This is a genomic window from Salipiger sp. H15 (genome assembly GCF_040409955.1).
In the GTDB taxonomy this organism is placed as follows: Bacteria; Pseudomonadota; Alphaproteobacteria; order Rhodobacterales; family Rhodobacteraceae; genus Salipiger.
Window position 1 is genome coordinate 1 of sequence record NZ_CP123384.1, and the last position, 56662, is coordinate 56662.

The window sequence follows — 56662 nt, forward strand, 5'->3', positions numbered from 1 at the left end:
ATGGACAAAACTCTTCATATCGTGGGCGGCGGCATGGCCGGTTCCGAGGCGGCCTGGCAGGCGGCGCGGCTGGGTGTCGACGTGGTGATCCACGAGATGCGGCCCAAGGTGGAAACCTTCGCCCATCGCACCGGCAACCTGGCCGAGATGGTCTGTTCCAACTCCTTCCGCTCGGATGACGACGAGCAGAACGCCGTGGGCCTCCTGCACTGGGAGATGCGCCAGGCGGGTTCGCTGATCATGACCACCGCCGACGAGCACCGCCTGCCCGCGGGCGGCGCGCTGGCGGTCGACCGCGATCCCTTCTCAGAGAGCGTCACCGCCAAGCTGATGGCCCTGCCCAACGTCTCGGTCAGCGGCGAGGAGATCACCGCGCTTCCCGACGAGGGGCACTGGATCTTCGCCACCGGCCCGCTGACCTCGGGCACGCTCGGCAAGGCGCTGCAGGACGAGACCGGCGCCGAGGCGCTGGCCTTCTTCGACGCCATCGCCCCGATCGTCTATTTCGACACGATCGACATGGACACGGCCTGGCTGCAGAGCCGCTACGACAAGGGCGAGACCGAGGAAGAGCAGAAGGCCTACATCAACTGCCCGATGGACAAGCCGCAGTACGAGGCCTTCATCGACGCGCTGCTCGCCGCCGAGAAGACCGAGTTCCACGAGGGCGAGACCGCGGGTTACTTCGACGGCTGCCTGCCGATCGAGGTCATGGCCGAGCGCGGCCGCGAGACGCTGCGCCACGGGCCGATGAAGCCGATCGGCCTCACCAACCCGCACAATCCCGAACAGAAGGCCTATGCCGTGGTGCAGCTGCGCCGCGACAATGCGCTTGGCACGCTCTACAACATCGTCGGCTTCCAGACGAAGATGAAATACGGCGCGCAGACTGAGGTCTTCCGCCGCATCCCGGGGCTGGAGAACGCCGGCTTCGCGCGTCTGGGGGGCATCCACCGCAACACCTTCCTCAACTCGCCGACGCTGCTCGATGCGCAGATGCGCCTGCGCTCGCGCCCGAACCTGCGCTTCGCCGGGCAGATCACCGGCGTCGAGGGCTATGTCGAGAGCGCCTCGATGGGGCTGGTCGCGGGCCGGCTCGCCGCCGCCGAGATACTCGGGACCGAGCTGCCGGCCGTGCCGCAGGACAGCGCCCATGGCGCGCTCATCCACCACATCACCGGCGGCGCCGAGGCCAAGACCTTCCAGCCGATGAACGTGAACTTCGGCCTGTTCCGCCCGCTCGACGGGCTGCGCGGCGGCCGCCGCGGCCGCAAGGACCGCTACAAGGGCTACACCGACCGCGCCAAGGAGGTGTGGCAGGAGTGGCTCGCGGCGCAGGAGGTGCCCGCGTGAACTATGTGCTCGCCCTGCTGCTGCCGCCGCTGTCGATCCTGCTGACCGGGCGGCCGATCCTCGGCATCCTCGTCTTCCTGATCTGGGTGCCGGCGGTCATCTTCTCGGGCGGGCTCACGCATCCGATGTTCATCCTGCTGGCCTGGGTGCTGATCTACCAGTCCGGCGAGGAGCGCCGCACCCGGCGCATCGAGAAGGCCTATCGCGGCAGGGACTGAGTTGCGTACGCGCTTTGCCCCTTCGCCCACCGGCCCGCTGCACCTTGGCCACGCCTACTCGGCGCTGCTGGCCGAGGGCATGGTGCGGGAGGCGCACGGCACCTTCCTGCTGCGCATCGAGGACATCGACAGCACCCGCTCGCGCCCGCAGTGGGAGGCGCAGATCCATGACGATTTGCGCTGGCTCGGCATTCGCTGGGACGAGGAACCGCTGCGCCAGTCGGACCGGCTGCCCGCCTACGAGGCGGCGCTCGACGGTCTCTGGGCCCGCGAGCTGATCTACCCCTGCACCTGCAGCCGCCGCGACATCTTGGCCGCCGCCTCGGCGCCGCAGGAGGGCGCGGAGCCCGCCTACGGCCCGGACGGGCTGGTCTATCCCGGCACCTGCCGCGACCTGCGCGCCCCCGGCTACGGGCGCGCGCCGCGCCCGCGGGGCGAAGCGCTGCGGCTGAACATGGCGCGGGCGCTGGAGATCGCCGGCACGGATCTGTGGTTCGAGGAGACCGGTGCGGGGCCCGCGGGCGACACCGGGCGCATCGCCCTCTCCCCCGAACAGCTGTTGCATCAGGTCGGCGACGTGGTGCTGTCGCGGCGGGACTTTCCCGGCTCCTATCACCTGTCGGTGGTGCTCGACGACGCGGCGCAGGAGATCAGCCACGTCGTGCGCGGCCGCGATCTCTTCGACGCGACGGCGATCCACGTGGTGCTGCAGCGGGTGATGGGCCTGCCCACGCCGGTCTACCACCACCACGCGCTGATCCGCGACGCGGAGGGCAAGCGCCTCGCCAAGCGCGACGACGCGCGGGCGATCGCCACCTACCGCGCCGAGGGCGCGACGCCGGGGGACATCCGGCGCATGGTCGGGCTCGCGGGCTGAAGGGCTCCGCCGCCTTTCAGGCAGAGAGGGGCTCCGCCGCAGGTCTTGAAGAGAGGGGCTCCGCCCCTCGGCGCTTCGCGCCTCACCCCGGAGTATTTTCCGAAAGATGAAGGCGCCTTGCTTTCATCTTTCCCCAAATACTCGCGGCGCTACGCCTCAGTCCTCGTGCATCGGTGCCATGATCTCGACTTCCTCGCCGCCGCGCAGGGCGGTGTAGAAGCAGCTTCGGCGGTTGGTGTGGCAGGCCGGGCCGGTCTGGCGCACGAGGGCCAGCAGGCAATCTCGGTCGCAATCGACGCGCAGCTCGACCAGCTCCTGCGCGTGGCCCGAGCTTTCGCCCTTGACCCAGAAGCTCTTCCGCGAGCGCGACCAGTAGGTGACGCGGCCGGTCTCGAGCGTGCGGGCCACCGACTCGGCGTTCATCCAGGCCATCATCAGCACCTCGCCCGTCGCCTCTTCCTGCGCGATGCAGGGGATCAGCCCATTGGCGTCGTAGACCAGGGTGGCGGGATCGAAGCTCATGGTGAATTTCCCTTTTGCAGCTGCCGGGCGCGCACCCTATCTATGGGGGGCGAGCCGAAAGGGAAAGCCATGTCCGCCACCACCTCCGCAGAAACCGACCTGATCAAGCTCTACTCCTCGCGCATCCTCGCGCTGGCGGCGGATATTCCCCGGACCGAGCGGCTGGAGCATCCCGATGCCACGGTGAAAAAGCGCTCGCCGCTCTGCGGCTCGACGGTGACCGTGGACCTGGTGCTGGAAGGCGGTCGGGTGAGCGACTTCGGTCAGGACGTGAAGGCCTGCGCGCTTGGCCAGGCGGCGGCCTCGGTGGTGGGCGGCGCGATCATCGGCTGCACCCCCGAGCAGCTGGCCGAGGCGCGCGACGCGCTGCGCGCCATGCTGAAGGAGGACGGTCCGACGCCGCCCGCGCCCTTCGACGGGCTCGAGGTGCTGCGCCCGGCGGCGGCCTACAGGAACCGCCACGCCTCGATCATGCTGGCGCTCGAGGCGGCGACCGAGGCGGCCGAGCAGATCGCCGCGGCGCGCAGCGCCTGAGCCGCCCCCTCCGGCGACAACCTCACCGGCTAAAAAAAACCGCCGCGCTCCGGGGATGGGAGGCGGCGGCAGTGGCGTGTCTTGTGGGCTCCGGAGGGGCCGCTGTGCGTATCCGGGGATCAGGCGACCCGGTGTCGGGGAAACAATGCGGCGCATCGGGACAGTGATGCGGCGGCGTCCGGAACAAGACCGCAGGCAGAATTCAGGGGTTCAGAGCAACGGCAGGTGCAGCGCGCCGACAAGGATCACGATCAGCGACACGGCCCCGATCAGGTCGGTGACCAATGCGGTGCTCGGGCGGCTCATGGTGGTGCGGATGGAGTCGATCATCTTGGCGTTCCCTCAATGCGTGCTGTTGGGCGGTGCGTTCTGGTGATGGGTGCGTTCTCTGCGCGTGTTCTTCTGTTGCCCTTTTGTTCTCATGCGATCCGATTCGAGTAAAGAACTTTTTAAGAACATTTGTGAACGGATGAGAACGTGGCGCGGGAACGCCCCTGCCCGGCGCGCGGAACCGCGCACCGGGATCATTTGAAAATGTCGCGATTTCAGTAGGTTGCCGACCGCGCGGCGCGGGGTCAGCCGACGCTGATCAGCCGGATCGCCTCGTCCTGCCGCATCAGCCAGAGCAGCAGCCGCGCCGCCTTGCCGCGATCGCTGGCAAGGTCCGGATCCTCGGCCAAAAGCCGCCGCGCGTCGCTCTGCGCCATGGCCATGAGACCGGCCTGGCTCTCGAGATCGGCGACCTTGAACCGTGGCAGGCCCGATTGCGCGGTGCCGATGAGATCGCCCGCGCCGCGCATCTGCAGGTCCACCTCGGAGATGCGGAAGCCGTCCTCGGTCTCGCGCAGGGTGGTCAGGCGCTTCATCCCGGTCTCGCCGAGCGGCGGCTGGTACATGAGCAGGCAGGTCGAGTCGGCCTCGCCGCGCCCGACACGGCCGCGCAGCTGGTGCAGCTGCGCGAGGCCGAAGATCTCGGCCCGCTCGATCACCATGATCGAGGCGTTGGGCACGTTCACCCCGACCTCGATCACCGTGGTGGCGACCAGCACCTTGGTCTCGCCCGAGACGAAGCGCGCCATGGCGGCATCCTTCTCGGCGGGCGGCAGCTGGCCATGCACCAGCCCCACCACGCCCTCGCCCAGCTCGGCGCGCAGGCGCTTGAAGCGCTCCTCGGCGGCGGTGAGGTCCGAGACCTCGCTCTCCTCGACCAGCGGGCAGACCCAGTAGGCCTGCCGGCCCTCGGCGACGGCCTTGCGCAGGTGCTCCACCACCTCGCCCATGCGCTCGGTCGACAGAAGCGCGGTGCGCACGGGTTTGCGCCCCGGCGGCTTCTCGTCGAGCACCGAGACGTCCATGTCGCCGTATTGCGCCAGCGCGAGGCTGCGCGGAATGGGCGTCGCGGTCATCACCAGCACGTCCGCCGCGGCTCCCTTGCGCCCCAGCTCGAGCCGCTGGCGCACGCCGAAGCGGTGCTGCTCGTCGACGATGGCAAGGCGCAGGTCCGCGAACTGCACATCCTCCTGGAAGACCGCGTGGGTGCCGACGAGGATGTGGATCTTGCCCTCCGCCAGCGCCGCGAGCTTGGCCCGGCGCTCGGTGCCCTTGTCACGACCGGTGAGCAGTTCCACCACCACCCCGGCGCTCTCGGCCAGCGGCTGCAGCCCCTCCATGTGCTGGCGGGCGAGGATCTCGGTCGGGGCCATCATCACGCCCTGCCCGCCGGCTTCGACGGCGACGAGCAGCGCCATGAAGGCGACCAGCGTCTTGCCCGCGCCGACGTCGCCCTGCAGCAGGCGGTTCATCCGGCTCTCGGCGGCCATGTCCTCGGCGATCTCGTCCATGGCGCGCAGCTGCGCGCCGGTGGGACGGTAGGGCAGCGCCGCGAGCACCCGGCGGCGCAGGTGGCCGTCGCCGATGGTGGGATGCCCCTTGCCGCGGCGGCGGTTGATCCGCGCGAGGCCGAGCGTCAGCTGGTGCGCCATCAGCTCGTCATAGGCGAGCCGGGCGCGGGCGGGGGCCGTGGGGGCAAGCGCCGCCATGCCGTCGGGCGCGTGGGCAGCTTCCAGCGCCGCGTGCCAGTCGGGCCAGCCCTCGCGCTCCTTGAGCGGGCCGTCGATCCATTCGCCGAGCTGCGGCGCGCGCGCCAGCGCGCCCGCCACGGCGCGGGCCATCAGCTTCTGCGTGACCCCGGCGGTGAGCGGGTAGACCGGCTCGAAGAGCGGCAGCGTGTCGGCCTCGTCGGGGGGCAGGATGTGGTCGGGGTGGACCATCTGCGCCATGCCGTCGAAGAACTCGACCTTGCCCGAGACGAGCCGGCGCGAGCCCTCGGGCAGCACCCGGGTCAGGTAATCGGCACGGCCGTGGAAGAACACCAGCTGGAAGGTGGTCTCGGCATCCTCGACCTGGATGCGGTAGGGCCGCCCCTTCACCGCGGGCTTCATGTGGCGCAGCACCTGCACCTCGACCGTTACCGTGCCCGGCAGGTCCGCCCCCTGCACCGAGGCGCGCGGGCGGCGGTCGATCACCGAATGCGGCAGGGTCATCAAGAGGTCACGCGGCGCGGCGACGTCCAGCGCCTCCATCGCCTGCGCGGTCTTGGGGCCGACGCCGTCCAGCGTCTTCAGCTCGGAAAAGAGTGGCCAGAGGGCCTCGGGGCGCTGGCTCATGCCCGGGTCACCCGCCGATCAGCGCGAGCCATTCATCCTCGTCCATCAGCCTGACACCCAGTTCCTTGGCCTTGGCCTCCTTGCTGCCCGCGCCGGGGCCCGCGACGACGATGTCGGTCTTCTTCGACACCGAGCCCGAAACCTTGGCCCCGAGCGCCTCGGCGCGCGTCTTGGCCTCGGCGCGGCTCATCTTCTCGAGCGTGCCGGTGAAGACCACGGTGAGCCCCGCCACGGGGCTGCCCGAGGTGACCGGGCGCTCGGCGTCCTGGATGTCGAGATGCGCGACCAGCCGGTCGACCGAGGCGCGCTCGGCCTCCTGGTGCAGCGAGGTGACGAGCGAGACCGCGACGATCGCGCCGATGCCGTCGATGCCGACGAGGTCATCCCAGGCGGCGCGCGCCTCGGGTGCGACCTTCGGCTCCTCGGCCCAGACCGCGTCCTGCGTCTCCTTGATGCGGGCGCGGCGTCCGGCGGAGGCGGCAAACTTGCGCTCCTCCTCGACGGCAGCCTCGGCCTTGCGGTAGCGCTCGACGGCCGGAACCGCCTGATCGACGGCACCGATCATCGCGTCCCAGCTGAGGTAGTGCTTCGCGAGATCCTTGGCGACCACCTCGCCGACATGGCGCATCCCGAGCGCGAAGATCACCCGGTTGAGCTCGATCCTGCGCTTCTCGTCGATGGCGTCGAAGAGGTTGCTAGCACTCTTGTCGCCCCAGCCCTCGCGGTTCTTCAGCTGCTGCATGCCCGAACCGTAGCGCGCCTTCAGCTCGAAGATGTCCGCCGGTTCCCGGATCCAGCCGTCGCGGTAGAACTGCTCGACCTGCTTGGCGCCGAGCCCCTCGATGTCGAAGGCGGCGCGCGAGACGAAATGCTTCAGCTTCTCCACCGCCTGCGCCGGGCAGACGAGCCCGCCGGTGCAGCGGCGCACGGCGTCGCCCTCCTCGCGGATCGCCTCGGAGCCGCATTCGGGACAGGTCGGGGGGAAGACGTAGGGCTGCGCGTCTTCGGGGCGCTTCGAAAGGTCCACGTCGGCCACTTTCGGGATCACGTCGCCGGCGCGGTAGACCTGCACCCAGTCACCGATGCGGAAATCCTTGGCATTGCCCTCGGCGTCGGGGCGGATCACCTCGCCCTTGGCGTCGCGCCCGGCGATGTAATCCTCGTTGTGCAGCGTGGCGTTCGACACGACGACGCCGCCCACGGTGACCGGGGTCAGCCGCGCGACGGGGCTCAGCGCGCCGGTGCGGCCCACCTGGATGTCGATCGCCTCGAGCCGGGTCCAGGCCAGCTCGGCCGGGAACTTGTGCGCGATCGCCCAGCGCGGCGTCGTCGAGCGGAAGCCGAGCCGCCCCTGCAGGGCAAGGTCGTTGACCTTGTAGACCACGCCGTCGATGTCATAGCCGAGCGTCGCGCGCTGCGCCTCGATGCCGCGGTAATTCGCGATCATCTCGCGCGGGCCGTCACAGACCTGCGTCAGCGGGTTGGTCTGGAAGCCCAGCGCGCGCAGGCGCTCGATCGAGCCGATCTGCGTGTCGGCCAGCGGCGCCGAGAGCTCGCCCCAGGCATAGGCGAAGAAGCGCAGCGGGCGGGCGCGGGTGATCTCGGCGTCGAGCTGGCGCAGCGACCCGGCGGCGGCGTTGCGCGGGTTGGCGAAGAGCTTGCCGCCGCGCGCCTCCTGCCGCTCGTTGAGCGCGGCGAAATCCTCGTGGCTCATGTAGACCTCGCCGCGCACCTCGAGCACCTCGGGCGCGCCCTCGAGGCGCTGCGGGATGTCGGCGATGGTGCAGGCGTTGGCGGTGACGTTCTCGCCCACGGCGCCGTCGCCGCGCGTGGCGGCCTGGACCAGCGCGCCCTTCTCGTAGCGCAGCGAGAGCGAGAGCCCGTCGATCTTCGGCTCGGCGGTATAGGCCAGCGCGGCGGTGTCGGAGAGGCCGAGGTAGCGGCGGATGCGGGCGTCGAACTCGTCGACCTCCTCGGGCTCGAAGGCATTGCCGAGCGAGAGCATCGCGACGGCATGGCGGACCTTGGAGAACCCGTCGGCCAGCGGCGCGCCGACCTGCTCGCTGGGGCTGTCTTCGCGCTTCAGCTCGGGAAAACGCTCTTCGATGTCGATGTTGCGGCGCTTCAGCGCGTCGTAGTCGGCGTCCGAGATCTCGGGCGCGTCCTCGGTATGGTAGGCGATGTTGGCCTGCGCGAGGATCCCGGCGAGCCGCGCAAGCTCGTCCCGTGCCTCTGCCTCGGTCAGTGCCTCTACCGGTTTTTCCGCCACATGCTGGGCCATTGCCGCATTCCTTGCTCACGCCTTTTGGCAGACGTGATAGGGCGCGCGGCGGGGCACGTCCAGAGTCAGGCGTTCACTGCCATCGCGCCAACCGGCGGCTCGGGATCGCGCAGCACGTAGCCGCGCCCCCAGACGGTCTCGATGTAATTCTCGTCCCCGGTGGCTTCCGAGAGCTTCTTGCGCAGCTTGCAGATGAAGACGTCGATGATCTTGAGCTCGGGTTCGTCCATGCCGCCGTAGAGGTGATTCAGGAACATCTCCTTGGTCAGGGTCGTCCCCTTGCGCAGCGAGAGCAGCTCGAGCATCTGGTATTCCTTGCCGGTCAGGTGCACCGGACGCTCGGCCACGGTCACCGTCTTGGCATCTAGGTTCACCGACACCTTGCCGGTGCGGATGATCGACTGCGAATGCCCCTTGGAGCGGCGGATGATCGCATGGATGCGCGCCACCAGCTCGTCGCGGTGGAAGGGCTTGGTCAGGTAGTCGTCGGCGCCGAAGCCGAAGCCCTTGATCTTGTTGTCGGTATCGTCGGCACCCGAGAGGATCAGGATCGGGGTGTTGATCCGGGCCATGCGCAGCTGGCGCAGCACCTCGTGCCCGTGGATGTCCGGCAGGTTCAGGTCCAGCAGGATCAGGTCGTAATCATAGAGCTTCGCCAGATCGATCCCCTCTTCGCCGAGATCGGTGGCATAGACGTTCAGGTTGGCATGGTTCAGCATCAGCTCGATGCTCTTCGACGTGGTCGGATCGTCTTCAACCAAAAGGATACGCATGGCCGTCTCCGCTAATCTCTACCCCTGCCCCGAGCCTGTCCGAATTTAGTTAATGGTTCTTTACTCCGGCAGAGTTCAGTTTCCGTCAGAGTAGCCCCTCAATGCGTTTCCGAAGGGCTCTCAAAAGGATAGGTCGTCAATTTTTCCTGCTTTTGACCGACGGTTTTCCATTCCGGTTGCCCGGCCCGGAAATTCGCGGCCTTCCCCGTTCCAAACCCCGCATTCAAGGAAAATTTTAGCAACTACAAGCCGTTCGTACCGTCACCCGCCGGTTCATTCCGCCCGTCTCGGGCCCTTTCCGACTCACCGAAGGCACCCCGGATTCCGCTCCGGCCGTTTTCCCGGACCCTGCCCGGAATTCCGGCAATATTTCGGGAAAACTTTCCGATCGGGATTCCTTTCGGGGTCCCGCGGCATTCCTTTCAGGCGCCGCTTTCTCGGAAACGCTGCACCAGCGTGGCCTTCAGCGCCTCTTCCCCGTGGCTGGAGACGGCGTTCATCCATTCGGCGAGCTCCTCGGAGCTCAGCGCGTAGCGCTCCATCGCCTGCTGCTCGGTCAGCAGCCCGTGGCGCACCGCACGGACCACCGCCGCCTTGCGCGAGGCGACCCATCGCCGGGTTTCCGCCGCCGGAAGATCGGCCCGGGTCATGATCGAGCCGTCAGGCAGCGTCACCGCGCGCGGACCATCGATCTTCTTCAGGTACATCGTCTTCGTCCTGTGTGGCCCTTCCCTACGCCCGGCGATCCGGCCTGCCATGCCGCCGGCGCACCCGACGGCCATGGCCATCCGCACCGACCGCACCGCGCCGCCCGACACGGCCCAGCTATGGGGGTGACGCATACTGGCCTTGCGTGATTTAACGCTGTCTAAAACCCGCCCTTGTTAGTAAGACGCATTTTCCTATATTCCCCCGGACTCCCGGAGATTGACGATGGCCCTCGATACCCAGACCCTGAACTCGCTTGGCTTTGCGAAGTCCCCCGCCGAGACGCGGGTGGTCGTTGCCATGTCCGGCGGCGTGGACAGCTCCGTCGTCGCCGCCATGCTGGCCGAGGAAGGCTATGACGTGGTCGGCGTGACGCTGCAGCTCTACGACCACGGCGCGGCGCTCGCCAAGAAGGGGGCCTGCTGCGCCGGCGTCGACATCCACGATGCCCGCCGCGTGGCCGAGCAGATGGGCTTCCCCCACTACGTGCTCGACTACGAGAACATCTTCAAGGACGCGGTGATCGACGAGTTCGCCGAGAGCTACCTTGGCGGCGCCACCCCGGTGCCCTGCATCCGCTGCAACGAGCGGGTGAAGTTCAAGGACCTGCTCGAGACCGCCAAGGACCTCGACGCCGACTGCATGGCCACCGGCCACTACATCCAGCGCATGCTGGGCGACGAGGGTCCCGAGCTGCACTCGGCCGCCGATGCGAACCGTGACCAGAGCTACTTCCTCTTCTCGACCACCCCCGAGCAGCTCTCGTACCTGCGCTTCCCGCTCGGCCACCTGAAGAGCAAGGCCGAGACCCGCGCGCTCGCGGCCAAGTACGGGCTCTCGGTCGCCGACAAGCCCGACAGCCAGGACATCTGCTTCGTGCCCGACGGCAACTATGCCTCGGTGATCGAGAAGCTGCGCCCCGGCGCGGCCGAGCCGGGCGAGATCGTCCATGCCGACGGGCGCAGGCTCGGCACCCACAAGGGCGTCATCCACTACACCATCGGCCAGCGCCGCGGCCTCGGCATCGGCGGGCTCGACGAGCCGCTCTACGTGGTGAAGCTCGACGTCGACGCCAAGCAGGTGGTGGTCGGCCCGAAGGAGATGCTGGCGACCCGCGTCATCCCCGTGCGCGAGATCAACTGGCTGGGCGACGAGCCCTTCACCAGCCGCGAGGAATGGCATCTCAAGGTCAAGGTCCGCTCGACCCGCCCGCCGCGCGAGGCGATCATCCGCCCGCTCAGCGACACCACCGCCGAGGTCGAGCTGCTGACCCCGGAGGAAGGCGTCAGCCCCGGACAGGCCTGCGTGTTCTACGCCCCCGAGGGCAGCCGCATCTTCGGCGGCGGCTGGATCTGGCGCGGCTACTGATCGCCGCACCCCTCTTGCCGCCACCCGCACGACGGCCCATCCTTTCCGCGAAAGGGTGGGCCTTGTCATGTCGTGGTTGAGCCGTCTCACGGAACGCCGGATCCTGAAATCGCTGGCCGAGGGCAGGCTGCAGGGGCTCGAGGGCGAGGGCCGGCCCCTGCCTGACCGCAGCGGCGAGGCGCATCTCGACCCCGGCGAGGCGATGGGATTCCGCATCATGGCAGAGGCGGGCGCGCTGCCCGAGGAGATCACGCTCCGCAAGCAGGTGGCAGCGCAGCAGGAGGTCCTTGCCGGGCTGACCGACCCCTTGGAGCGCAAAGGGGCCATGGCCAGGCTTGCCGAGCTGCAGATGAGGCAGTCCATGGCCGAGGAGGCCCGACGCCGTTTCCTGCGCGACTAGGCGCTAGGCCTGCGGCGGCGCCTCCTGCCCTGGCGTGGCACAGCCGGGATAGACCTGCGGCGCATGGGCCAGCGCCTCGGCAGCGAGCGGCGCCGACAGCAGGTGGCCCTGCCCGGCGGCGCATCCCATCGCCTGCAGGTAGCGCAGCTGCCCCGGTGTCTCGATCCCCTCGGCCACGACGCGGAAGCCGAAGCGGCGCGCCATGCCGAGGATCGCCTCGACCACGGCGCGGTCGCGCGGGCGCGCGCTCAGCCCCTGCACGAACTGGCGGTCGATCTTGAGCATGTCGATCGGCCATTTGCCGAGGTGGCGCAGGCTGCCATAGCCGGTGCCGAAATCGTCGAGGGCGATTCTCGCCCCGCGGTTGCGCAAATCGCGCAGCGTCTCGAAGACGCGCCCCCCCGCCTCGCCGAGCATGACCGTCTCGGGCACCTCGATCACCATCGCCGCCCAGGGCAGGTCCAGCTCCGCGAGCCGGTCCGCGAGATCGGCGGCGAAGGCGCGGTTGCGCAGGTCGAAGCCGGTCACGTTGAGCCCGATGCGCAGCGGCGCGCCATCCGCGGCGGTGCGCACCGGCAGCCCGTGCAGCACCTCGGTGGCCTGCAGGATCATGCTGCGGGTCAGCTGCTCGGCCAGCACCGCGTTCTCGAAGATCGGGCGGAAGAGCTCGGGGCCCATCTCGTGCCCGGCCGAGCCCTGCCAGCGCGCCAGCACCTCGTAGCCGGTGCAGGCCCCGGTGGCGAGATCGACGACCGGCTGGAACACCGGCCTGATCTGCCCGTCCGCGAGCGCCCCCGAGAAATTGCGCATCAGCTCGCGCAGGCCGAAGCGCAGGTGCCGGTGCGGGTCGAAGATGACCTGCGTCCCGCGCCCCGATTCCTTGGCCGCGTAGAGCGCGGTGTCCGCCAGCTCGAAAAGCGCATCGTAGCTCTCGCTGTGGCGCGGGAAGATCGCGGCCCCCATGCTCACGCTGCCGAGCGCGGGCTTGCCCATGGTCTCGCCCAGCCGGGCGAGCGCGGCGCGGCTGGCCCCCATGAACTCGACCAGCGCCGGCTCCGCCTCGGCCGGCAGGCGCAGCAGCAGCGCGAACTCGTCGCCGCCGATCCGCCCGAGCCGGGTGTCATCCGGCAGGCTGCCGCGCAGCGCCCCGGCCACGGCGCGCAGGTAGACGTCGCCGAACTGGTGCCCGTGCAGGTCGTTGATCTGCTTGAAGTGGTCCACGTCCACCAGCACGAGCGCATAGGGCTCGTGGCGCAACTCCAGCGCCGCGCGGGCGCTTTCCCGGAAGGACTCGGCGTTCTCGAGCCCGGTGAGCGCATCCCGCTGGGTCTGCTCCTGCAGCCGCGCCGCGTGCCGCCCGAGCACCGCCATGTCCTGCGCCATGGCAAGCTTGGCCCGCCGCTCGGCCAGCAGCGCCTCGAGCATCGCGATGAAATGCCGGGACATGCGCTGGGCGGCATGGGGCTCGGGCCCTGCGACATCAAAGCCCAGCACGATCGCCCCAAGGCGCCGCCCGCAGGTGCCGCCGATGCGCAGGGCAAGGAAATGATAGGGCGCGCCCATCACCTCGCGGTCGATGAAGCGCGGCCGTCCGGGCGCGGCGGTCTCCTCGGGCAGCGCGTCCATGAGGCCTCGCAGCGTGTCGGCAAGCGCGCCCTCGAGCGGTGCCGCCATGCGCACCGCGCGCGGCCCCACGACCTCGGGCGGCAGGTCTATGAGACAGGCGACCGCGCCGGTCAGCGGCAGCGCCGCCGCGCCGATCCGGTCCAGCAGCGCGTCGAGTTCCGAAACGGGGTAACCTGCACGCTCGAAGTCGTCCTGATCCGGCAGGTCACTCATCATCCAGGTGTCCCCCTTGGCCCGCGCAAAAACCACCAAACAAGACCTGACGCCGGACCCCAGGGGTCACCCGGCAGAAAAAAGGACCGGCCGGGCGACTGCCCCGCCGGTCCCTCCAGAATTTGAAGAAACCGTTAAGATACGGTTAAGGACCTTTGCGCCTGGCGAAATTCTTCCGCCCCGCGCCGCGGTCAGAGGTAGTCCGAGCGCTGCAGCCCGTACTTGGCCATCTTCTCGTTCAGCGTCCGGCGCGGCAGGCAGAGCTCGTCCATCACCGACGAGATCGAGCCCTTGTGACGGCGCATGGTGTTGTCGATGAGCATGCGTTCGAAGGCTTCGACATATTCCTTCAGCGGCTTGCCCTCGGTGGTCATCACCGGCTGCATGTCCTCGTGGTCGTTCATCAGCAGCGAGGCGATGGTGCCCGTGCCGCGGCGCGACTGCAGCACCGCGCGCTCGGCGAGGTTGATGAGCTGGCGCACGTTCCCCGGCCAGGGCGCCTGCAGCAGCTGCGCCGCCTCCTGCGCCGAGACCTGCGGCGCGTCGCAGCCATACTCGTCCGAGAACTGCTCGGAGAAGCGGGTGAAGAGCGTCAGGATGTCCTCGCCGCGCTGGCGCAGCGGCGGCACGGTGATCTTCAGCGCCGCGAGGCGGTAGTAGAGATCGGGGCGCAGCGCGGTCTCGCAGGTGCGGCCCTCGTCCTGCAGGTTGCAGATCGCGACGATGCGGGTCTCGGGCGGGGTGCCCTGGTCGTTGATCACCGACAGCAGCCGCGCCTGCGAGGCGTCCGACAGGCTCTCGATGTCCTCGAGCACAAGCGTGCCGCCGCGGGCTTCCTCGATCGCCGGCAGGCGCGTGTCCTCGGGCTGCATCGGGCCGAAGAGGCGGCGCATCAGCGCGTCCTCGTCCATCGCCGCGCAGGAGATCAGCACGAACTTCTTGCCGGCGCGCGACCCCACCGCGTGCAGCGCGTGGGCGATCAGCGTCTTGCCGGTGCCGGTCTCGCCGTCGATCAGCACGTGGCCGTCGGCCTGGCCGAGGTCGAGCACGTCCTCGCGCAGCCGCTCCATGGCGGGGCTCTGGCCGATGAGCTTGCTCATCAACTGGCCGCCGTCGGAAAGCTCGCGCCGCAGCACGCGGTTGTCGAGCGTCAGGCGGCGGGCGTTGGTGGCCTTCTTGGCCAGCTCGGACATGCGGTCGGGGTTGAACGGCTTCTCGAGGAAGTCGTAGGCGCCGATGCGCATCGCCTCGACGGCCATCGGCACGTCGCCGTGACCGGTGATCATGATCACCGGCAGCGCGCTGTCGTTGCCCATGAGCTTGCGCAGCAGCTGGATCCCGTCCATGCCGGGCATCCGGATGTCCGAGATCACGATCCCCGGGTAATCCGCGCCGACGGCGCCAAGCGCCTCTTCGGCGCTGGAATAGGTTTCGGTGTCATAGCCAGACAGGGCCAGCCACTGGCTGATCGACTGGCGCATGTCCTTCTCATCGTCGACGATGGCGATCTTCATGGCTTTGGTCATTCGGTCTGGTCGCCTTTTGTTGTGGTCTTCTCTCGCGATCTGCGCGGTGTCGTACTCGTCATGGCTTGCGGCTCACTCGGCCGCCGCGGGGCTCTGGTTCAAGATAGGCAATTGCATCTCGAAAACAGCCCCCCCATCCGTACCATTGCGCGCCGAGAGCCTTCCGCCGAGGTCCGTGACGATCCCCGAGGAGATCGCAAGGCCAAGGCCGGTGCCGTCGCCGGGCTGCTTGGTGGTGTAGAAGGGCTCGAACAGCGCATCGAGATCCTCGATCCCGTGGCCGTTGTCGCGCACGCTGAGCGTGGCGGTCTCGCCGCTGGCGAGGATGATCTCGATCTCGGGGTTCACCACCGACTTGGTGGCGTCGATGGCGTTGCGCAACAGGTTCACGAGCACCTGCTCGATGCGCATCCGGTCGCCCATCACCATCACCGGCAGGTCGGGCAGGATCTTCGAGATGCGCACCCGCCGCGCCTTGAGCTGCGGCTCCATCATCGACAGCGACGAGGCCAGCGCCTCGGCCATGTCGACGGGCACGAAATTCGCCTGCCCCTTGCGGGCGTAGCTCTTGAGCTGGCGGGTGATCGCCCCCATCCGCTCGATCAGGTCGTCGATGCGGGAAAAGGCGGTCAGCGCCTCCTCGGGGCGGTTGCGCTTGAGCAGCAGCCGCGCCCCGGCAAGGTAGGTCTTCATCGCCGCCAGCGGCTGGTTCAGCTCGTGGCTGACGGCGGCGGACATCTCGCCGAGGGCGGCCAGCTTCGAGCTCTGCTCGAGCGTCTGCTCGGCGCTGGCGAGGTCCTTCTGCACCTTCTCGCGCTCGGCGATCTCGCGCTGCAGCCGGGCGTTCAGCGCGCGCAGCTCGACGCTCTCGCGCTGGAACAGCGCCATGCGCAGCGCGGTCTTGCGCGACAGGGCGTAGAAGGCCAGCGCGGTCAGCAGCGCGAAGGCCATGATCTCGAGCGCCAGCACCGCGTTCACCTTCTCGCGCACCGAGGCATAGGTGGTGAAGGTCGCCATGGTCCAGCCGCGGAACGGGATCCGCCCGTCGATGCGCATCACCGCCTCGCCGCGCAGGTAGGCGTCGGCGGGCAGCGCGGTCCAGTCGGCGGTGGCCTTGATGGCGCGCTCGATGGCGTTCTCGGCGGGCTGCTTGGCCAGCGCCTCGTCCATGGTCAGCCCGCGCCAGCGCGGCTCGGTGGCAAGGATGATCCGGCCCTCGGAATCGAGCACCGCCACGGCGTCGGTGATCCCGGCCCAGGCGCGCTCGAACTTGGCGAGGTCGACCTCGACCATGATCACGCCGATCGAGGAGTTCTGGTTCTCCATCCGGCGCGAGTAGGTGAAGGAATAGCCCCCCGCCTCGCGCTCCTGCACGGTGAAGACCGTGGTGTTGGCGCGCAGCGCGTCGATGTAATAGGCCTCGCCGCGGTGGTTCGACCCGAGCCGGTTGCGGTCGGTTGCCGCCACGGTGCGCCCGTCGCGGTCGAGCAGCATCAGCGAGGCTGCCCCGATCTCGTCGACGTAGGAGATCAGCCGCTGCGTCGACTGGCTGAAGTCGCCGGAATTCAGCGCCCCGATCAGCGCCGGGTCGCGCGCCAGCAGCTGCGGCACGATGGCGTTGCGGCGCAGCTCGGAGAGGATGTTGCCGGAGTAGAGCGCAAGCCGCAGCTCGGCGCGGTTGCGCGTCGAGGCGGTGGAGCGGTCGGTCAGCAGGACGTTGGTGATCCAGACCGTGCTGACCGCGAGCACCAGAAGAATGATAAGCGCCGCCCGCACCCGCCAGCTCAGCGGGCCCGAACGCCTTCTGTCCATCTTGTCACTCGTGGTCTCCGACATGGCGCCCAATCTACGCCGGGCGCCGGGCCGGCTCAAGCGGTGCCGGTCAAGCCTCGGCGAGCGCCGCGGTCAGATTGGCGAAAAGACGCGCACCGTCGGTGTTGCCCTGCGACGGATCGCAGGCCCGCTCGGGGTGCGGCATCATCCCCAGAACACGGCGGTTTTCCGACAGGATCCCGGCGATGTCGCGGTCCGCGCCATTGGGGTTGTCGGTGTAGCGGAAGGCAACGCGGCCCTCGCCCTCGAGCATGTCGAGCGTCGCCGCGTCGGCGGTGTAGTTGCCGTCATGGTGCGCGATCGGGATGCCGATCTTCTCGCCCGCCGCGTAGCCGCGGGTGAAGACCGACTGGCTCTCGGCCACTTCCAGCCCCACCGTGCGGCAGATGTACTTGAGGTTCGCGTTGCGCAGCAGCGCGCCCGGCAGCAGCCCGGTCTCGGTGAGGATCTGGAAGCCGTTGCACACGCCGAAGACGTAGCCGCCGCGCTCGGCATGGGCCTTCACGCCCTGGCAGATGGGCGAGTTGGCCGCGATGGCGCCGCAGCGCAGGTAGTCGCCGAAGGAAAAGCCTCCCGGCAGGCCGACGATGTCGATGCCCTTGGGCAGCGACGTGTCCTTGTGCCAGACCATCTCGACCTCGAGCCCGGCCTGCTCGAAGGCCATCTTCAGATCACGGTCGCAGTTGGACCCGGGGAAGACGATGACGGCGGCTTTCATGGGCGCACTCCTGAACTGGCCTGCGGCGCTGTCGCGCGCCGCCCCGCGTCAGCGGGTGAAATCGGTGATCACGGCCACGCCCGGGGGCGTCGGCCCGTTGAACGCGGCCAGCTCCGCCCCCGCCTGGCTGAGGGGAATCTCGCGCGCGATGAGAGGGCTCATATCCACCTTTCCCCGCGTGATCAATCCAAGCAGCGACGGATAGCGATGCGAGGGCATGCCGCGGGTGCCGTAAAGCGCGAGGTTGGCCATGTAGACGGCGTTCATGTCCACTTCCTGGATGGCGTGATGCCCGACCGGCATGCCGACCTGCACGTGCCGCCCGAGCGGGCGAAGGCTGCGGATCGAGGCGTTGACCGTCTGCGGGATGCCCAGCGCCTCGACGCTGACATGCGCGCCGCCGCCGGTGATCTCCTTGATGCGCGCCGCCGCGTCCTCGGTCGCGGCATTCACCGCCGCGTCCATGCCGAGCGAGAGCGCGTGGTCGAGCTTTTCCTGCACCACGTCCACCACGATCACATGCGCGCCCAGCGCCCGGCCGAGGATCGCCGCCGAGAGCCCGATGCCGCCGGTGCCATGCACCGCCAGCCACTCGCCGCCCTGCAGCGCCGCGCGCCCGGTGAGCGCGTGCCAGGCGGTGGTCACCCGGCAGCCGAGCCCGGCCGCCAGCGTCGGCGACATGCCCTCGGGCAGGCGCGCGAGGTTGAAGTCGCGCGGCACGGCGACGTATTCGGCAAAGGCGCCCGGCTCGATGAAGCCCGGCAGGCGCTGGTCGAAGCAGGTGTGCTGCTGGCCCTCGCGGCATTGCGGGCAGGTGCCGCAGGCGAGGATGAAGGGCGCGACGAGCCGGTCGCCGACCTGCCATTGCGAGTCCGGCCCGGCCTCGACCACCTCGCCGCAATACTCGTGGCCCTGGATCTGCCCGGGCTTCACCCGCGGATGCTCGCCCGACCAGCCGTGCCAGTCCGACCGGCAGACGCCGCAGGCCAGCACCTTCAGCACCACGCCGTCGCGCGGGCAGTCCGGCATCGGCACGTCCTCGAGGGACAGGTCGGCATTGTACTCTCTCAGGACGGCGGCGCGCATGGTCGCAGGCATCGGAATTCTCCTCCAGATTCTGCGATCACAGAACGACAGACGCGGCGGAAACACAAGGCCCTGCGGCGCGCGCCCGGGCGGTGCTTCCGATTTGCCCGGGCTCGGGTAGGATCGCGGCGGGACGCGCATCTTGGGAGGCGCCGGGCGCATGGGAATGATGAGAAAGCAGTACCACAGCCGCCGCGTCGGCGCGGACCGGCACAGCTGGGACGTTCACCGCCTCGTGCGGCTGTCGCGCGGCCTGCCGGTCGAGACCATCGCGGTCTCGGACATCGCCGAGATCGACGAGCTCTGGTGGTACCAGCCGGGCGACGGTGCCCCGACCCCGCGCTCGATCGCCGAGCACATGCGGCTGGTCGACGAGACCGACCTGCGCTGGCCCATCCTGCTCTGCGCCGAGGGGCGCCTGATGGACGGGATGCACCGCGTCGTGAAGGCGATGAAGGAGGGGCGCAGCGAGATCCGTGCCGTCCGCTTCCGACCGACGCCGGAGCCGGACTTCGTGAACGTCGATGTCAACACGCTTCCCTACCCCGACGAGGAGGTCTGACGGGGCGCTTCGCGCGCCCCTTGCGCCTCAGCGCCCGGCGAGACCGTCGCGCAGCAGCTGCAGCACCGCCTCGCGCGGCACGTCCGCGGTGACGAAGGCGCGGCCGATGCCGCGGGCAAGGATGAAGCGGATGGCGCCGTCGAGCACCTTCTTGTCCTGCCCCATCAGCTCGTAGAGCGTCTCGGCCGGGGGCAAATCGCCGGGGATGTCCGCGAGGTCGCGCTTCATGCCCATCTCGGCGAGATGCGCGCGCAGCCGCGACGGGTCCTCCTGCGGGCAGAGCCCGAGCCGGGCGGAAAGCTCGAAGGCCAGCGCGCAGCCGATCGCCACGCCCTCGCCGTGCAGCAGCCGGTTCGAATAGCCCGTGGCCGCCTCGAGCGCGTGGCAGAAGGTGTGGCCGAGGTTGAGCAGCGCGCGCTCGCCCTGCTCGGTCTCGTCGCGCACGACGATCCCGGCCTTCATCTCGACCGAGCGCGTCACCGCATGCGCCAGCGCCGCCGGACGCCGCGCCAGCAGTGCCTCGGCGCTGGCCTCGAGCCAGGTGAAGAACTTCGCATCGCCGAGCAGGCCGTACTTGACCACCTCGCCGTAGCCCGCGAGGAAATCGCGCGGGGTCAGCGTCTGCAGCACATCGATGTCGGCCAGCACCAGCGAGGGCTGGTGGAAGGCGCCGATCAGGTTCTTGCCGGCGGGCGAGTTGATCCCGGTCTTGCCGCCGACCGAGCTGTCGACCTGCGCCAGCAGCGAGGTCGGGATCTGCACGAAGCGCACGCCGCGGCGCAGGATCGCGGCGGCGAAACCGACGAGATCGCCGATCACCCCGCCGCCGAGCGCGACCACCACGTCGCTGCGCTCGACCCGTTGCGCCAGCAGCCATTCGGTGACCCGTTCGAGCTCGCGCCAGCACTTGGTCGCCTCGCCCGGCGCGAGGGTCAGCACCTCGCAGGAGATGCCCGCCGCCGCCAGCCCGTCCTTCAGCGCCGGCAGATGCGCCGCCGCGACGGTCTCGTCGCTGACCACCGCCACGCGCCGGCGCTTGCCGAGCAGCGGCGCGATCTCGGTCCCGGCGCGGGCCAGCAGCCCGCCGCCGATCCGCACGTCATAGGCGCGCGCGCCCAGGTCCACATGCACCGTTCCCGCCTGCATCACGTCGCTCATCTGCAGCTCTCTCCCACCACGTCCGGACGCGTCGATTTCAGCGTCTCGATCACCTTGCGGGCCATGGCGTCGACCGACAGCCCCTGTTCCGATTTCACCGCGAGGTCCGCGAGCGCGTAGATCGGTACCCGGCGCTCGTAGATCTCGCTGAGCGTCGCCAGCGGATCGGGCGTGCGCAAGAGCGGCCGCGTGTCCTTGTGGCGCACCCGCCCCCAGAGCACCTTGAGATCGGCGTCGAGCCAGACGGCGACGCCCTTCTCGGTGATCATCCGGCGGTTTTCCTCGGCCATGTAGGCGCCGCCCCCGGTCGAGAGCACCGCCGGCCGCGCGTCGAGCAGCCGCTCGATCACCTGGCTTTCCTTGCGCCGGAAGAAGGCCTCGCCGTCACGGGCGAAGATCTCGGCGATGGTCATGTTCGCCGCCTTCTCGATCTCGGCATCCGAATCGCGGAACGGCACGTTGAGAGCTGTGGCCAATGCCCGGCCGACGGCCGATTTCCCCGCTCCCATCATGCCCACCAGCACAACTGTCTTTTTCAACTTCGGGTTCAATCCCCTTGTTTCTCGGCCATGCATCGCCAATTCTGCCTCCTGAGGCCGTGAATGACGTGTCGTTGCCGAAAAGGCTAGGTATAAGTGACAAAAAACATGAGGCAGGACTGCTGAGCACATGGGACGTCTGTTCAAACCCCTTCTAATCCTTCTCCTCCTCGCGGTGATCGCGCTGGTGGCTTACGCCTATGTCGGCCCCTATTTCGGCGCGGACTTCTCACCGCCGCAGAAGGAGATTCGCCAGCCCGTGGAGCTTGATGCGAACTAGGCTGCTTCTCTGCGCCCTTGCCCTGGGCGCACCGACGGCGCTGACCGCCGAGGCCCCGCTTGCCGCCATCGACTGGCTCAAGCGCGGCCCCGGCGTGAGCGCCGCCATGCCTCTGCCTGAGCGCCCGCAGCCCGGCAGCGGCCCGCTGCCCTCCGTCGAGCGCGCGCGCCGCGACGAGCCCCCTGTGGCCACCTCCGTCGACACGCCCGAGGTCGAAAGCGCGCCCCTGGCGGCGGCGAGCGGCGAGGCGGCGGGGCTGCTGTCGAGCGCGCTCACCGGCCTGCCCCGGACGCTCTGGTCGAGTTCCGACGCAGAGGGGCTCTCGGCGCTCCTCGCCCGGGTCGAGCCCGCCGTGCCGGCGCTCTCCGCGCAGCTGCTGACGCTGCTCCTCGCCGAGGCCGACGCGCCCGGCGGCAACGGCTCGCTGCTCGTCGCGCGCATCGACCGGCTGATGGACGAGGGCGCGGTGGATGCGGCGCTGGCGCTGGTCGAACAGGCCGGGGGCAGTTCCGACCCCGAGATCTTCGCCCGCTGGCTCGACCTGTCGCTGATCGCCGGGAACGACGAGGCGCCGTGCCGCGCGCTCACCGAAAAGCCCTTCCTGTCGCAGGACATCGCCACGCGCATCTACTGCCGGGCGCGGATCGGCGAGTGGGAACACGCGGTCACCATCTACGGCACCGCGAGCGCGCTCGGCCAGATCGGGCCGCGCGACGCCGAGCTTCTCGCCCGCTACCTCGACCCCGAGCTGGTCGATTCCTCCGAGCCGCTCAACCCGCCGGCGCGCCCGACCCCGCTCGAGTTCCACCTCTTCGAGGCCGTGGGCGAGGCGCTGCCGACCCAGCCGCTGCCGCGCATGTTCGCCGCGGCGGATCTGTCGGGCAACAGCGGCTGGCGCGCGCAGATCCTCGCCGCCGAGCGCCTCGCGCGGCGCGGCACGCTGACCGAGAACCGCCTGCTCGGTATCTACACCGACCGCGAACCCGCCGCCTCCGGCGGGGTCTGGGACCGGGTCGCCGCGGTGCAGGATCTCGAGGCCGCGCTGAACGCCGGGCGCAGCGACCTGATCGGCCCCGCCCTGCTCGCCGCCTGGCCGCAGATGCGCAGCGCCGGGCTGCTCGTGCCCTTCTCCGGCCTCTACGCGCCGCGCCTGCAGGGGCTCGAGCTCGAGGGCCGGGCCGCCGCGCTGGCGCAGCGCGCCGCGCTGCTCTCGCCCGACTACGAGGCCGCCGCCCGCACCCTTCCCGCCCGCACCGGGCTGATGCGCGCGGTCGCTGCCGTGGCGCAGGGCGAGATGCCCGAGGCGATCCCCCTCTCCCCCGCCGCGCAGGCCGTGGTCGAGGCCTGGCGCCCCGATGCCGCCGTGCCGCCCGAGCTCGAGGCGCTGCTGCGCGAGGGCAAGCTCGGCGAGACCATCCTGCGCGCCATCGACCTCTTCCACTCCGGCGCCCAGGGCAACAACGCCGATCTGACCGGCGCGCTGGCGACCCTGCGCCGGGTCGGGCTCGAGGACACGGCGCGCCGCGCCGCGATCGAGCAGATGATCCTCTCGGACGAAGGAGCCCCGCTGTGAGCGCCGCACATTGGGTCTCGGCCTTTCTCGAGGCGCAGGTCGCCGAGCGCGGCGCCGCGGACAACACCCAGGCCGCCTATGCCCGCGACCTCGCGGATTTCACCGGCTGGCTGGCGGCGCGCGGGCTCGATCTCGCCACTGCGCAGCGCGCCGATGTCGAGGACTACCTGATCACCTGCGAGGCCGAGGGGCTGGCGGTCGCGACCCGCGCCCGGCGGCTCTCGGCGATCAAGCAGCTCTACCGCTTCGCCTTCGAGGAGGGGCTGCGCAGCGACAACCCGGCGGTGCAGATCGCCGGTCCGGGCCGCCCGAAGCGCCTGCCGAAGACGCTCACCACCGACGAGGTGGACCGGCTGCTCGAGGCCGCCGAGCGGCATGGCCGCAGCGCCGACGACCGGCTGCGCAACACCTGCCTCATGCAGCTGCTCTATGCCACCGGCATGCGGGTGAGCGAGCTTGTCACCCTGCCGCTCTCGGCGGCGCGGGGCGATCCGCGCATGCTGCTGATCCGCGGCAAGGGCGGCAAGGAGCGCATGGTGCCGCTCTCGCCCCCGGCGCGCGCGGCGCTGGCCGAATGGCTCACCCGGCGCGACGCGCACGAGGCGCTGAACCGCGCCGAGGGCCGGCCGGCCTCGGGCTTCCTCTTCCCCTCGCGGGGCAAGGCCGGGCACCTGACGCGCCATGCCTTCTACGTGATGATCAAGGACATCGCCGTGGGCGCGGGCGTCTCGCCCGCCAAGGTCACGCCGCACACGCTGCGCCACGCCTTCGCCACGCACCTGCTGGCCAATGGCGCCGACCTGCGCGCCATCCAGACCTTCCTCGGCCACGCCGACGTGGCGACCACCGAGATCTACACCCATGTGCTCGAAGAGCGGCTGCGCGAGCTGGTGCTCGACCACCACCCGATGGCCCGCGACTGACCATAGCGCGACCGACCGCAGGACGAGGCCGCCGCTACCCGCGCGCCGCCCGCGCAGGCGCGCCCGCCCCTGCTTCCACTTGTCTGAAATATCCCGGGGGTGCGGGGGCAGCGCCCCCGCTCTGTCCTGCGTGCGGGGGCAGAGCCCCCGCCTCTCAGGCCCGAAGGATCAGGCGTGCACCTCGGTATAGGTGCCCTCGCCCGCGAGGATGCCGCGGAAGCCGCCCGGCTCGTTCAGCGAGAAGACGATCAGCGGCATCTTGTTGTCGCGCGCCAGCGCGATGGCCGAGGCGTCCATGACCTTGAGGTTGTCGCGCAGCACGTCGTCGTAGGAGATGCGGTCGTAGCGCTTCGCGTCCGGGTTGGTCTTGGGGTCGCAGTCGTAGATCCCGTCGACGTTCTTGCCCATGAAGATCGCCTCGCAGGCCATCTCGTTGGCGCGCAGCGACGAGGCGGTGTCGGTGGTGAAATAGGGGTTGCCGGTGCCCGCGGCGAAGATGCAGACCCGCTTCTTCTCGAGGTGGCGCACGGCGCGGCGGCGGATGTAGGGCTCGGCCACCTCGTCCATGCGGATCGCCGAGATCACCCGGGTGAAGACGCCCAGCTCTTCCAGCGCCGACTGCATCGCCAGCGCGTTCATCACCGTCGCCAGCATGCCCATGTAGTCGGCCGTGGTCCGCTCCATGCCCTGCGCCGAACCGGCGAGGCCGCGGAAGATGTTGCCGCCGCCGATCACCATGCAGATCTCGACGCCCATGTCGTGCACCGACTTCACCTCGCGGGCGATGCGCTCGACGGTGGGCGGGTGCAGACCGTAGCCCTGGTCGCCCATCAGCGCCTCTCCCGAGATTTTCAGCATCACACGCTTGAAGGTGGTTTGGGGCTGCTCGGTCATGTTGCGCTCCGTCTGTGCACGATCCAAATTGCCGCTATATGTGACGGAAAATACCCGGGCCCGCAATGCTGCGGGCCTCTCGCAAGAAAGGATCACCCGTGCCCGATCTGGTGAAACAATATGCGCCCGATCCGGCTCTTCCGGTGCTGATCGCCGGTCCCACCGCCAGCGGCAAGTCCGCGTTGGCGCTGGAAATCGCCGAATCTGCCGGTGGGGAAATCATCAACGCGGATGCCATCCAGGTCTTCGACGACTGGCGTGTATTGACCGCCCGCCCCTCAACCCAAGAGGAAGCGCGGGTGCCGCACCACCTCTATGGTCACGTGCCGGGCAGCCGCGCCTATTCGGTGGGCGACTGGCTGCGCGACCTCGCCCCGCTGCTCGGCGGACGGCGGCCGATCATCGTCGGCGGCACCGGGCTCTACCTCTCGGCGCTGACCGAGGGGCTCGCGGCGATTCCCGAGACCCCGCCCGGGATTCGCGCCCGCGCCATGGCCCGACTCGAGGCGGGCGAGCTGCGCGCCATGGTTGCCGAGCTCGACCCCGAGAGCCGCGAGCGCATCGACTGCCACAACCCGATGCGCGTGCAGCGCGCCTGGGAGGTGCTGACCGCCACCGGCCGCGGCATCGCCGCCTGGCAGGCCGAGACGCCGCCGCCGCTGCTACCGCTGTCGCAGGTGCAGCCGATCCTCTTCGACGTGCCGAAGGACTGGCTCAACGACCGCATCGCCCGGCGCTTCCGGCTGATGGTCGAGGAGGGCGCGCTCGACGAGGCGCGGGCCAACCTCGAGAGCTGGCACCCCGCGCTGCCCTCGGCCAAGGCGATCGGCGCGGCCGAGCTCATCGCGCACCTGCGGGGCGACCTGGGCTTCGACGAGGCGGTCGAGCGCGGCGCCATCCTCACCCGGCAGTTCGCCAAGCGCCAGCGCACCTGGTTCCGCGCCCGGATGAAGGACTGGCCGACCTACTGCCCGGCCGGGGCGCTGGCGTGAGCCCGCCCGCCGGCGCGGAGGACCGGGGCATCCGCCTCGTCTCGCCCGGCCAGCAGCCCGGCTGGAGCTACGGGCTCCTGCACGACCGCGCCGAGGTGACGCTGCTCTGGCTCACCCGCGGACAGGGCCGGATCACCCTCGACGGGCGCCGGCGCGGGCTCGGCGCGCACAACGCCGTCTTCATCCCCGCCCGCACGCTCTTCGCGCTCGATCTCGGGCCGCAGAGCCTCGGGCTGGTCCTGCACGCGCCGCCCGGCGCGGGCGCCGCCTTTCCCGCGGCGCCGCTGCACCTGCGGGTGCGCGAGGCGCTGGTGCAGGCCGAACTCACCGCGCTCTTCGAGGCGATGCAGCGCGAGCTGGCCCGGGGCCGGGCCTTCATGGACGAGGCGCTGGACGCCCACCTGCGGCTGATGGCGGTCTGGCTGCTGCGCCAGCAGCAGGAGGGGCTCGGCGACCAGCCCGGCGAGAGCGCCGCGCAGCGCCTGTCGCAGGCCTATGCCGCCGCCGTGGTCGCGGGGTTCCGCGGCCCGGACGGCCCGGGCGAGATGGCGGCGCGGCTGGGGGTGAGCGGGCCGCACCTCACCCGCGCCTGCCGTGCCGCCTGCGGGCGCTCGGCGCAGCGAATCCTCTCCGAGCGCAAGCTGCACGAGGCGCGGCGGCTGCTCGCCGCGGAGCAGGAGCCGGTCGCGGGCATCGCCGAGGCGCTGGGATTTTCCAGCCCCGCCTATTTCACCCGGTTCATCCGCAAGCAGACCGGGCAGGCGCCGAGCGAGCTGCGCGGCGCGGGCGCGCGCCCCGGGGCCCGGCTGTCGCCGCGCCGACACTGAGCCCGCGCGACACCGGAGTTCCTTGCACAATCTGGGCGCTACCTGATTGACGTGAGGTCGCAATTGAGGCGCAATGGCGCGGCAGGCGACGCAGACTGTCCGGAGGGGAAACGCAGATGAGCCAAGGCCGCCACGTGCAGTGGATCCACCCTGCGGCGCGCCGGGAACTATGCGATTACCACGATGGCCGGGTCTCGCGGCGCGAGTTCCTCACCCGCGTGACCGCGCTCGGCACCTCGGCGGCGATCGCCCGCGGGATGGTCGGCATGGCGCAGGCCGAGACCGCCCCCGCCGCCGCGCCGCCCGGAAGCACGCTGCGCATCCAGATGGAGGTGCGCCCGCTCAAGGATCCGCGCACCTACGACTGGTCCGAGATCGCCAACGTCTCGCGCGGCTGGCTGGAATACCTCGTCGAGTATGACCGCGACGGCAGCCTGCGCGGCATGCTGCTGGACAGCTGGGAGGCCAGCGAGGACGCCAGCCAGTACCTGCTCCGCGTCCGGCCCGGCGTCACCTGGACCACCGGCGAGCCCTTCACCTCGGCCGACGTGGCGCGCCTTATGGGCTACTGGTGCGACCGCGGCGTCGAGGGCAATTCCATGGCCGGCCGGCTCGCCGCGCTCGGCGATCCGCAGAGCGAGCAGCTTGCCGAGGGCGCGGTCGAGGTGATCGACGATCTCACGCTGCGCCTGCACCTCGCCTATCCCGACGTGGCGCTGATGGCCGGGCTCTCGGACTATCCGGCCGCCTGCGTCCATGCCAGCCACGATCCCGAAACCATGCTCACCGACCCGGTCGGCACCGGCCCCTACCTGCCCGAGGAGGTGGTGCCGACGCAGCGCGCCGTCCTCGTGCGCAACCATGCCCACCACTGGTGGGGCGAGGAGGCCGCGGGCTGGGGCGGCGCCACGCTCGAGCGCATCGAGTTCCTCGACTACGGCACCGACCCCGCGGCCTGGCTCGCCGCCGCCGAGGCGGGTGAGATCGACATGCTCTACGAGAACGTCGGCCGGTTCATCGAGGCCGCCGACCAGATCGGCTGGGAGCGCTCGGAGGTGGTGACCGGCGCGACCGTGGTGCTGCGCGGCAACCAGCGCGCGCTGGTCGACGGGCGCGCGGTCTATGCCGACAAGCGCATGCGCAAGGCGCTGCAGCTGGCGATCGACAACGGCGTCGCGCTCGAGCTCGGCCATGCCGGGCTCGGCACCGTGGCCGAGAACCACCACGTGGCACCCATCCACCCCGATTACGCCGACGTGGGGCCGACCGAGTACGACCCCGAGAAGGCGCTGCCGCTGGCCGTGGAGGCCGGGCTCGGCGACGTGGCGCACGAGCTCGTCACGCTCGACGACGGCTTCACCCGCCGCACCGGCGATGCCTGCGCCGCGATGCTGCGCGACGCCGGCTTCAAGGTCGAGCGCAAGGTGCTGCCCGGCTCGGCCTTCTGGCAGGAGTGGAAGGACTACCCGCTGTCGATCACCGAGTGGAACCACCGCCCGCTCGGCATCCAGGTGCTGGCACTGGCCTACCGCACCGGCGAGACCTGGAACGAGAGCGGCTATGCCGACGCCGAGTTCGACGCCATGGTGACCGAGGCGCTGACTATCGCCGACGCGGTCGAGCGGCAGCAGATCATGGCCCGGATCGAGCGCAAGCTGCAGCAGGACGCGGTGATCGTGCAGCCCTTCTGGCGCTCGCTCTACCGCCACGTCCGGCCCGGCGTGCTTGGCGCCGAGATGCATCCCGCCTTCGAGATCCACCTCTACCGCCTCGCGCTCGAGGACTAGCGCGCTCGGGCATGACAGGCGGCGCTTTCTGCGGCAGAGTGCGCCGCGACGGCCCGGGCCGCTGCCCGTGCCCTGCGCTCTTGGAGGAGAGACCCGCATGCTGACGCTCTACCACGCCCCCCGCTCGCGCTCGACGCGCATCCTGCAGCTGATCCGCGAGATGGGTGTCGACGACGACGTCGACGTGCGCGTCACGCAGATCCCCCGCCGCGACGGCTCGGGCGGGCGCGATCCGCAGAACCCCCACCCCGAGGGCAAGGTGCCGCTGCTGGTGCATGACGGCGCGGCGGTGCGCGAGAGCAACGCGGTGATGCTCTACCTGACCGACCTCTACCCCGACAATCCGATGGGCCGCCCCGTCGGGCATCCCTCGCGCGCGGCGTATCTGTCGTGGCTGGCGTGGTACGGCAACGTCTTCGAGCCGGTCTACGTGCTGCACGTGGCCGGGCTCTCGCACCCGATGACGCAGATCACCTTCCGCGACGTGCCCGAAGCGGTGGCGCGGCTGTCCGAGGCGCTGGCCGACAAGGACTGGCTGGTCGACGACCGGATCAGCGCGGCGGACCTTCTGGTCTCGTCCACCTACGGCTGGTTCCGCGACATGATCCCCGAGGATCCGCGCATCCGCGACTGGGTCGAGCGCTGCCTGTCGCGCCCCGCCGTGACCTCGGTGATCGAGGAGGAGATGGCGCGCTGAGGCGTCACTCCGCGAGCAAAGCCTCGTAGCGCGCGTCGGTCAGCGTCTTGAGGAAGGCGATGAGCGCGTCGATGCGCTTGTCGTCGAGCGCGGGCCCGTCGGTCAACTCGGGGGCGAGCGTCTCGGCCACCTCGGGCGGGCCGAAGGGCGCGCCGGTCTCGGGGTTGATCTTCCGCTTCTCGTTGCGCGTGTTGTAGCTGTTGTAGAACAGGATCACCGTGCGCAGGTCCTCGAAGGCGCCGTTGTGCATGTAGGGCGCGGTCACCGCGACGTTGCGCAGCGTCGGCGTGCGGAAGGTCCCGCGCAGCTCCGGCCCGCCCGAGGCATGAGCGTTCTGCGCCAGCCCGCCGTCGACGAAGCCTTCGACCGAGCCGTTCGAGGCGCGCAGCGCGCGGTTCTCGGGCACGCCGATGTTGTGGAAGCGGTAGTCCGAGAAGGTCTCGGCCGGGTCCACCGCGCTGCGCTGCAGCTGGTGGCACTCGTTGCAGTTGGTGAACTGCTGCGAGAAGAACAGCAGCCGCCCGAGCTCTTCCTGCGAGGTCAGCTCCGCCTCGCCGCGCAGGAAACGGTCGTACTTGGAATCGAAGGGCGCGAAGTCCGGCCGCCGCTCGAAGGCGGCGATGGCGCGGGTCATCGCGGCATAGCCCCCCTCGGGGTCGTCGAGCGTGCCGGGGCCGAAGAGCGCACCGAAGGCGGCGACGTAGTCGGGGTTTTCGCGCAGCCGCGCGACGACCTCGGACTTGTCCCCCATGCCCATCTCGATCGGGTTGAGCGGCGGGCCGCCCGCCTGCTCCTCGAGCGTGACCGCCCGCCCGTCGTGGAAGAGCCCGCCGCGCCAGCGCCCCTCGGCGTCGCGGGCCAGCTCGGGCACATGCGCGGCATAGGTCACCGTCGGCGCGTTGCGATCGCCGATCGAGGCGCCGTCGTCGCCGATCGAGGCCGCGCCGCGCGGGTCGGCGAAGGCATAGGCCGGATCGTGGCAGGTCGAGCAGCTCTGCGAGCGGGTCTTCGAGAGGTTCGCGTCGAAGAACAGCGCCTCGCCGAGCGCGTCCATGCTGCCATAGTCCGCCGGGGCGGCGGTGAGCCGGGCGACGCCGACCCCTCCCGCGCAGAGCGCGAGGACGGCGGCGGAAGCAAGGATGGCGGCGTGACGCATGGGGCTCTCCTCTGTCCGGGCTTGAGGGGGCGGACCTGGCCAGACTGGCGGCGCGCGGCGGGCGCGGCCTTGATCCGGATCAATTCCCTAGCCTTTAGGTCAGGCATATCCGGCAAAGCCCGTGCCACGTCAAGCCGCAGGAGCCCGCGCGCTCGCGGCGGATCGTCACGGATGGAGGAGAAGGCGCAGGTGTCCCGGGACCTACTGGCCCCAGATCACCTTCACGTAGTTCATGGTTTCCTGGTAGGGCGGCACGCCGCCGTGCTTTTCCACCGCGCCCGGCCCCGCGTTGTAGGCCGCGAGCGCCAGCCGCCAGGAGCCGAACTTGCGATACTGCTGGATCAGGTAGCGCGCCCCGCCCTCGAGGTTCTGCGCCGGGTCATGCGGATCGACCCCGAGCTTGCGCGCGGTGAAGGGCATGAGCTGCGCCAGCCCGATCGCCCCCTTGTGCGAGAGCGCCTTGGGGTTGAAGCCGGATTCCTGCTGCACGAGGCGCAGGAACAGGTCCTCGGGCACGCCGTTGCGCCGCGCCGCCGCCCGGGCAAGCTCGGCATAGGGGCCGCGATAGGCGCCGCGATAGGTCGGCACCGCGCCCTCGTTGCCGCCCATCGGCCCCCATTTGGTCGGGGTGACCACGCGGTTCGGCTGAAGGCGCACGGAATTGTTGTACTGCTGCGAGGCGCGCCCATCGAGCACGCTCGTCTGCTTGGAAAAGAGCCGCACGCGGCTTTTCGACGAAAGCACCTCCGCCGAGACCGACGATCCCGACATCACCAGAGTGCACAAAACTCCGGCCAGCGCGCGCGTTGCGTGGTTCCGCATCACGTCCCTGTCCCGCTTCACTGTTCCCTTGGCATCGGACTATACAGATAAATTGACCCTGCGCCAGCATGGGGGGACCGGCCTTACCGGCGGAATTCCGCGCGGCATTGATCGCTTGGTCCCGCCGAAACTGTGCTGTAGACCAATGCAAACAGCCCGCTCGCGGGGATTCGCAGTCATGCGGAAATCGCAGGCGGAGCAGAGACAAACGACCCGCCTGAACGTCAGGCAACGACAGAATAACGACCAGAATAAGGGGATGACATGGCCGGCTCCGTGAACAAGGTGATCCTGGTAGGCAATCTCGGTGCGGACCCCGAGGTGCGCACCTTCCAGAACGGCGGCAAGGTCTGCAACCTGCGCATCGCCACCTCCGAGAACTGGAAGGACCGCAACACCGGCGAGCGCCGCGAGCGCACCGAGTGGCACTCGGTCGCGATCTTCTCGGAGCCGCTGGCGCGGATCGCCGAGCAGTACCTGCGCAAGGGCTCCAAGGTCTACATCGAGGGCAAGCTCGAGACCCGCAAGTGGCAGGACCAGTCCGGCCAGGACCGCTACACGACCGAGATCGTGCTGCGTCCGTTCGGCGGCGAGCTGACCCTGCTCGACAGCCGCCAGGGCGGCGGCGGCGGTGACTTCGGCGGCGGCTCGGGCGGCGGTTACGGCGGCGGCTCGGGTGGCGGCTACGAGGGTGGCGGCTACGGCGGCGGCAATGACGGCGGCTACGGTGGCGGCTCGGGCGGCGGCTACGGCGGTGGTTCGGGCGGCAGCGGCGGCGGCTCGCGCGGCCCGTCGCGCGACATCGACGACGAGATCCCCTTCTGATCCAGATCGCCCGGCCAAGCGCCGGGCGATTTGCTTTTGCGGGGTCGGGTTGCGGCCATGAGCGACGGGCAGCGCCAGTGGGACCACGGTCCGACCCGCGGCCCCACCCTTCCCGCGCCCCGCCCCGCCCTCCTGATCCCTTCGTTATTGCGGCAGACTTGAAGCCGGGCGTCCTGCGCCCCATAACTCTCTGAACACCCTCAGACACAAAAGACGGACGTATGGACGCCCCTGCCACCGGAACACTCGACGCGGCCTTCTGGATGACCTCCGCCGCGATCCTCATCCTGATCCTCTTCTCGGCCTTCTTCTCCGGCTCCGAGACCGCGCTGACCGCCGCCTCGCGCGGCAAGCTGCGCGCCGCCATGGACCGCGGCTCGCGCGGGGCCGCCATGGCGCTGAAGATCACCGAGGACAACGAGCGGCTCATCGGCTCGGTGCTGCTGGGCAACAACCTCGTCAACATCCTTGCCACCTCGCTCGCCACGGCGCTGTTCACCCGGCTGCTCGGCGATGGCGGCGTGGCCATGGCGACGCTGATCATGACCTTCCTCGTGCTGATCTTCGCCGAGGTGCTGCCCAAGACCTACGCCATCACCAACCCCGAGCGCGCCGCCGCCACGGTGGCGCCGCCGATCCGCGTGGTGATCCTGCTCTTCTCGCCGGTGGTCGCGGCGATCCGCGCGCTGGTGCGCGCCCTGCTCAAGCTCATCGGCGTGCAGACCGACCCCGACAGCCAGATCCTCGCCGTGCGCGAGGAAATCGCCGGCGCGCTGCAGCTCGGCCATTCCGAGGGCGTGGTCGAGAAGGAGGACCGCGACCGCATCCTCGGCGCGCTCGACCTCGCCGAGCGCACGGTCGAGGAGATCATGCTGCACCGCTCGGGCATCGAGAGCATCGACGCCGAGGCCGAGCCGCGGGCGATCCTGCAGCAGTGCCTCGACAGCAACCACACCCGCCTGCCGGTCTACCGCGGCGAGCCCGAGAACATCATCGGCATGGTCCATGCCAAGGACCTGCTGCGCGCCATGTACGACGTGATGGCCAAGGCGGGCGAGCGCGGCTTCGACGCGCTCGACGACTTCCGCATCACCGAGGTGATGATGAAGCCCTACTTCGTGCCCGACACCACCACGCTCGCCGACCAGATGCGCAACTTCCTGCGCCGACGGACGCATTTCGCGCTGGTGGTGGACGAGTACGGCTCGCTCGAGGGGCTGATCACGCTCGAGGACATCCTCGAGGAGATCGTCGGCGAGATCGCCGACGAGCACGACCCGGACGCCGAGCATCACGTCAGCGCGGGCGAGGACGGCTGGTACTGGCTCGACGGCGCGATGACCATCCGCGACCTCAACCGCGCGGCCGACTGGTCGCTGCCCGACGACGAGGCGAACACAATCGCGGGCCTCGTCATCCACGAGGCGCAGATGATCCCAACCGTGGGCCAGCGTTTCAGCTTCCACGGCTTCCGCTTCGAGGTCATGGAGCGCGAGAACAACCGGATCACCCGGCTGCGGGTGCGGCCCTTGGTACATCTGCCGGAGTGAGCGGCGTGTCGGCGGCGGGGTCGATCGGCAGCTCGGCCTCGAGCACGTAGCCGCCCGGCTCGCGCCGCTCGACCACGGTGCCGCCGACCTGGCTCACCGCCGCCTCGAGCAGCCGCGCGCCGAGCGCGGTCGAGGCCAGCGCGTCGAGCGTCGATCCCGGCTCGGGGCCGGTGCCGTTGTCGCGGCAGGTGAAGAGGATGCGGTTGACCCCGGCGGGGCGCATCTCGAAGCGGATCTCCGGCGCGGCACCGCCCTCGCGGAAGGCATATTTCATCGCGTTGGCGGCGAACTCGTTGGCCACCACGCCGATCGAGGCGGCGACGCGCGATTCCACCTCGATGCGCGGCACCTCGACCTCGAAGCGCACCTCCGAGGGGGCGTGGCGCTGCAGCAGCGTGGCGACGCGGGCGAGGTAGGTGTCGAGCCGGACGAAATGCATCTTCGAGGTGAGGTTCAGCTCGGCATGCAGCTGCGAGACAGAATCCACCCGCCGCGCGATGGCGTCGAGCGCGTCGCGGGTCTCGGCCTCCTGCGAGCGGGCGCGGTAGAGGCGGATGGTCGAGGCGACGGTCTGCAGCGAGTTCTTCACCCGGTGGTCGATCTCCTCGCGCAGGATTTCCTTGTTGTGCAGGGCGCGCTGCAGGTCGAGCTGGCGCATCACCTGCCCCGCCATGACCTTCAGCAGCTTGCGCTGCTGCACGCTCAGCTTGCGCGGCTTGTCGTCGAGCACGCAGAGCGTGCCGATGCTGTGGCCGCTGCGGGTGACCAGCGGCGCGCCGGCATAGTAGCGCATGGCCGAGATCGAGCCGCAGCAGAGCGGGTTGTCGGCGCTGCGCAGGTCGAGCATCGTGTCCTCGATCTCGAGGATCTCCTCGGACAGGATCGCGTGGGCACAGATCGACTGCTCGAGCGGGGTCTGCGACGGCTCGAAACCGTAGCGGGCCTTGAACCATTGCCGGTTCTCGTCGACGAGGCTGATCAGCGCCACCGGCACGTCGAGCAGCGAGGCGAGCAGTTCGACCACCTCGTCGAAGGCCGGATCGGGTCCGCTGTCGAGCACTCCGTAGCTGCGCAGCTCGGCCAGCCGCTCGAGCTCATCATCCGAATTCCGTGCAAGAACCATTGTCCGAGGATGCCCTTTTACCGAACGCTGCAGCAGGCGGAAGGCGACCACCACAGGCAATTCTTCAGACATAGCAGCTTGCGGGACTCCGCCAAGTGGGAAACCACCCCTCCCGCCGCTGACGAACCGGAAACTTGTCGTGGCGCCTTCGATGTTAACCTATTTTTCATAAATCTGTCGCATCTGCTTTGCCTGAAGGTCATTTCCTTTGCCAATTCTTCGCCTTGCCCGGCCTGCCGCGGGACATTTGCCCCCTCTTTCGCCGGCTGCGCCCGGCGGCGCTTCGAGCCGGCCCTGCCGTCCCGGCGGGCCCGGTGCCTCCGACCCTGCCCAGAAATCCCGTCGGATTTCCGGGCCGTGCTGTATAAGGAGTCCCATGGGAGGAATAGCCGTCTTGATTCCCGCCGCCGGCGCCAGCAGCCGGATGCGCGGAGCCGACAAGCTGCTGAGGCTGGTCGGTGGCCGGGCGCTTCTGCGCCGACAGGCAGAGGAAGCCTTGCGCGCCGCGAACCACGTGACGGTCACCCTGCCCGATTACGACCATCCGCGCGCCGCCGTCCTTGCCGGGCTGCCGGTGCAGCTCATCGCGGTGCCGGACGCGTCGCTGGGCATGTCCGCCTCGCTGCGGCGCGGGGTCAGCCTGCTGCCGCGCGACACCGAGGCGCTGGTGGTGCTGCCCGCCGACATGCCCGAGCTGACCGCCGAGGACATCCAGAAACTCGTCCAGGGCTTCCGGGCGATGCCGCAGCCGACGCTCCAGCAGGGCTGCGCCGAGGACGGCACGCCGGGCCACCCGGTGCTGTTCCCGGCCGACTGCTTCTCGGCGATCCAGATGCTGGGCGGGGACGAGGGCGCGCGCAGCGTGCTGGCGCGCAACCGCAACCGGCTGCGCCACGTGATCCTGCCCGGCCGCCGGGCGTTGACCGACCTCGACACGCCCGAGGCGTGGCAGGCCTGGGAACGGCGGCAGGAAGCGCTCGATCCCTGCTGAGCCCGCGCCGCCAGCCTCCGAAACCGGACCCGTGAAAAAGGAACTCCGGGACGACAGGATCGTCCCGGAGCCCTTTGTCCGCCGCCTGCGCCCCGGACCCGGAGCGCCAGCGACGAGCTGCATATTCCGTTGCGCGGGGCTCAGCCGACCAGCAGCTGCGCCTCGTGTTTCTTCAGCGAGCGGCGCGCGGCGCCATAGGCCTTCAGGCCTTCCTCGTGCTCGAGCTCGGGGAAGAGCGCGAAGATCTCCTCGCGCTGCTCGTCGCCGATACCCTTCAGCGTGTAGTCGCCGGGCTGGAAGCTCTCGGTCCAGGCGCCGTTCGACAGCACGACCTCGTGCTGGTCGAACATGAAGTGGATGTAGCACACACCCATCGTGTCGACCTCGTCCACCCCGGCGAGGCCGGTCAGGTGCTTGGCGGCCGCGAGGACCTCGCGCTCGTCGAAGTAGAGCGCGGTGCGGTCGTTGGCGACGAGCACGCGGTGGTTCGGCGAGACCAGCAGGTCATGCTCGGGAAGGTTCTTGCCGAGCGCGCCCTTCTGGATCAGCACCGGGCGCAGATGCGGCTGGCGCGCCAGCTCGAAGCCGGTAAGCTCCTTGCGGCCGACCCAGCGGATCTCCTGGATGCCGTTGTCGCGGGTGATGACGCGGTCGCCGACCTGAAGGTCCTCGACCAGGCGCTCGCCCTGCGGCGTGGCGATCAGCGTGCCCGGGGTGAAGCAGGGCATCACCTCGACCGTCACGTAGGCCGTATCGGTGCCGCCATGGCCATCGTCGATGGTGTAGCTGAAGGCGTCGTAGCCGGTGAAGCCCTCCTCGGCGGTGTAGGAGACGGTGCCGTCGGCGTTGAGCGTCGCGGTGCCGTTGGTCGGCGTGCCGATGCCGGTGACGGTCAGCGTGTCGCCATCCGCGTCGGTGTCGTTCTCGGTCGGATCGAAGGTCGCGGTCGAGGTGCCGGTGGTGTGGTAGAGATCGTCCAGCGCGTCCGGCGGGGTGTTCTCGCCGTCGGTCGGCGTGGTCGGCACGCCGGTCTTGACCACCACGGTGCCGGTGTCGGTGCCGCCGTTGCCGTCGTCGATCGTGTAGGTGAAGCTGTCCGGGCCCGAATGCCCCGTGTTCGGGGTATAGGTCACGGTGCCGTCGCCGTTCAGCGTGACGGTGCCGTGCGACGGATCGCCAAGGCCGGTGATGGTCAGCGTGTCGCCGTCCACGTCCGAGTCGTTCTCGGTCGGATCGAAGGTCACCGGGGTGTTATTGGCGGTGGTGACGAGGTCATCCTCGGCGACCGGGTCGTCGTTCACCGGGTAGACGGTCACGGCGACATGACCGGTGGCCGAGTTCCCCGCCGGATCCTCGATCGTGTAGGTGATCTCGGCGTCGCCGTTGTAGTCGGCGTCGGGGGTGAAGGTGAGCGTGCCGTCACCGTTGATCACCACGCTGCCGTTGGTGGCGGTGGCGGTGGTGACGGTCAGCGTGTCGCCGTCGGGATCGCTGTCATTGGCCAGCACGTCGATGGTGACCGCGACGTCCTCGTCGGTTTCCGCCTCGTCGTCCTCGGCGATCGGGTCGGCGTCGCCTGCGTCCACGGTCGAGAAGCTCATGTCCGAGACCAGCACCGCCTGGGTCGCGTCGCCGCCATTCTCGTAGATCACCTCGATGCGCGACACCGGGCCGGCGATCGAGACGAGCACCGAGCCCGACGCGTCGCTGAAGCCGGTGATCGCTTCGCCGGTGGCGGTGTCGCCGCTGATGCTGGTGCTGCCGAGCGAGGTCAGGTCGACCGCGACCGCGTTGCCCTCCGCGTCATAGGCGAGGACGGTGACATTGTCCTGGAAGCTGGTGCCGCTGCCCGGCTCGCCGGTCAGGTCGCCGAGATCGGCGCCCGCGCCGCCATCCACATCGTTGAGGATGAAGGAGACGTTCTGCACCTCGTCGGCGTAGCGCTCGTTCGAGGAGCTGAAGTCGAAGACCGTCGTCGAGGTCGAGGACACGGTGCCGCCGTCGCCGCCCTCGCCGAAGAGCTTCAGGTGCGAGTTGGGATTGACCGAGGAGTCCTCGGGCACGTAGCCGTCGTAGGTCGCCGTGAAGGCCTGCGCGCCAAGGTCCTGGGCAGCGAAGGAAATCTCGACATTGACGCCGCCGGTGTCGACGGTGGCGGCGGTTCCGCCGGAAGACGTGTCGGCCAGCGCGGTTCCGTAAGCACCCAGCGAAGCCCAGTTCAAAGTCAAGTCAGCCATAGTTCGACCCTTCCAAATCCAGAACGGGACCTGCCCCGCGCCGCGCCTGCGGCTTCCGGCGCCCTTGCGCCGCGTTGGCCCATCTCCGCCTCTTCCGCCTGTCGTGTCCGTCGGCCTGCGTCCGCCCGGCAGCGGGCAAAGGCAGTTCCTGTGGCGCCGGGCACATCCTCCCGTCGCCATCGGTCACATCCTCGCGGATGACTTGAGATCGGTGGCCGCCCCTGGCCTGTCCTTCGTCGCCCCCCAGTCGGGCTTGACGAATTACTTAGGCCCAGCCCGGCTCCGAACAAAGTCAAAAATGGCGCTCACATGGCATTTTATGACCAAAGCAGGGCCGACAACTCCCTGTTTTCAGCAAATCAGCCCTGAATGTGGCGAAAAATTGTTTCCAAATTCACGCGGCCGGACGTTTGGCGAAGGCGCGGATTTCCGGGCGTTTCCGCGGGATTTTCAGAGGCACCTGCGGGAACGGGCTCTGCGTTTGTCCCGGGGCGAGAAACAAAGCCGAAGCGGCCCGGTCCGCGGCCTCCGCGCCGCGGCAGCGCCAGAATTGAGGCAGGTCTGTTCCGCCCGGGGAACCAATGGGATTCATATCGGGGCATTGGTCAGCCCCGCCCCGGGTGAACCGGCAAATTCTCCGAATCAAATCGTTAAATATGACGTGAATTCGGCGGAGCGCGCCGCCCGCGCGGGTCGTCCTGCCCTGCCGCCGCATCACGGCCTCATTCTCGGGAATGTCGCGTCGGCCGCGCGCAGGTGACAGGCCCCAAAACGAAAGACGCCCCCGTCGGCGCGGCGGGGGCGTCCTTGAAGTCAGAGGCGGCGCAGGCGATGCCCGCGCCGGGCCGGATCAGAGCATCTCGATCTGGTAGCTTTCGATCACGGTGTTGGCGAGCAGCTTCTCGCACATCTCCTTGACCGTTGCCTCGCCGGTGCCCTCGGCCAGTTCGAGGTCGATCACCTTGCCCTGACGCACGGCACCCACACCTTCGAAGCCGAGCCCGCCAAGCGCGTGGCGGACAGCCTCGCCCTGCGGGTCGAGCACGCCCTCTTTGAGCATCACATGCACACGTGCCTTCATGGCAAACTCTCCGTTCTTCGCGGAAGGGCAAGGCCCCTCATCGTTCCCAAATCAGGTAAATCGCAGCGCCGTTCCCGGCGTTACGCTTTCAATTGATCAGCTTCGGCTTCGCCACGTGGGTTGCCTGCTTCGGCATCACGCCCAGACGGCGCGCCACCTCGGTATAGGCGTCGGTCAGCGAGCCCAGGTCGCGGCGGAACACGTCCTTGTCGAGCTTCTGGCCGGTCTCGATGTCCCACAGGCGCATCGAGTCGGGCGAGATCTCGTCGGCGACGATCAGGCGCTGGAAGTCGCCGTCATAGACGCGGCCGATCTCGATCTTGAAGTCGACGAGGCGGATGCCGACGCCGTACATCAGGCCGGACAGGTAGTCGTTCACCCGCAGCGACAGGCTGAGGATGTCGTCCATGTCCTGCTGGCCGGCCCAGCCGAAGGCCGCGATATGCTCTTCGGTGACCAGCGGGTCGCCCAGCTTGTCGTCCTTGTAGCAATATTCGACGATCGGGCGCGGCAGCGGCGTGCCCTCTTCGAGGCCGAGGCGCGTCGCCAGCGAACCGGCGGCGTAGTTGCGCACGATCACTTCCAGCGGGATGATCTCGCAGGCGCGGACGAGCTGCTCGCGCATGTTCAGCCGCTTGAGGAAGTGGGTCGGAACGCCGATGTTGTTGAGGCCGGTCATGAAGAACTCGGACAGGCGGTTGTTCAGCACTCCCTTGCCCTCGATCACGTCCTTCTTCTGCGCGTTGAAGGCGGTGGCGTCATCCTTGAAATACTGAACGATCGTACCCGGTTCCGGGCCTTCGTACAGAATCTTCGCCTTGCCTTCGTAGATCTTCTTGCGCCGTGCCATGGGAATCCTTTCGCCCGGGGCCGCGTATCGGCCGCTGCGTCTAGTTCGCCCTCATAAATCAAGGCTGCCCTTGCCGCAAGCGAACATGCTCGGACTTGCGCCAGCGCAAGGCAGGGGTCAAGCTGAAGATACTATACAGAGGGCATATCTTGGAGGAGACGCCCATGACAACTTTCGACGACCGCGAAAAGGCCTTTGAGAACAAGTTCGCGCATGACGAGGAGATGCGCTTCCGTGCCGAGGCCCGCTGCAACAAGCTGCTGGGTCTCTGGGCAGCCGCGCAGCTCGGCAAGGCCGGTGCCGAAGCGGAGGCCTACGCGCTCGACGTCTGCAAGGTCGACTTCCACCAGCCCGGGCATGAGGACGTGATCGCCAAGGTCACGCAGGACCTCGGCGAACGTGCCGGGACCGACGCCGTCCGCACCAAGCGAGCGGCGCTCCTGCTCGAGGCGCAGCAGCAGATTCTCGCAGAAAGCTGACAAGGATCGCGGGGGCGCGCGGCCCTGTCCCGCGCCCCTGTCCCTGCCCCCTGCCCGCGCTCAGCGCGCGATGACGATGTCCGCGCGCAACCCGCCGAGCGTGTCGCTCTCCCCCAGCCGCAGCACCCCGCCATGCGCCCGCGCCACGTCGGCGGCGATGGCAAGCCCCAGCCCCACCCCGGTGCCGCGGTCCTGGTTGCGCGCCGGGTCGAGCCGGGCGAAGGGCTTCAGCGCCTCCTCGCGCCGGTCGGGCGGGATCCCCGGCCCGTCATCCTCGACCCGCAGACGCAGCGACCGCTCGGTCAGCGTCACCGAGACCTCGCAGCGCGTGCCGTAGCGCACGGCATTGCCGACGAGGTTCTCGAGCGCGCGGCGCAGCGCAACCGGGCGCACGCTCACCAGCCCCTCGCCCTCGACCGCCCCGAGACTCACCGCCTTGCCGCCGCGCTGCGCGTCGGCGACCACCGAGGCCGCCAGCGCCACCGGGTCGGTGGGCTCGGCCACGCCGTCCTGCGAATTGCCGCGGGCGAAGTCGAGGAAGGCGTCGATCAGCCGCTGCATGTCGTCCACGTCGCGCTCGAGCGGCTCGCGGTCCTCGTCGTCGAGCATCGACAGGCCGAGCCGCAGCCGGGTGATCGGCGTGCGCAGGTCGTGGCTCACCCCCGAGAGCATCATGGTCCGCTGCTCGATCTGCCGCTCGATGCGGGCCCGCATGTCGAGGAAGGCATTGCCCGCCGCCCGCACCTCGACCGCCCCGCCGGGCTGGTACGGCACGTGCCGGCCACGACCGAAGGCCTCGGCGGCCTCGGCAAGCCGGGTGATCGGGCGCAACTGGTTGCGCAGGTAGAAGAAGGCGATGAGCGTCATCACCACGCCGAAGACCATCATGTTGACCAGCAGCTGGTGCGGGTTCGACGCCGAGGCGCGCTGGCGCGAGAACTCGACCTGGTAGAGCGTGCCGCGCGGCCCGCGCAGGTAGAGCTCGACGTCGTTGTCATTGGGCAGCATCACCCGCTCCAGCCCCGGCACGAAGCGTTCGAGCGTCTCGGCCACGACGATGCCCGAGAAATCGTACCAGCGCCGCTGGTCGGCGATGGGCAGCACGTCGTCGGCGACCGGCCGCATCCGCAGCCCCAGCGGCGCGGCGGCGGCGGGGGCGTGGATCGCATAGGTCACGTCGCGCGCGACGCCGCGGGTCATCTGCTGCGAGACGCCCTCGAAATGGCGCTGCACGAAGACCACCGAGACCACCAGCTGGATGGTGAAGACCGGCAGGATCAGGATCAGCGCCGCACGCGCGTAGATGCCGCGCGGCATGTAACGTTTGAGCCACTGGAAGAACATGCGCTAACCCTAGCCAAGGCGCAGCCGCGCCGCCATCCGCAAACGAGACATAGATGATCGATCCCCAGCCCGACTTCCAGCCCGTCCCGGGCCATGCCGAGACGCTCGCCCCGGGCCTGCGCCGGATTCTCGCTCCCAACCCCTCGCCGATGACCTACCGCGGCACCAATACCTATGTGCTCGGCACGCGCGATCTGGCCGTGATCGACCCCGGCCCGCGCTCGCAGGCGCATCTCGAGGCGATCCTCGCGGCGGTGGGGCCGGGCCAGCGCGTCAGCCACATCCTCGTGACCCACGCCCATCTCGACCACTCGCCGCTCGCCCGGCCGCTGGCCGATGCCACCGGCGCGCCGGTGCTGGCCTTCGGCGACGCGCGCGCCGGGCGCAGCGCGCTGATGCGCGAACTTGCCGAGACCGGGCTTGCCGGCGGCGGCGAGGGCGTGGACGCCGAGTTCTCTCCCGACACCGAGCTGCCGGACGGCGCCGTGGTCGAGGGCGACGGCTGGCGGCTCGAGGCGCTGCACACGCCCGGTCATTTCGGCAACCACCTGAGCTTCGCCTGGGGAGAGCAGCTCTTCTCGGGCGATCTCGTGATGGGCTGGGCCAGCTCGCTGGTCTCGCCCCCCGACGGCGATCTCGGCGCCTTCATGGACTCGCTCGAGCGGCTGCGGACGCGGCGCTGGTCGCGGCTGCACCCCGGCCACGGCGCGCCGGTCGAGGATGCGGCCGCGCGCATCAACGCGCTGCTCGCCCACCGCCGCGCCCGCGAGGCCGCGATCCTCGAGGCGCTCGCCGCCGGTCCGGGCGACGCGGCGAGTCTCGCGGCGGCCATATATCGCGACACGGACCCCGCCCTGATGCCCGCCGCGGCCCGGAACGTGCTGGCGCACCTCATCGACCTCACCCAGCGTAAGCTTGTGATTCCGTTAGGTAATCTTGAAAAAACCGCTGTGTTTTCAAGGCTCTGAAAGAAAAATCGCGAGAGAGCGAAAAAACTGCAAAAAGCCTCTGGACGCCCGGAGTCGGCATTGCTAAATACCCCCCACGTTCCGGCGTAGCTCAGCGGTAGAGCAGTTGACTGTTAATCAATTGGTCGTAGGTTCGATCCCTACCGCCGGAGCCAAAAATCTCTAAGTTACTGAGATTTCTGGTAAAAATGCGATGAGAATCGCAGACGCTCTGAAATGTGCGACTCCTGTCCCCGCGATTGGCACAATCGTTGGCACAGGAGTCGCACATTTGCGTTTCAGGACCCCTTCACAGCCCCACCTCGAATACCGCCCAAGCGGGTTCTACTGGCGCAGACGCTGGCCCCAGTCCCGTAGGGACTGGGGCCGGGCAGTGCCCCCCAGAAAAAAATGTCACTGCTCTTTCCGCTCCGCTCCCATGTCATGCGCGACGCGAAGGTGCTCGCCCTGAAGCTCACACTTCTGAGCGACATCGCCTTCGCCGCGGTCACGGAGAGAACGATGGCGATCGGGCCCGACATTATGGACACGCTCCTGCGAGAGCTCTGCCGCTTCCTGATCGAAGCGGCAGAGACCGCGCGCGAAATGGCCCCGACCCGCAGCCTCGAAACCGCGGCCTACGAGCTTGCCTGTGCCAACGCCGCAACCGACACCCTGCGCCAAACCATCTTCCTGCGCGACCGTGAAATGGCACGCGCGCCCCTCCGGCAAATCGCCGCCCGGCTCGGCATTCCCCTCGACGAGTCTGACCCCGATTGGCAGCGGCTGGCCTATCGCGCGTTGCGCGTGATGCTCGAGGCACATGAGGAGGATCTGCGCCGCGACCAGGGGCAGTTCGAATCCCGCAGCGAAGCCCTTCTGCAAGCCCTGAATCCGGCGCGCCACCTGGGACACGCCCCTGCCAGATACCTATCAATGCCTACGGCGCTCCAGGTGATCCCGCCTGTCTCGGCCACGGCAGGGCGCGGGCACTTGCCCGCCTCCGCGCCTGCAGCCCCAATTCCACAGACTGCAGAAGAGGCTTCGATCGCTCCCGTGATGCCCGACCTGGCGCATTCAGACTTCCTGCCTGCGGTGCCGACGCGCCCGGCCCCGCAGGCCCCCGCGCCAACGCGCCAGAGCCCCACGAATGTTGCCGCCACGACGCCATGTCCGACGATTTCGGAAGGAAGCGAGGACTACATTGCCCGTCGTTGCCAGGGCTATGCGTCCTTCAAGCCGACAGAGCAGCCCTCACCCGCCTCAGGAGAGAGCTGGGAGAAGAACTCGTCCGGAAACGTGAAATCGACCGCCCGCCTCATGGCCCGCATCCTTGGCGACCGGCCCTTCGATCAGATTCTCTCCGAAGAACTCACCGCAGCCTTCACGCTCATGCAGCGGATTCCCCGTAACTATCAGGCCGCGACAAGCCGGCTTTCCCCAAGGGAGGCGGCAGACAGGGCCGACGAGACCGAAACCAGAAGTGAAGCGCTCACCCGGGACCGATTGAAGAAGGAAGGCGCAAGCCCCGGGAAGATCGAGCTCACCGTCCTGCGGGAGAAATTGCCCCGCCTGAAAGCGGCAACCATCTATCGCCACATGCAGGATTTCCAAAGGATTTGCGTGTTCCAGAAAGGACTTGGGCACCTCCGCGACAATATCATGGAGGGCCATATCTGGGAGAAGCGCGAGTATGATCGCCGCGTGCTCGAAGAGGCCGATACCGAACGCCAGACCTGGTGCGGGCGCCTCGACGGTCTGTTCCGGACGCCCCTCTTCCAGGACAAGCTCGACGACGCGGGCGATCCGATGTTCTGGGCGCCTCTTATTTCGGTTCATTCCGGACTGCGCAGCGAAGAGGTCCTGCAATTGGCCACGAATGACGTCCAGGTCATCGACGAGATTCCGTGTTTCGTCCTGCGCCAGGGGCTCGGTCAGAACCTGAAAAGTGCCGCGGCCCGGCGCACCGTGCCGGTCCACAAGAACCTTCTTGCGCTCGGCTTCATGCACCTCCTCGCCCTGCGAAAGCGTGAGGGAGAGCCGCGGCTCTTCCCATGGCTGACGCGCAGCGAAGCGAAGAAGACCTATACCGAAAATTTCTCCAAGCGGTTCACCTACTACCGGAAAACGCACAAGGTCTACGACGCGCAACGGGATTTCCACTCCTTCCGCACCACCTTCAATCACCGCCTGATCGAGGCTGGATGCCCGGACACCCAGCGCCGCAGCCTTCTCGGACATGTCGAGCGCGACGTCGGGATCACCAACTACAACCCGAGTGGCTTCTCGAAAGCCCTGCTGCTGGGACAGGTCAACGCCATCGAGATCGACGTCTCGATGATCCGCCCGCCCTTCGGCGACATCGAGGTCGCCGGTGTCACGCATCTTGCGGATCGTCGGCGACTGGCGGCCTCGTAGAGCGTGTTGCGAAGTGTGCCGGGCGCCTGCGCCCGGTCCGGAAGCCCGCCGGATGCACGCCTTTATGTCATCACGCCAGAAGCCGCACTCCGGTTACCGCCGAGAATTTCGTCAACCGAACGCCCGAAGCGCTGCCCTGCTTCGCAACACGATGTGGGCGCGGCTGCGTTTTGCTGCCCTGGAGCTTCCCGATAGCACAACACCATCCCTGCCTCCGTCCACTTTCCCGAGCGGGATCACAGGCATATCCCGGCGTGCAATCGATATCGCCCTACGAAAAGCCGCCGACGCCAATCCGCGAGAGGTATCGCCTCACCGCCTCCGCGCGACCATCGCGCACGAGGTCTGCCGCGGTCTGACCACCAAACGAGGGGAGCGGCTGAGAGGTGAACCAAGCGATCGCCCGTGCCTCGCTCCCACCAGCCCACCGAGTCGCCAACTCGATCAACTCGAGCGTGGCTATGCGTTCTTCATCTGATTGGTGGTCTATAAATACCATGCGCCAATCCTACCGCGCATTCTGCCTTGCGGCAACAAACACAGCCGCCGCCCAGAGACCGCCTCATCGCATAGGGAAAAAGATACCGATGTCACCGAGGGTCCTGGTCGGCTCGCGGGGCGCGGAGACCCGCCAATTTGACCTGCCTGCTCGCCCATGTCGGGCCACCAAGGCCTGTGATGGGGGCGATTGTGGTGCTCCTGCCACGCAAAGAGGCCAATCAGTCAGCTCCAGGCGTCTTGCCATTCACAGTCTACAAGAGAGACGTGTTTTTAGGTCTTGCCATGCAAGTCAAGGAAATTTCCCGCGTGTGTCTGGCGGAGCAGGAACAAGGTCTTCAGGTGGAGGAGTAGCTGGTAATGGATGGTGCGGTTTCCTGGACGGAAATGGGGAGTGAGCGAGGGCTCGACCCGCTTGCAATGATCAATGTCATCCAGGAGCGCTACCAGTCGCTGCTTCCAGGATTTTCCTCGGTCACCACCAGGCTACGGAACTACAGCTTCTATTCCTGGCTCGTCGCGCACTATGCGCAGAACATCCACGACGCATCGCGGACGCGCTTTCATAGCTTCCTGCGTCGTTGCGAAGCCCTCTATGCCCTGGCCTCTGCCCAGGACTCGAAGGAGACCGGCGTAGCTGCACGGCTGTTTGCCAACGACTACCTCCGCGGCGACAATCCGGTGATTGACTTCATCCGGGCCACGGATGAGGCAACGCCGGCGGCCGAGCGCTACATGGACGCCAAGTCGGGAGTCTTCTACGCGGTCTACTTCCGTCAGATGGTCGATTACGGTCTTCTCGAAGAGCGCACCGAACATGGACTGCCAGTGCCGACCGAGACGGGTGCGGCCCTCGCGGCCGCCTATGATGAGACACTGGGCGGCTTGTCCGCTTCATTCTTCGCGGCCGCCGATGCAGGGACGGTCTCCAGGCAGGAGTTGGCTCCCATGGCCCTGATGCGACCGAGCGCGTTGGATCAGGACAGCGCGGAAGCCGAACTCCTACGGGACCTGTTGCTGGGCTCGGATGGCCGGGAATCCTCTCTCGAGCGCCGCAAAACGCTCCTGCTCATTCTCGAGACGGCCCGATTCAGCGCAGCGCCGGTCGCCGTCGATGATCTGCGATGGTCGTGGCTGGAAACCGTGCCCGAAGGCGAACTTCAAGAAACCCACGCCGCCTGGCGTCACTATCAGACCGGGGACACTGTCCGCGTCGTCTACGAGGCTTTGATGCGGCATGCGACACGGGAGTTGATGGATCACCCACTCGGCTTGGCGCTCCCGGCCCTGAACGCGCTGGCGCTGAGGGACATTCCAGACGTGACCCTGAAAGACTTCTTCTTTGCCCTCGAGGCGGCCAATGACGGTCGCACCTTCCGGGAGCTACAGGGGGCTGCGTTGCGCGATGAGGCGCCGATCGCTGACATCCTTGCGCCGCTCGCGCGGCTTTGCACATTGTGGCGCGGCGATCTCGACCAGCTGAAGGAAAGCTTCCCGGACAAGCCTGGCTACCAGACCGGTTTGAGTGAGCTTCGCTGGCTCATTCAGAGCATGGATCAATCGGCGTCAGGCGTCCTGCAAACCCTCATTGGGGAGCGGGTCCTCAGGCGTCACCTCGAGGTGGCGGCGCGGAAGTTCCACCTGCAAAAGAAATACACCTACCTGGTCGAAATCGAGGATGCCCGGCTTCGCGCCCGCCGCATCGCGATGGTGGAGGCAAGCGGCCCGAGGCTCGGGACCGCGCTGCAGTTCCTTGAGGATATCGGTCTGATGCAGGACGCATGCATCACCACCCGCGGCACCGCGCTTCTGGAGGCACAATGAGATACGACGAAGCCTTCTACGCGGACTCCTATCACTCCGCCCTGATGACGACCTTTGCCTTCGATCCGACGGTATTCGACAACGTCGTGCTTGTCGCGCTGCGCAGCCGGGGCTGCCGCAATATTGCAGTGATCGCTGATCGGGACATGCTCAACCAAACCCTTCGAGATGTCGGCGCGCCTCACGCCGCGGGCGTGAAGTATCACATGGCCAAGCGCGCGGTCGCGGGAAGCTTCCACCCCAAGATCGTCCTCCAGCTTGGACAGGATGGCGGCCGGCTCATGGTCGGGTCGGCGAACCTCACCGGCCCGGGCCTTGTGAGCAATTTCGAAGGCGTTTCGAGCCTCATCGTGACGGCGGCTGACAGGACCGCCGCGCCGCTGCTGGCTGCGGCGTTTGCCTATTTCGAGAGACATTGCGATCCGGCTGACCCGGCCATGCAGCGGGCGCTTGCGCGCGCCCGCCGGAGCACGCCCTGGCTTGCAGAGACCGAAGCCGCCACCGAGGTGGTGATCAAGGGCACGAAGGTCGCGCTCCTGACCGAGATGGAAGAGGGCGGCATCGCCGCGGCCATGTCGCGTTTCATCGACGGGGACACAATCCAGGACCTCGTCGTGGTGTCGCCCTATTGGGACGCATCGCTCGACGGGCTGAAATCCCTGCGCGAACTCCTGGGCAATCCTCAAGTGTCCCTGGTGGTGGACAGGGATGAGCAGGATTTCGATGCTGAAACGTTCCAGCGCCTTGATGCCGCCCGACTGCACTCTTCGGAGAAGCTGCCACAGATCGCCGAGCGGAAGCTCCACGCCAAGATCGTCGTCGCCAGGGGCCAGAAGGCCGACTATGTGCTCGCGGGCTCGGCAAATGCATCCAAGGCCGGCCTTCTGGGGCATTTCGGGGGACCGGGCAACGCGGAGGCGTGCCTGATCCGGGCAGAAGATCCGGGCTCGGCCATTGCGCGCCTTGGCCTCGGGCAATGTCTTACCAGTGAAATGCCCCTCGCCGACCTCCGGTTGCGGCGCCGAGACGAGACCGGCTCCGGCAGCGGCGCACGGATCGTCGATGGGGGCATGTTCTGCCTCGACGGCTCCCGCCTAAGATGGGCACCGCCGACGGGACGGCCGTCCGAAGGTGCAAGTATCTCCCTTCTCGATCATGAGGGCATCGAACTACACCAGGGAATGCCCGTCCTCAGTGGGGAGGGCTGGGTCATCGAACTTGCTTCTGGCTCCAGCCAGCCGCGGCAGGCGATCGTTCATTTCCCTGATGGGGAGACCAGCATACCCTCACCGGTCGCGGTATTGTCGGACCTTGAGCGCAACGCCCGTGCCGCCAATCCTTCGCAGGTCGACCGAATTCTGGGGGAGATCGAGCAGTCTCTTGATGTTGACTTCGACATGCTGCGCCTGGCGCTCATGATCGATGGCGATACGCGGCGCACTGCCGCTGCGAAAGCCGACCGGCAGACACTCAAGGTCCGGAACGATGAGGCTCCGGAGGAAAACAACGCACCCACCTACACCTCGGAGGAGTTCAGGCGCGTTGCCGTGAGCGAGGATGCGGGCTGCCGGGCCGACGCGCGTCATGGTCCGCTCGGCGACCTGCGGGATATCATCAACCGGCGCCTGGGGCTCTTCGAAAAACACGGCGCAGAGGAGGTTGATGCCCTCTCGGCGATCATCGGTGGTGGTACGCCTCCGCCCCCTCGTCCATCCTCCGCCGCCACCTCAAAGGCCAGGCCATCACGGAGCTTCCATGACGCGAAGCAACGGGCGAAAAAGCTGGTCGAGCATGTCAATCGGACCTGCCAGGTCTTGCGTGAACCTGACGTGGATGCGCTCTCCTATGGCAACTCGATTAGGCTTCGGCTCCTTGTGATGGCGGTGTTGCGGGAGGCCTGCCCTGCAGGCGTCGCTCCCGGTCCGGACCATGGCCTTTCCTCCACCGATCCCGCCCAGAGCTGGGTGCGGATGCTGGGGCGCCTGATGGCAGAGGTGGTCAGGTCGCTTGCCAAATCCGAGACAGGCGCTCTCGACGATGAAGGCCTGGAAGCCTTGGCTCTCTTCCAGTTCGCCGCCAGTCTTGCTTCGGAGGTTGCCGTGCGACAGGACATGAACCTGTCGGTTGCCAGACAGCTACAGGGGATCAACGGGGCCATGGCCAAGGCGATTCAGGAAAAGCTCGCGGATACCGGTGCCTCTAACGACAAGCTTGCAAAGACCCTCGCCGCGCTTTCGAGCCACTATGCGCATCTGTCTTCGACGGCGGCGATGGCACAAGCCTGATTTCAGGGCCGCCGTCGCGCATTCAGGGGGTAGTCACAAACAGTGGGGACTTGTGTCGTAAAATGAGAAGTTGACCTTGCGCCTCGATTGTTCCGCGCCCGCTCCTTGCCAGGTCAATCTCGGCCAGCGCCTCTCCCGCGGTGGCTTCGGGAGCGACTGCGCGCTGTACCCCTTCACCGAGGTCCGGCAGGTCAATGTGTCCGGCGCACCAGGAGTCCTGGCAGGCATTCCAGTGCGGACCGCAGCCCAATCGCCGCTCGACGCCATCGCCCGGGTCCAGAACCAAATCTTGACCACGATCGCCTTGACCGCCGCAACGCAGGTGTCTGCATGACCAGCCTTTTTCTCTCCCTCCCCTGTCATCCCTCGCTCCGCAGCCGCCTTGAGCATAGCGCCTTTGACGGCTTCGAAATCGAGGATGCGACCAGGGAGTTCACCACCGAGGAAATCGAGTTCGCGCTCTACGGCCCGAACGCAAAGTCGCGCGTTGCTGCATGTGCACACGGCTGATGCCAGAACAAACGCGACCGTCGTCTCGAGTCCTCTCTTACAGAGGATTTCGGTTCCCGCCTACGACGCCATTACTGCTGTGCAGGCCGAATGCGCGAAGCGCGGCTCAACTCGACTTGCCGTCGATTACTTGCTATTACCATGAGTAGAATTTTGGGGAAGTGGATGAAATATGGCAACTTTGGCTGAACTCGCTCATGCGGAAGCCATTTTGGAAGAGTGCGTTGCCAAGGCGGAGCGCGACCCGGCCAAGGACCATAACAAATACACGTCCGAAATTGACGGACTAAAGTGGCAGGTGACGCAGATCAGGCGTTCGCTACAGGCCGATGGTCTTCTGGAGAGGAGCCCTAAGGAAGCCCTGCATCATGCCCTTGATACTGCATTTCCCCGGGCTCGAAGCCGCGAGGTCTTCTCCTACGACGGGCGGCAGTATCGGAAGGAAGCTTTCGCCGCCCACAGTAGCCGGTCCAGGAAGACGGTATATGCCTGGGACCACCGCTGGGTGGATGTTGCCGAGGAGGCCAAACTCGAGGCTGAACGGCGAGCACGCAGCGCCAGTCGTCCGCCTATCTTTACTTTCAGGACAAAGTAGCGCCCACGCCTCGACGTAGCGAGGGAGTTTACGCTTTAGCTCGCTCTGGAGGGCGATCATGGACTGCCTTCAGGTCTTCAAGCAGAGGCATCACATCGGGGGTGTGCTGAACCGAGGGCCGTTAAGCTTTTCATGAAAGCTGATAGGCATCAGCCCCGAGTGACAGCTCAGGGGCTCTTAGGGGCCGATCGCTGCGCTCAACCCGAACGGCAGGACGCCCGCATAGCCGTTATCCATCCTTCCAACTCCCGTAGAAATTTCTCGGGGGATGTCGGTCGACATGGTGTCGGGCCAACAAGGCCGTGAGCCACAGGCTGCACCATTTACTGCAAGGGGCTGGGACAACACGACGCCGTTCTTTCTCCCGCCCCTGTTCCGGGACGGGAGAATTTTTTCATCAGACTCGCGACATCCCCATCAGGACGCGCTGCGCAGAGAGGTGGTCGAGCACCTCCTCGCGGAGGAACCTGAAGCGCTCGTAAGCGCGCTGAAGCTGAAGGAGTTCTTCACCGCGCTCAGTATAGGTCATGACTTCTGCGGACTCGTAGCGTGGCCCATCGCCGTCATGGCCGGCCAGTACCGAGTGCCACGCCTGCCCGAGATACTCTCTCTCGAGTTCACGCCCAAGGACTTGGGCGACGGCATCGAGGCCGACTTCGAGATCGGGGGTGAACGGCCGGCGTTCGCCCAACTGCGCCAGGCAGCGGGCAACAATAGCAGGCTCGTGCGCCGCCCGGCCGAGATCAAGTCTGCGTGCCGCCCGGGCAATCTCGCGACCAAGTCCGACGGCCTCCGCCGCGAGATTACCAATGACTGGGGGGCTCTGTTTCTGGTCGTGCATGATCGGGTCTCCCGAATTCTGACTGATCCCTCTGACCAGTCTCAAGCAGCCGGTCCCGAGGAGGCCGGCGGGACTGCGGGAGGCCATCACACCGCATCTCCAAGGTAGGCAGCCGTTGCGGCGTCAGATGCGGCTTCCGGCGCAGCGATGCGCTCGAGGAGCTCTGTGAGCAGGTAGGTGAGCAAGCAGATGTCTTCGACCTCCGGCGACGACAGGTCGATTTCAGCGAAAAGCGCCGCTTCCAGGCTGCCGGGGTTGCCGACATTTTCGAGCGACAGCAGGTAGTGGAGATAGCTGAGCTCTCGGCGGTGCGCCCGTGTGATGCGCCCACTCTCCTTGACCGCCTCAATGAAGCGCAAGACGCGCCCACCGGCGGCGCTGCCTCCGAGAAGATGGGCGGCGCTTGCCAGTGCACTGCCGTGCTCGTGCATGAAGTCGCGCGTCAGCTGGAGATCCGCAGTCGGATCGAAATCCCGCGCGGGGTCGAATTTCGGGTGGTATGTCATGGAAAGTTCTCCATTGCGCGCCGTAACTCATATCGGCGTCAAGATGCCCTCTTTTCCCTCCTTTCCCCGGGCAGCACTGCGCGGACCCAAGTGCAGCAGCATGTTCCTTGAGTCCGCGTCGTCAATTTATCGAGCGCCTCGGCGGGTTTCTCCGGCGCGCCCTCACCCGGAGGGGCGCGCTGGAGAAACCGAGCCGCTGTGCCTATTCCTTCCCGATCTTGTTGCGCATGCGGGACCAGGACCGGGAAGCGGCGTCGCCCTCAGCGAGCGCACGGTATTCACCGCCAGCGCGCATGCTCGCATGGCCAAGATGGGTGGCGATCACGCCCGCAGCCGTTTCGGGATCGTGCAGGCGGAGGTAGTCTGCTGCGAGAGTGCGAAGGTCGTGAGACGGAACCTTGAGCACCGCCTTCACGACCTCGCTCGGCCAGTGACTGCTCCTGGGCCGCTCGGTGAAGCTCATCCAATTCAAACCGACCACCTCCCGGTAACGAAGATGGATGAATCTCTCCGGGCGACCACCTAACACGAGCTCGTCGAGAACCTCGCCGACCTCTGGCCAAAGGGTGCCCGCGTCCGTTTCCAGCCCATTCTTCTGCTGCCGCCACCCGAGCGTCCAACTTCCGTCTGACCCGCGGCAAATCTCATGGCCGAAGCGCCAGCCGGAGACGTCGCCCGTGCGTGAGGGCTTGTTTATCAAGACGGAACAAAGTGCCGCCGCCCGCAATGCCCGGATTTTCTCCGCAGTGTGGTGCGGCAGGCTCGCGCCGAGCGCCCGGAGTCGTCCAATCTCGCTTGCGGCATAGGCGAAGCCGCCCCGCTCCATCAACGCCCGGACACGCTCGAACTTGAGCTTGTCGCCAGCATCCGCCACCTGTCGGAGATGATCGCGGACGAAGCGCAATCCCGAAATGGCGGCCTCATCGGCCTGGCCGTAGCGCGCCAGCACCACCAAACCCTCGATGTAGTTCGCCACGGTCCAGGGCCGCAGACGGCCAGTCCGGGTCTTCTTGCGGCAGGTGTCAGGAAGTGCCTCAGCCAGGTTGTAGGCAGTCAGAAAACCGAGTTCCTCGGTAGCCTTCCCTTCCGCGACGAGCTGGGCGCATCGATTGATCGAAGCCCTATAACGATTGAGGCTGCTCTGCGCGATCTTCGCGCGCTTCAGGCCAGGCCATAGCGCCTGCCATGACTGGGGCCACGTCAGAATGTCGATGTCCTTCTGGGGCCTCGCCGGGTGTCTGTGCAAGTAGACGGGTTTCCGTCTTGCAACCCATTCCGCCTTCACTTCGAGCGCCGATGCAGACGAGATCCCTGGGGCAAAGGCCGCGAGGGTCCTGAGCAGGGTCCGAAATGTCGGCTCCGAACCAGCCGCTTCGCGAAAGCTCGTGGCGCTCGGCACCTCCAGGGGCTCTTGTCGACGCGCTGCAATCGCGAAGAGCCGCCCGACGACCGCCGCAGCACCGGGCTCGAGAGAGTCCTTGCCGGCGATCATGGCTCGACGTACCGGAAGTGGTGCCGCAGCGAGGTGCTCTTCTACGGTCTTGCGGCTCATTTCAGGCGTCCTTTCATGCGCTTGAAGATGTCTGGGTGCCGCTCGAGCAATGCGGTCCGAACCGCCTTCGCCGCCAACTCGCCACTGTCCCGACCGTAGTGACGGCGAACCGTCTCTTCGGTATCGCTGAGAACTGAGGCCGCCTTGGCGAAATTGCCGGGCTCCACAGCAAGTATCAGGGTCGCAATGGCATGCCGGCAGGCGTGCGGGGAAATCCCGAGGCCGATCCGCTCGTCGCCGAGCGCCCAGACCTCAGCCATCGTCGCCGGTGCCATGCAGCCCTTCGGCAGAGTAATGGCGTCCTTGACAAAGCGCGGGCGTGCGGCGCCGGGAAAAACGTAGGGACTGTCCGACAGGTCCCGGAGCTCCAGAAACCTCTTCCGATGGACCTCCATCCACGTCCAAAGGATGCGCGCGTCTTCACCGAGGAGATGCACCGTCACGACTTGGTCGTTCTTGATCTCGCCCTGGAGGAAGCGAAGCTCGGCATGCTCACCCTTTCTGATCCAGGTCACGTTGCCGCCGATCTCGGCGGACCCACGATGGCGAAGAGCGATCAGATTCGAAGTCCGAAGCGGACGCGATGCCTGGATCGCGTGCAGAGCCGCGGCGGCGTAGAGGCGCAGAGCGACATCCTCTTTGTCTCGGTCGTCGGCAGCTTCGGCTTCCGCAAGCGCCGCTTCCGCGTTGCGCGCCAGCGTGCTGGGAGCATTGACGAATCGCGCAGCGAGGTCCGGCCTATGCTGAAGCATCCGGCAGGTCTGATCCGCCTCCTCGGTCATTTGCTCTGGCAGAACGACGTAGTCGTGGTAGGCCACTTTCAGGACGTCAATATGCGCCACGATTTCGGGATCATGTAGGCCATGACGGGCAATGGTCCTGAGATTGGTCAGCCGGTTCGCCAACGTCTGGCTCTTCGCGGCATCCTTCAGGTTCGGTGACGCGTCCGAGCGCGCGATCTGGTCCTCGATCGCTGCGGTGATCAGCTCGCGCCCCATGAGATCCCTCAAGGCTGGCAAAGAGCCGAACGAGCCCACGTGTTGCTTGTGCTGGCGTACGAGCCAAGTCACGCCCCCCTTGTATCCGGCAATTGCCGTCATCGAGTTCTTCGGGCGACGGCCGCGACCCTTGACCCGTTCGTTCACAGCCCGGTTGATATCCGCGGAGGCTATTCCGGCGGCCATCTGCTCGGTGATCCACGCGGCGAGATCGGCTGGGGTCAGCAGGACTTCACGGAAAACGGCCTCCGCGTCGAGCCGAAACGTCTCTGGCAGGGAATCCCAGAGGATTCGTTCGGCACGATCGGAGGTCTTCGGGACAGAGAGTTCCGCAGCAGGCAGGAATGGCATGACGTCCGGCCACCGGTTGTGACCACGTTGGAGATCGCCCAGAAGATTGATCGCGCGGCGCAGTGCACGCCGCTTCTCGGTCGTGGCTTCCCGGAAGATTCGGTCGATTTCGGCTTGGTCGAGCGCATCGAGCGTTACCTGGCAGCGGGCACGCAGGGCAAAGAGCGACTTGTGCCGCGAGGTCGGGAAATCCGCACCCTCGTCCGTGAAGCCCTCCCGGTTCTGCACTGCCTGTATGACTGGATCGAACGACGTGGCAACGCCCGCCGGTTTGACGGTTCCGTGCGCTGAGTGGAATCTCTCGAGCAATTTGCCGAGGCGTGAATTTCCCCGTCGGCGGGCCTTCTCCAGATCGCGCGCATTGGAGACCACCCCGTAGGGCGTCTTGGCGATCACGTGATGGAAGTGAGGCAGATCGGCCGGGATCAGACCGATATCATTGTCGGCCATGCCCATCCGGGCCGGCACCTTTTCCAACTCGTAGATCGCGTCGCGATTCTCGCCGACGCCCTTCGCCCAGCTCAGGACGTCACCGCAGGTCGCGCCTTGGTTTGATGATATTGTGCTCTGATAGGTCATATCTTCTTCCCCTGTTTCAGAAGCCGGAACTCGGCGTCTTCACGAAGAAAGACGCCGAGTTCCGGCTCGGCTCAGGCCGCCCTCTGGCGGCCCCTCAGGAGATCGCGCCCGGAGGCGCGGTTCGCACACGGTGGCGGGATTTTCCCGGGTTTCGCATTGTGGGGCACGAACATAACGCCGATTTATGTTTGGGGACGATTGTGCGACAGGCAGGGCGGTCCGGCCCGTGTCGCGATAAAGCCAGTCCACACTGTGCGACGCGCCGGCGTTGTCACGTCCACCAACTGGGCGGAAGATCGACACCGCGTAGCTTCAGCCAGTCCGTGACATCGTGCGGATTGCAGCGAACGACCCCGAAAACATTGCGCGTCGGCATCCCGTCATCGATCCAGCGCTCGATAGTGCGCACGCTGACGCGGAGTGCGCCAGCGACCTGCTTCTTGCACAGAAGGTCCTCCTGGTAGCGCAGTATGCGGGCTCGCTTCGGCATCGGTCCGTCTTCGCAGGCCCAGACGTCGGGCCAGGTCAGACGAAAATTCCGCCCAATCCGGATCGCATCGATTTCCCCAGCCCGGATCTTGCGCCGCACCGTGTCCGGTCGCAGGCCGAAGTGTCTCGCAACATCATCAACAGAAAGCATTTTCTTCTCCTCAAGCCAATCCTGAGAAGGAATTAGTCCCCGATCCCGTGTCGCTAAAATCCCTCGCGAAATGACCAAAGGTGTGTCTGCTCAATTGGAAATCTCAATTGGCGCCGCCCACCATTGCTGCCCGGACACCATTGCGATTGACGCGACAGGAGGCGTTTTGGGGCGCCTTCCGCCGGGGACTATCTCCTCTGCGAAGGAGACCACACTCATGAACCAAGCTCACCGCTTTCAGGCCGTTTTCCCCGTTCCCGATTGGCGCGCACCAGAGGATGCGCGCCGTGACCTTGAACAGCATATGGACGTCTTCATCCGGGCGGTCGCATCGGAAGACGTCCCCGAGAAAGGAAATGCGCCAGCACTGACGCTCAAAGTCAGCGCTGGTGTCGGCAAAACGAGCACCGCCTTGCGCCTTCTGGCCCGACATGGCCGTGACTTGCTGGCCAGCGGCCATGTCCTGTTCTACGTCCCCACCCTCGACCTCGCGGACCGAGCGGCCGCGGACCTACAGGCGCTCGACGGCACTCTTCCCATCTCCGTCGTCCGTGGCCGGCTCGCCCATAACCCGGAGACCGGAACCGAAATGTGCAAACGTTCGGATCTGGTCGAACGCATGCAGACCATTGTCCCCTCTGTCACGCGCGCTCTCTGTCGGGTCGAGAGGGCCGGCGAAATAATACAGGCCGATTGCGCCGCAAACTGCCCCTACCTCGCGCAAAG

51 protein-coding genes and 1 tRNA gene (1 of these 52 cut by a window edge) are annotated in these 56662 nt (G+C 67.8%); 26 read left to right on the plus strand and 26 right to left on the minus strand.

All coding sequences use genetic code 11. The features are described 5' to 3' along the window. Genes trmFO through gluQRS form a run of 3 tightly spaced genes read left to right on the plus strand, consistent with a single transcriptional unit; the run spans position 1 to position 2448 of the window. Positions 1–1353, plus strand: a complete 1353-nt coding sequence (gene trmFO, locus PVT71_RS00005; protein WP_353472448.1) for a methylenetetrahydrofolate--tRNA-(uracil(54)-C(5))-methyltransferase (FADH(2)-oxidizing) TrmFO — start codon at positions 1–3, stop codon at positions 1351–1353. Further along, the gene (locus PVT71_RS00010; RefSeq protein WP_353472449.1) at positions 1350–1571 is read left to right on the plus strand and encodes a hypothetical protein; all 222 of its coding nucleotides are present in this window, start codon (positions 1350–1352) and stop codon (positions 1569–1571) included. Before trmFO ends, PVT71_RS00010 begins: the two co-directional genes overlap by 4 nt. Position 1572: 1 nt before the next feature. Then, positions 1573–2448 (plus strand): tRNA glutamyl-Q(34) synthetase GluQRS, encoded by an 876-nt coding sequence (gluQRS, locus tag PVT71_RS00015; protein ID WP_353472450.1) that lies wholly within the window; start codon positions 1573–1575, stop codon positions 2446–2448. A gap of 156 nt (positions 2449–2604) precedes the next feature. On the opposite strand, the gene hisI is transcribed toward gluQRS, so the two are convergent. Then, positions 2605–2970: a phosphoribosyl-AMP cyclohydrolase gene (gene hisI, locus PVT71_RS00020; RefSeq protein WP_353472451.1), complete on the minus strand. Its 366-nt coding sequence runs from the start codon at positions 2968–2970 to the stop codon at positions 2605–2607. 69 nt (positions 2971–3039) lie between these two features. Between hisI and PVT71_RS00025 the strand changes: the two genes are divergently transcribed. After that, positions 3040–3504 carry an iron-sulfur cluster assembly scaffold protein gene (locus PVT71_RS00025; protein ID WP_353472452.1) on the plus strand — a complete coding sequence of 155 codons (465 nt, stop codon included), beginning with the start codon at positions 3040–3042 and terminating at the stop codon, positions 3502–3504. Between the two features lie 575 nt (positions 3505–4079). Here PVT71_RS00025 and recG read toward each other — a convergent pair. The 4 genes from recG to PVT71_RS00045 form a co-directional block, all read right to left on the minus strand. Further along, positions 4080–6170 (minus strand): ATP-dependent DNA helicase RecG, encoded by a 2091-nt coding sequence (recG, locus tag PVT71_RS00030; RefSeq protein WP_353472453.1) that lies wholly within the window; start codon positions 6168–6170, stop codon positions 4080–4082. A gap of 7 nt (positions 6171–6177) precedes the next feature. Further along, a complete protein-coding gene (gene ligA, locus PVT71_RS00035) occupies positions 6178–8451 on the minus strand; it encodes an NAD-dependent DNA ligase LigA (RefSeq protein ID WP_353472454.1) in 2274 nt (757 codons plus the stop codon). A gap of 65 nt (positions 8452–8516) precedes the next feature. Further along, on the minus strand, positions 8517–9224 hold the full coding sequence (gene ctrA, locus PVT71_RS00040) for a response regulator transcription factor CtrA (protein WP_194132860.1): 708 nt from the start codon (positions 9222–9224) through the stop codon (positions 8517–8519). 422 nt (positions 9225–9646) lie between these two features. Continuing rightward, positions 9647–9931 (minus strand): DUF1153 domain-containing protein, encoded by a 285-nt coding sequence (locus tag PVT71_RS00045; protein WP_353472455.1) that lies wholly within the window; start codon positions 9929–9931, stop codon positions 9647–9649. Positions 9932–10157: 226 nt separating this feature from the next. Between PVT71_RS00045 and mnmA the strand changes: the two genes are divergently transcribed. Both mnmA and PVT71_RS00055 read left to right on the plus strand, forming a co-directional pair. Beyond that, positions 10158–11300 (plus strand): tRNA 2-thiouridine(34) synthase MnmA, encoded by a 1143-nt coding sequence (gene mnmA, locus PVT71_RS00050; RefSeq protein WP_353472456.1) that lies wholly within the window; start codon positions 10158–10160, stop codon positions 11298–11300. 67 nt (positions 11301–11367) lie between these two features. Beyond that, positions 11368–11700, plus strand: coding sequence for a DUF1992 domain-containing protein (locus PVT71_RS00055; RefSeq protein ID WP_353472457.1), 333 nt, complete (start codon positions 11368–11370; stop codon positions 11698–11700). 3 nt (positions 11701–11703) lie between these two features. Here the strand turns inward: PVT71_RS00055 and PVT71_RS00060 are convergent, their stop codons facing one another. The 5 genes from PVT71_RS00060 to PVT71_RS00080 form a co-directional block, all read right to left on the minus strand. Beyond that, on the minus strand, positions 11704–13539 hold the full coding sequence (locus PVT71_RS00060; protein ID WP_353472458.1) for a bifunctional diguanylate cyclase/phosphodiesterase: 1836 nt from the start codon (positions 13537–13539) through the stop codon (positions 11704–11706). A 191-nt stretch (positions 13540–13730) separates the two neighbouring features. After that, entirely contained in the window at positions 13731–15065 is a 1335-nt protein-coding gene (locus tag PVT71_RS00065; protein ID WP_066100488.1) for a sigma-54 dependent transcriptional regulator, read from the minus strand. 72 nt (positions 15066–15137) lie between these two features. Beyond that, positions 15138–16877, minus strand: coding sequence for an ATP-binding protein (locus tag PVT71_RS00070; RefSeq protein ID WP_353472459.1), 1740 nt, complete (start codon positions 16875–16877; stop codon positions 15138–15140). 70 nt (positions 16878–16947) lie between these two features. Continuing rightward, entirely contained in the window at positions 16948–17616 is a 669-nt protein-coding gene (purQ, locus tag PVT71_RS00075) for a phosphoribosylformylglycinamidine synthase subunit PurQ (RefSeq protein ID WP_353472460.1), read from the minus strand. 48 nt (positions 17617–17664) lie between these two features. Next, positions 17665–18702, minus strand: a complete 1038-nt coding sequence (locus tag PVT71_RS00080) for a zinc-dependent alcohol dehydrogenase family protein (RefSeq protein WP_353473891.1) — start codon at positions 18700–18702, stop codon at positions 17665–17667. 160 nt (positions 18703–18862) lie between these two features. Here PVT71_RS00080 and PVT71_RS00085 point away from each other — a divergent pair, with 160 nt between their 5' ends. Next, on the plus strand, positions 18863–19264 hold the full coding sequence (locus tag PVT71_RS00085) for a hypothetical protein (protein ID WP_353472461.1): 402 nt from the start codon (positions 18863–18865) through the stop codon (positions 19262–19264). Between the two features lie 27 nt (positions 19265–19291). Here PVT71_RS00085 and aroB read toward each other — a convergent pair whose 3' ends face one another. After that, entirely contained in the window at positions 19292–20422 is a 1131-nt protein-coding gene (aroB, locus tag PVT71_RS00090) for a 3-dehydroquinate synthase (protein ID WP_353472462.1), read from the minus strand. After that, on the minus strand, positions 20419–20997 hold the full coding sequence (locus PVT71_RS00095; protein ID WP_353472463.1) for a shikimate kinase: 579 nt from the start codon (positions 20995–20997) through the stop codon (positions 20419–20421). The genes aroB and PVT71_RS00095 overlap by 4 nt, the downstream gene beginning before the upstream one ends. Before the next feature lie 94 nt (positions 20998–21091). Between PVT71_RS00095 and PVT71_RS00100 the strand changes: the two genes are divergently transcribed. From PVT71_RS00100 to PVT71_RS00110, 3 genes are read left to right on the plus strand one after another with little or no spacing between them, the layout of a single operon-like run. Next, on the plus strand, positions 21092–21241 hold the full coding sequence (locus PVT71_RS00100; protein WP_353472464.1) for a hypothetical protein: 150 nt from the start codon (positions 21092–21094) through the stop codon (positions 21239–21241). Next, positions 21231–22814 (plus strand): hypothetical protein, encoded by a 1584-nt coding sequence (locus PVT71_RS00105; RefSeq protein WP_353472465.1) that lies wholly within the window; start codon positions 21231–21233, stop codon positions 22812–22814. The genes PVT71_RS00100 and PVT71_RS00105 overlap by 11 nt, the downstream gene beginning before the upstream one ends. Beyond that, positions 22811–23737: a site-specific tyrosine recombinase XerD gene (locus PVT71_RS00110; protein ID WP_353472466.1), complete on the plus strand. Its 927-nt coding sequence runs from the start codon at positions 22811–22813 to the stop codon at positions 23735–23737. Before PVT71_RS00105 ends, PVT71_RS00110 begins: the two co-directional genes overlap by 4 nt. Before the next feature lie 168 nt (positions 23738–23905). Here the strand turns inward: PVT71_RS00110 and pyrH are convergent, their stop codons facing one another. Beyond that, positions 23906–24631, minus strand: coding sequence for a UMP kinase (gene pyrH, locus PVT71_RS00115; RefSeq protein WP_092420687.1), 726 nt, complete (start codon positions 24629–24631; stop codon positions 23906–23908). A gap of 98 nt (positions 24632–24729) precedes the next feature. On the opposite strand from pyrH, the gene miaA reads away from it, so the two are divergent. The 4 genes from miaA (at position 24730) to PVT71_RS00135 (ending at position 28934) form a co-directional block, all read left to right on the plus strand. Continuing rightward, positions 24730–25623 (plus strand): tRNA (adenosine(37)-N6)-dimethylallyltransferase MiaA, encoded by an 894-nt coding sequence (gene miaA, locus PVT71_RS00120; RefSeq protein ID WP_353472467.1) that lies wholly within the window; start codon positions 24730–24732, stop codon positions 25621–25623. Next, positions 25620–26450, plus strand: coding sequence for an AraC family transcriptional regulator (locus PVT71_RS00125; protein ID WP_353472468.1), 831 nt, complete (start codon positions 25620–25622; stop codon positions 26448–26450). Before miaA ends, PVT71_RS00125 begins: the two co-directional genes overlap by 4 nt. A 116-nt stretch (positions 26451–26566) precedes the next feature. Next, positions 26567–28237: an ABC transporter substrate-binding protein gene (locus PVT71_RS00130; RefSeq protein ID WP_353472469.1), complete on the plus strand. Its 1671-nt coding sequence runs from the start codon at positions 26567–26569 to the stop codon at positions 28235–28237. A 97-nt stretch (positions 28238–28334) separates the two neighbouring features. After that, positions 28335–28934 (plus strand): glutathione binding-like protein, encoded by a 600-nt coding sequence (locus tag PVT71_RS00135; RefSeq protein ID WP_353472470.1) that lies wholly within the window; start codon positions 28335–28337, stop codon positions 28932–28934. 4 nt (positions 28935–28938) lie between these two features. Here the strand turns inward: PVT71_RS00135 and PVT71_RS00140 are convergent, their stop codons facing one another. Together PVT71_RS00140 and PVT71_RS00145 are read right to left on the minus strand one after the other, a co-directional pair. Then, positions 28939–30090 carry a cytochrome c peroxidase gene (locus PVT71_RS00140; RefSeq protein WP_353472471.1) on the minus strand — a complete coding sequence of 384 codons (1152 nt, stop codon included), beginning with the start codon at positions 30088–30090 and terminating at the stop codon, positions 28939–28941. Positions 30091–30291: 201 nt separating this feature from the next. Continuing rightward, the gene (locus PVT71_RS00145; RefSeq protein WP_353472472.1) at positions 30292–30912 is read right to left on the minus strand and encodes a lytic transglycosylase domain-containing protein; all 621 of its coding nucleotides are present in this window, start codon (positions 30910–30912) and stop codon (positions 30292–30294) included. Positions 30913–31176: 264 nt separating this feature from the next. On the opposite strand from PVT71_RS00145, the gene ssb reads away from it, so the two are divergent. After that, positions 31177–31737 (plus strand): single-stranded DNA-binding protein, encoded by a 561-nt coding sequence (gene ssb, locus PVT71_RS00150; protein ID WP_353472473.1) that lies wholly within the window; start codon positions 31177–31179, stop codon positions 31735–31737. 221 nt (positions 31738–31958) lie between these two features. After that, positions 31959–33287: an HlyC/CorC family transporter gene (locus tag PVT71_RS00155; protein WP_353472474.1), complete on the plus strand. Its 1329-nt coding sequence runs from the start codon at positions 31959–31961 to the stop codon at positions 33285–33287. Here the strand turns inward: PVT71_RS00155 and PVT71_RS00160 are convergent. Continuing rightward, the gene (locus PVT71_RS00160) at positions 33244–34410 is read right to left on the minus strand and encodes a histidine kinase dimerization/phosphoacceptor domain -containing protein (RefSeq protein WP_353472475.1); all 1167 of its coding nucleotides are present in this window, start codon (positions 34408–34410) and stop codon (positions 33244–33246) included. The two genes, PVT71_RS00155 and PVT71_RS00160, sit on opposite strands and share 44 nt — an antisense overlap. A gap of 394 nt (positions 34411–34804) precedes the next feature. Between PVT71_RS00160 and PVT71_RS00165 the strand changes: the two genes are divergently transcribed. Further along, positions 34805–35401: a nucleotidyltransferase family protein gene (locus tag PVT71_RS00165; protein ID WP_353472476.1), complete on the plus strand. Its 597-nt coding sequence runs from the start codon at positions 34805–34807 to the stop codon at positions 35399–35401. A 140-nt stretch (positions 35402–35541) separates the two neighbouring features. On the opposite strand, the gene PVT71_RS00170 is transcribed toward PVT71_RS00165, so the two are convergent. From PVT71_RS00170 to purC, 3 genes are all read right to left on the minus strand, one after another. Then, positions 35542–37638 (minus strand): Hint domain-containing protein, encoded by a 2097-nt coding sequence (locus tag PVT71_RS00170; protein ID WP_353472477.1) that lies wholly within the window; start codon positions 37636–37638, stop codon positions 35542–35544. An 850-nt stretch (positions 37639–38488) separates the two neighbouring features. Further along, positions 38489–38719 (minus strand): phosphoribosylformylglycinamidine synthase subunit PurS, encoded by a 231-nt coding sequence (gene purS, locus PVT71_RS00175; RefSeq protein WP_095881779.1) that lies wholly within the window; start codon positions 38717–38719, stop codon positions 38489–38491. Positions 38720–38807: 88 nt separating this feature from the next. After that, entirely contained in the window at positions 38808–39569 is a 762-nt protein-coding gene (gene purC, locus PVT71_RS00180) for a phosphoribosylaminoimidazolesuccinocarboxamide synthase (protein WP_353472478.1), read from the minus strand. Positions 39570–39733: 164 nt separating this feature from the next. Between purC and PVT71_RS00185 the strand changes: the two genes are divergently transcribed. Next, positions 39734–40048: a DUF1476 domain-containing protein gene (locus PVT71_RS00185; RefSeq protein ID WP_353472479.1), complete on the plus strand. Its 315-nt coding sequence runs from the start codon at positions 39734–39736 to the stop codon at positions 40046–40048. Positions 40049–40108: 60 nt separating this feature from the next. Here the strand turns inward: PVT71_RS00185 and PVT71_RS00190 are convergent, their stop codons facing one another. Beyond that, on the minus strand, positions 40109–41392 hold the full coding sequence (locus PVT71_RS00190; protein ID WP_353472480.1) for an ATP-binding protein: 1284 nt from the start codon (positions 41390–41392) through the stop codon (positions 40109–40111). 53 nt (positions 41393–41445) lie between these two features. Between PVT71_RS00190 and PVT71_RS00195 the strand changes: the two genes are divergently transcribed. From PVT71_RS00195 to PVT71_RS00205, 3 genes are all read left to right on the plus strand, one after another. Further along, on the plus strand, positions 41446–42360 hold the full coding sequence (locus tag PVT71_RS00195) for an MBL fold metallo-hydrolase (protein ID WP_353472481.1): 915 nt from the start codon (positions 41446–41448) through the stop codon (positions 42358–42360). 80 nt (positions 42361–42440) lie between these two features. After that, positions 42441–42515 (plus strand) — tRNA-Asn (locus tag PVT71_RS00200). 235 nt (positions 42516–42750) lie between these two features. Further along, the gene (locus PVT71_RS00205; protein ID WP_353472482.1) at positions 42751–44757 is read left to right on the plus strand and encodes a tyrosine-type recombinase/integrase; all 2007 of its coding nucleotides are present in this window, start codon (positions 42751–42753) and stop codon (positions 44755–44757) included. Positions 44758–45028: 271 nt separating this feature from the next. Here the strand turns inward: PVT71_RS00205 and PVT71_RS00210 are convergent, their stop codons facing one another. Then, entirely contained in the window at positions 45029–45256 is a 228-nt protein-coding gene (locus PVT71_RS00210) for an MbcA/ParS/Xre antitoxin family protein (protein ID WP_353472483.1), read from the minus strand. Between the two features lie 359 nt (positions 45257–45615). Here PVT71_RS00210 and PVT71_RS00215 point away from each other — a divergent pair, with 359 nt between their 5' ends. The 4 genes from PVT71_RS00215 (at position 45616) to PVT71_RS00230 (ending at position 50469) form a co-directional block, all read left to right on the plus strand. Continuing rightward, positions 45616–47079 carry a hypothetical protein gene (locus tag PVT71_RS00215; protein WP_353472484.1) on the plus strand — a complete coding sequence of 488 codons (1464 nt, stop codon included), beginning with the start codon at positions 45616–45618 and terminating at the stop codon, positions 47077–47079. Beyond that, positions 47076–49364, plus strand: a complete 2289-nt coding sequence (locus tag PVT71_RS00220; RefSeq protein WP_353472485.1) for a hypothetical protein — start codon at positions 47076–47078, stop codon at positions 49362–49364. The genes PVT71_RS00215 and PVT71_RS00220 overlap by 4 nt, the downstream gene beginning before the upstream one ends. 330 nt (positions 49365–49694) lie before the next feature. Beyond that, the gene (locus PVT71_RS00225) at positions 49695–49874 is read left to right on the plus strand and encodes a hypothetical protein (RefSeq protein WP_353472486.1); all 180 of its coding nucleotides are present in this window, start codon (positions 49695–49697) and stop codon (positions 49872–49874) included. A 172-nt stretch (positions 49875–50046) separates the two neighbouring features. Further along, positions 50047–50469, plus strand: coding sequence for a hypothetical protein (locus PVT71_RS00230; protein ID WP_353472487.1), 423 nt, complete (start codon positions 50047–50049; stop codon positions 50467–50469). A gap of 397 nt (positions 50470–50866) precedes the next feature. On the opposite strand, the gene PVT71_RS00235 is transcribed toward PVT71_RS00230, so the two are convergent. From PVT71_RS00235 to PVT71_RS00255, 5 genes are all read right to left on the minus strand, one after another. Continuing rightward, positions 50867–51310, minus strand: coding sequence for a hypothetical protein (locus PVT71_RS00235; RefSeq protein WP_353472488.1), 444 nt, complete (start codon positions 51308–51310; stop codon positions 50867–50869). A gap of 86 nt (positions 51311–51396) precedes the next feature. Then, a complete protein-coding gene (locus PVT71_RS00240; protein ID WP_353472489.1) occupies positions 51397–51816 on the minus strand; it encodes a hypothetical protein in 420 nt (139 codons plus the stop codon). 202 nt (positions 51817–52018) lie between these two features. Continuing rightward, complete coding sequence (locus PVT71_RS00245; protein WP_353472491.1) at positions 52019–53368, minus strand: hypothetical protein; 1350 nt, start codon at positions 53366–53368, stop codon at positions 52019–52021. Beyond that, positions 53365–55296 carry a site-specific integrase gene (locus PVT71_RS00250; protein WP_353472492.1) on the minus strand — a complete coding sequence of 644 codons (1932 nt, stop codon included), beginning with the start codon at positions 55294–55296 and terminating at the stop codon, positions 53365–53367. Before PVT71_RS00250 ends, PVT71_RS00245 begins: the two co-directional genes overlap by 4 nt. A gap of 271 nt (positions 55297–55567) precedes the next feature. Beyond that, positions 55568–55936 carry a helix-turn-helix domain-containing protein gene (locus PVT71_RS00255; RefSeq protein ID WP_353472493.1) on the minus strand — a complete coding sequence of 123 codons (369 nt, stop codon included), beginning with the start codon at positions 55934–55936 and terminating at the stop codon, positions 55568–55570. A 217-nt stretch (positions 55937–56153) separates the two neighbouring features. Between PVT71_RS00255 and PVT71_RS00260 the strand changes: the two genes are divergently transcribed. Continuing rightward, positions 56154–56662 carry the 5' portion of a hypothetical protein gene (locus PVT71_RS00260; RefSeq protein WP_353472494.1) on the plus strand. Its footprint extends 1696 nt past the window's final position, so the window shows 509 of its 2205 coding nt (coding positions 1–509); its start codon is at positions 56154–56156; the stop codon falls past the right edge of the window.

Coding starts and splice junctions, on each gene's coding strand:
- ligA (WP_353472454.1), bottom strand. CDS start 8,451: ATGGCCCAGCATGTGGCGGAAAAACCGGTAGAGGCACTGACCGAGGCA.
- PVT71_RS00205 (WP_353472482.1), top strand. CDS start 42,751: ATGTCACTGCTCTTTCCGCTCCGCTCCCATGTCATGCGCGACGCGAAG.
- PVT71_RS00105 (WP_353472465.1), top strand. CDS start 21,231: ATGCGAACTAGGCTGCTTCTCTGCGCCCTTGCCCTGGGCGCACCGACG.
- ssb (WP_353472473.1), top strand. CDS start 31,177: ATGGCCGGCTCCGTGAACAAGGTGATCCTGGTAGGCAATCTCGGTGCG.
- PVT71_RS00195 (WP_353472481.1), top strand. CDS start 41,446: ATGATCGATCCCCAGCCCGACTTCCAGCCCGTCCCGGGCCATGCCGAG.
- PVT71_RS00215 (WP_353472484.1), top strand. CDS start 45,616: ATGGATGGTGCGGTTTCCTGGACGGAAATGGGGAGTGAGCGAGGGCTC.
- recG (WP_353472453.1), bottom strand. CDS start 6,170: ATGAGCCAGCGCCCCGAGGCCCTCTGGCCACTCTTTTCCGAGCTGAAG.
- PVT71_RS00130 (WP_353472469.1), top strand. CDS start 26,567: ATGAGCCAAGGCCGCCACGTGCAGTGGATCCACCCTGCGGCGCGCCGG.
- PVT71_RS00255 (WP_353472493.1), bottom strand. CDS start 55,936: ATGCTTTCTGTTGATGATGTTGCGAGACACTTCGGCCTGCGACCGGAC.
- PVT71_RS00225 (WP_353472486.1), top strand. CDS start 49,695: ATGACCAGCCTTTTTCTCTCCCTCCCCTGTCATCCCTCGCTCCGCAGC.
- aroB (WP_353472462.1), bottom strand. CDS start 20,422: ATGAGCGACGTGATGCAGGCGGGAACGGTGCATGTGGACCTGGGCGCG.
- PVT71_RS00070 (WP_353472459.1), bottom strand. CDS start 16,877: ATGGACAGAAGGCGTTCGGGCCCGCTGAGCTGGCGGGTGCGGGCGGCG.
- PVT71_RS00230 (WP_353472487.1), top strand. CDS start 50,047: ATGGCAACTTTGGCTGAACTCGCTCATGCGGAAGCCATTTTGGAAGAG.
- purS (WP_095881779.1), bottom strand. CDS start 38,719: ATGAAGGCACGTGTGCATGTGATGCTCAAAGAGGGCGTGCTCGACCCG.
- PVT71_RS00085 (WP_353472461.1), top strand. CDS start 18,863: ATGGGAATGATGAGAAAGCAGTACCACAGCCGCCGCGTCGGCGCGGAC.
- PVT71_RS00060 (WP_353472458.1), bottom strand. CDS start 13,539: ATGAGTGACCTGCCGGATCAGGACGACTTCGAGCGTGCAGGTTACCCC.
- PVT71_RS00190 (WP_353472480.1), bottom strand. CDS start 41,392: ATGTTCTTCCAGTGGCTCAAACGTTACATGCCGCGCGGCATCTACGCG.
- hisI (WP_353472451.1), bottom strand. CDS start 2,970: ATGAGCTTCGATCCCGCCACCCTGGTCTACGACGCCAATGGGCTGATC.
- PVT71_RS00135 (WP_353472470.1), top strand. CDS start 28,335: ATGCTGACGCTCTACCACGCCCCCCGCTCGCGCTCGACGCGCATCCTG.
- PVT71_RS00235 (WP_353472488.1), bottom strand. CDS start 51,310: ATGCACGACCAGAAACAGAGCCCCCCAGTCATTGGTAATCTCGCGGCG.
- PVT71_RS00045 (WP_353472455.1), bottom strand. CDS start 9,931: ATGTACCTGAAGAAGATCGATGGTCCGCGCGCGGTGACGCTGCCTGAC.
- PVT71_RS00055 (WP_353472457.1), top strand. CDS start 11,368: ATGTCGTGGTTGAGCCGTCTCACGGAACGCCGGATCCTGAAATCGCTG.
- PVT71_RS00185 (WP_353472479.1), top strand. CDS start 39,734: ATGACAACTTTCGACGACCGCGAAAAGGCCTTTGAGAACAAGTTCGCG.
- pyrH (WP_092420687.1), bottom strand. CDS start 24,631: ATGACCGAGCAGCCCCAAACCACCTTCAAGCGTGTGATGCTGAAAATC.
- PVT71_RS00100 (WP_353472464.1), top strand. CDS start 21,092: ATGGGACGTCTGTTCAAACCCCTTCTAATCCTTCTCCTCCTCGCGGTG.
- PVT71_RS00025 (WP_353472452.1), top strand. CDS start 3,040: ATGTCCGCCACCACCTCCGCAGAAACCGACCTGATCAAGCTCTACTCC.
- PVT71_RS00080 (WP_353473891.1), bottom strand. CDS start 18,702: ATGCGCGCCGCCGTCCTGAGAGAGTACAATGCCGACCTGTCCCTCGAG.
- ctrA (WP_194132860.1), bottom strand. CDS start 9,224: ATGCGTATCCTTTTGGTTGAAGACGATCCGACCACGTCGAAGAGCATC.
- PVT71_RS00065 (WP_066100488.1), bottom strand. CDS start 15,065: ATGACCAAAGCCATGAAGATCGCCATCGTCGACGATGAGAAGGACATG.
- PVT71_RS00140 (WP_353472471.1), bottom strand. CDS start 30,090: ATGCGTCACGCCGCCATCCTTGCTTCCGCCGCCGTCCTCGCGCTCTGC.
- PVT71_RS00250 (WP_353472492.1), bottom strand. CDS start 55,296: ATGACCTATCAGAGCACAATATCATCAAACCAAGGCGCGACCTGCGGT.
- purC (WP_353472478.1), bottom strand. CDS start 39,569: ATGGCACGGCGCAAGAAGATCTACGAAGGCAAGGCGAAGATTCTGTAC.
- PVT71_RS00155 (WP_353472474.1), top strand. CDS start 31,959: ATGGACGCCCCTGCCACCGGAACACTCGACGCGGCCTTCTGGATGACC.
- PVT71_RS00240 (WP_353472489.1), bottom strand. CDS start 51,816: ATGACATACCACCCGAAATTCGACCCCGCGCGGGATTTCGATCCGACT.
- PVT71_RS00245 (WP_353472491.1), bottom strand. CDS start 53,368: ATGAGCCGCAAGACCGTAGAAGAGCACCTCGCTGCGGCACCACTTCCG.
- PVT71_RS00210 (WP_353472483.1), bottom strand. CDS start 45,256: ATGGTATTTATAGACCACCAATCAGATGAAGAACGCATAGCCACGCTC.
- PVT71_RS00170 (WP_353472477.1), bottom strand. CDS start 37,638: ATGGCTGACTTGACTTTGAACTGGGCTTCGCTGGGTGCTTACGGAACC.
- PVT71_RS00160 (WP_353472475.1), bottom strand. CDS start 34,410: ATGGTTCTTGCACGGAATTCGGATGATGAGCTCGAGCGGCTGGCCGAG.
- trmFO (WP_353472448.1), top strand. CDS start 1: ATGGACAAAACTCTTCATATCGTGGGCGGCGGCATGGCCGGTTCCGAG.
- mnmA (WP_353472456.1), top strand. CDS start 10,158: ATGGCCCTCGATACCCAGACCCTGAACTCGCTTGGCTTTGCGAAGTCC.
- purQ (WP_353472460.1), bottom strand. CDS start 17,616: ATGAAAGCCGCCGTCATCGTCTTCCCCGGGTCCAACTGCGACCGTGAT.
- PVT71_RS00145 (WP_353472472.1), bottom strand. CDS start 30,912: ATGCGGAACCACGCAACGCGCGCGCTGGCCGGAGTTTTGTGCACTCTG.
- PVT71_RS00220 (WP_353472485.1), top strand. CDS start 47,076: ATGAGATACGACGAAGCCTTCTACGCGGACTCCTATCACTCCGCCCTG.
- PVT71_RS00095 (WP_353472463.1), bottom strand. CDS start 20,997: ATGCATGGCCGAGAAACAAGGGGATTGAACCCGAAGTTGAAAAAGACA.